The organism is Rhodanobacter sp. MP1X3, assembly GCF_014207165.1.
In the GTDB taxonomy this organism is placed as follows: Bacteria; Pseudomonadota; Gammaproteobacteria; order Xanthomonadales; family Rhodanobacteraceae; genus Rhodanobacter.
Genome location: NZ_JACHCO010000005.1, coordinates 230,484 through 288,154, shown reverse-complemented (window position 1 = coordinate 288,154; position 57,671 = coordinate 230,484). Strand labels below are relative to the sequence as shown.

Here is a 57,671-nt window from a genome sequence, read left to right as displayed (position 1 = left end):
CAATGCCACGCCAGCAGACGTCGAGTGCCTATTGGGTCGATAGCCATGCCTCGCTTGTTGGCTGCTGACCCGCGTTGAATCCATTTACCTCCATCGGCGCATCCAAGCCTCTGACACCGTGAGTACCGCGGTCCAGCAAGGTCTTCCCAACCGACGAGTCGTCCGTCCGCCATCGAGGGGGCGGATAGGCACAGGAGCGCAGCCGATGAGCCATTCCATCCAGATCGAAAAATGCGCAATCCGCAAATGCTTTCTCGTACCCATACTTGTACTTGGCAACCTCCTCTTGGCTTCCACAGCAATGGCTGCGTCCACGGCGGCGAGCTTGCCGAACACGCCGGTCGGCAAGCTCGGCAGTGAGTTGATCCACCACATCAATACCGACACTCCCGCACAGATCAGGCAGTGGGCACCCACCATTCTGTCCTTGGCCATCGATGCGGACGACAAGGCGGATTTCATAACAGACCTGGTTTCGGCGGCTCGCGATAGCGGCGGCCTGGACGTGTTCGATGTGCGCACGGATCCGCACCAGCCGGGACTGCTCGAAGTCGCCGTCAAGGGACGTCGCAGCTCGCAAGCCGCCCTGTTCTGGCTGACCGCCGACCCGACGCATCCGAAGCAGCTCGCCCAAGCGCACATGGTCCCGATGGACAATCCGCTTTATGCCGACTGGCCCAAGGGACCGGTGTCGCATGCGGAGCTGGGAAAACAGATACATGCCGTACTGGACCGATTGGTGCGCGTGTCCGATTTCTCCGGCTGCGTGACCGTTATCGATGGCAGCGAGACCGTGTTCGACGAATGTCGTGGCCTTGCCGAACGCAGCTTCAATGTGCCGGTCGATCACCAGACGAAGTTCCGCATCGGCTCGGTCGGCAAGATGTTCACCGCGGTCGCCGTCGCGCAACTGGTCGAGGCCGGCAAGCTGTCGTGGAACGACACACTGGCAAAGCTGGTTCCGGAATATCCCGACCAGGCGATGGCGAAGAAAGTCACTGTGTGGGAACTCCTGCACCATACCGCGGGCCTGGGCGACTTCATGGTGCCGGACTATTTCGAGCACTCCGAACGCTACGTCAATCCGGTGGACTATCTGGCGCTGATCGCCCGCCAGCCCAAGGTGGGTGAGCCGGGCAAGGGGTTGAGCTACAGCAACGCCGGCTACATTCTGCTCGGTCGCATCATCGAGAACGTCTCCGGTGAAAGTTACTTCGACTATATCCAGCACCACGTCTTCGAACCTGCGCAGATGGCATCCAGTGGCTTCGACAGCGAGGACGAGATCGTGCCCGGGCTTGCGGTCGGCTACTACCACGACGATGGGGTGTTCTCCCATACGTGGAAGGCAAACTGGGTGCAGGGCATCTACAAGGGCAGTCCCGCAGGTGGCGGCTATTCCACCAATGTCGACCTGCTGCGGTTCGCCAATGCCTTGCACGGAGGCAGGCTGCTCAGGCCCGCGACGCTGGCGAAGATGTTCGACGACGAAGCGCCGAACGACGGCCCCGGTGCCATTGGAGCCGGAATCGACGAACGGCTCTCGCACGGCCGCCACATCCGTGGCCACCAGGGCGGCATCGAGGGCACGACGTCAGACCTGGAGATGGTTTGGGAAACCGGCGCGGCCGTGGCTCTGACCAGTAACGAAGGGCCGTCGCAACACTGGTTGCTGGCCGAGGAGATTGCCGACCTGCTTGCCGCCGAAGGCGCGAAACCCTGAGGACTCAACCGGGCATCAGGCTAATCATCCACCATCCGAGTAACTCAACTCTGGAGCAAGATAATGGAACCTGCAGCACTATTTATTCCCTTCATCGTGATGCTGGCCCCCGTGCTGATCGTTCTGATCACGCTGCGGTATCGCTATCAGCAAACGCAGGCGCGCTATCAAATGCTGTTGCAGCTAGCCGACAAGGGTGTGGATCTTCCCGCGCAGCTGCTTATCGAGCCGCAAGTGGCCTACAGCGAACGTCGCCGGGGACTGGTGCTGATCAGCACCGGCCTTGGGCTGATGGCGATGCTGCTGGCCTTGCCCATACAGCTCGACAACGGCCGGAGCATCGGCGGCTTGTGGGGCCTGGGCCTGTTGCCGCTGATGATCGGCCTGGGCTATCTCGCCAGCTGGTGGCTAAACCGGCGTGGCTGATAGCGCCGTCGAAGCGCGTATTGATCGAGCGCTGGTGGCTCGAACGTTGCTGGGTGGGGATCGCCGCGCGTTCGAACAGTTACTGCGCCGCCATCAAGGCATGGTGCGCGCGCAGTTGCGTCGTCTGCTGCATGGCGATCACGCCATGGCAGACGATCTGGCGCAGGAAGCATTTCTGCTGGCGTGGCGGAAACTGGATCAGTTCCGTGGCGAAGCGCGATTCTCCACCTGGCTTTACCGCATCACCTATTCGTGTTTCCTGCAGGCGTGCCGAAAGAAACCGTGGCCTTCTGGCGACACCGATGACGACGCGGTTGATCAATTGCCAGCACTGCCCGACGCGGTTGATCTACGGCTGGATCTCGAGCGCGCCATGCAGCGCTTGTCTGCCGCTGAGCAGACCGTGCTGCTGCATTGTGTGCAACTGGGCCTGAGTCACGAAGAGGCGGCCTATGTACTGGTCATGCCGCTGGGTACGGTGAAAACCCATGCAACACGCGGCAAAGCAAAACTGAAAACATGGCTGGCACCTTGGCGTGAAACCGCCGATGAGGAGCGAACATCATGAGTCATCAACACGACGATCCTATCGACGCACTGCTGCAAAAGCAGTTCGAGGGACCGGTGCCCGATGACGGGTTTTCCGAACGCCTGATGCAGCGTTTGCCACCGCGTCGCCGCCGCGTTGCCTGGCCGTTGTGGATCGGTCTCCTGGCAGGAGCGGGGGCGTCCTGGCTAAGTCTCCTGGCCATGCCGCTGCTGCATCTTGGTTGGCGCGACTTGATGGGTGGCGAGCTGTCGGCATCGGCCATCACGCTGTTATTGGTGATAGCGGGCGTTTCGCTACTGACTTGCTGGTGGACCATAACGGAGGCCGATGATCGCTGAAGCGAAGAAGCTACCTGTTACGTGAGGATGCAGTGTGATTCTTGCCTGTTGATAGTGACCGCTGGGTCGAAAGCAGAACCTGGCTCAAACGAATCGCAGCAACCTACAGTCGATGCAACATCCGCCGTTGCGGATCGCGGTACACCAGCACGGTAGCGATCAATCCGCACAGCGCCGCAAACGACAGCCACAAACCTGGCGCGGCGTTGTTGCCGGTGAGGTGGATCAGCCATTGCGAAATTGCCAGGCTCGATCCGCCCAGCGTGGTGGCGAGACTGTAGGCGAGCGAAAAGCCGGCGGTGCGCACGTCGGCAGGCATTATTTCGGTCAGCGCGACCACCAATGCGCCGTTGTAGCTGGCGTAGATGAAGGACAGCCATAGTTCTACGCCCAACAGTCGACTGAAACCCGGGTCGGCCACCAGCCAGTGCAGTACAGGATATGCGGTGAGCAACGCGAGTACGGTACATGCGAGCAGCAGCGGCCAGCGGCCAATACGATCGGACAAGGCGCCCATCAACGGCAGCCAGATCAGGTTGGACAGGCCGATACATAGCGTGACGACAAACACATCCGACGATGACAGCTTCAGCACTTCCTTGCCGAAGGTGGGCGTGTACGCGGTGATCAGGTAGAACGACACCGTCGTCATCAACACCATCGCCATGCCGAGCAGCACGATGCGCCAGTTGGTGATCATCGAGCGATAGATTTCGCCGGCGGCCAGGCGATGCTTGCGCGCGAGAAATGCCTCGGTCTCCTGTAGCGAGCGGCGGATCAGGAACACGAACGGCACGATCAGACAGCCGATGATGAAGGGGATGCGCCAGCCCCAGTCGTTCATCGCCTGCGCCGGCATCCAGCGCTGCAGCAGCAGGCCAAGCAGCGCCGCAAACATCACCGCCACCTGCTGGCTGGCCGATTGCCACGAACAATAGAAACCGCGATGTCCGGGCGTAGCAATTTCCGACAGATACACTGATACACCGCCCAGTTCCACACCGGCCGAAAAGCCTTGCAGCAGCCGCCCGCCGAGTACCAGCAGCGGCGCGAGAATGCCGATGGTCGCGTAGCCCGGCACCGCGGCCACCAGCAGCGTGCCCACCGCCATCAGTGCCAGCGTGACGATCAAACCCTTGCGACGGCCGTGATGATCGATATACGCGCCCAGCACGATCGCACCGATCGGCCGCATCACAAAGCCTGCGGCAAACGTCAGCAGCGTTAGCAGCAGCGACGCATATGCGTTGTGGCTGGGGAAATACGTGCGTGCAATGGCCGAGGCGTAATAGCCATAGACCATGAAATCGTACATCTCCAGAAAATTGCCGCCAACCACGCGAAAGATGGCCTTGACGCTTTCGCTGCGCGAGCGGGGTTCGGTATGAGTCACGGAACGTTGCCTGATGTCTGTAAAGGGATGGCGAAGGGATTCATGGCGTCCGATGCTAGCAGCGGACGGCGTAGGTTGGTGGTGAGCGCAGCGACTGTGGAGGCAGGATGCCGGAACGAACATTCGCGCAGCGAATGGCCCGAAGGGCAACTCGCAGGAGCGAGTTGTAACCTCAATAGGTCAACCTTAGTCAGCCCGATGCTCAAGCGCCAGATAATCCTTGCTCTGCATTTCGATCAGGCGGGATTCGGTGCGGCCGAATTCGGCGCGCAGGCGTTCGCCGTCGTAGAGCTCGGTGATCGGCGCAGCAGCGGAGAGCACCAGCTTCACATGGCGGTCGTAGAATTCGTCGACCAGTTGCACGAAGCGCTTGGCCGCGTCGTCGCTATACGTGTTGAACTGCGGCACGTTGGCGACGATCACGGTGGGGCCAGCCTTGGCCAGTGCGATGTAATCGGCCACGGCACGCGGGCCTTCGCACAGCGCTTCGAATTCGAACCAGAGAACCTTTTCTGCGCGCTTGTGGAAAGCAATGTTGCGTCCGTTGATAACGATGGCGCCATCCTGCTCGATGGTGCCGCTGGCCTGGCTGGCAAAGATGCGCTCCAGCGCGCGATGCGACTCTGCACCGGGTGGTGTGAGATATACCGGTGCTTGCGCCAGCGCACGCAAACGCCAGTCGTGTGACGAGGCCATCTCCACCACGTGGCAGTGCTTTTCGATCAGGGCGATGGCGGGCAGAAAGCGCGCGCGCTGCAGGCCGTTCCTGTACAGGTCGGCCGGTGCGGTGTTGGAGGTGGTGATCAGGGTGACGCCGCGCGCAAACAACGCGTCGAGCAGGCCGGCGAGAATCATCGCATCGCCAATGTCGTTGACCAGAAACTCGTCCAGGCACAGCACGCGACACCGAGCGGCCAGGCCAGCCGCTACTTCGATCAACGGATTCTGCCGGTTGCCCAGTGCGCGCAGACTTTCGTGCACCTCGCCCATGAAGCGGTGGTAGTGCCGACGCAGCGCCGTGCCTTGCGGCAAGCTGGAAACAAATAGATCCATCAGGAACGTCTTGCCGCGCCCGACGCTACCCCAAAGATAAAGTCCGGGCACAGCCGCTGCGGGCTCATTGCCGAGCAGCGACTTCAGCCGTCCAAACAATCCGCCGCTGGCGTCCGGTTGCACACACAGTGCCGCATGCATGCGATCGAACTCGGGCAGCAGCGCCAGCTGCGTGGGATCGGATTCCCAGCGATGCGCGGCGATGCCTTCCTGGTATCGCGCGCCAGGCGCAAGTTGCGGAGATTCACTCATGAAGCGGAAAGTCTTGGTGTGGGGGGATAAGGGCCGAGCGACGGATAGGCAAAGACGGACAAGCGATGCTCAACGCGCCGGTGGGAGCCAGCCGCGTATGGTGTGCTTGATCGCGCCGCGCAGGTCCATCAATCGACGATGGAAAAAATGGCTGGTATCCGGCATGCGCACCAGCTCGGGCTTTTTCTCCAGCGCATCGATCCAGTCGAACACCGCCTGCGGCTCCACGACTTCATCAGCCTCGCCCTGCACGACCAGCCACGGGCAGGTCGGCACAGCCAGCTCACCAAAGGCCCAGCGGCCCACCGGTGGTGCGATGCTGATCAGCGCATCGGCGTGCAGTTGGGCGGCGCGAGAAATGGTCACGTAGCTGCCGAACGAGAAGCCGGCCAGCCACAGTGCATCGTCAGGACGCATGCGTCGCACCCATGCAACCACGGCAGCCAGATCGTCGCCTTCGCCTTTGCCGTTGTCGTACTCACCGGGTGAATTGCCGGTGCCGCGAAAATTGAAACGCACGGTGTCGAGTCCGGATTCGCGCAGCGCGCGCTCGGCCATCGTCACCACCTTGTTGTGCATGGTGCCACCCTGCACCGGGTTGGGGTGGCAGATCACCGCCACGCCGCGGCGTGCGCAGGCGGACTCGGCGACATCGGTGATGGTTTCGAGCTTGCCGGTCGGGCCATCCAGCATGAAACTGGCGGCCTGGTCCGGAAAACGATCGGGATCGGCGGGGAGCACGGTGGGGTTCATGCCTGCGATGATAACCGGCCTCGGCAGATGCCTGCCGATCGGGTCGGTTTCACCCACTCCGGGCCGACCGCCACCCACCCATCAAACGCAATGCCACGCCCATCGAGGCCAATCCATGACCAAAGCTGCTGAACGCCAACGCTGTCCCTGGGGTGCGACTGATCCGCTGTTGCGGGACTACCACGACACCGAGTGGGGTACGCCACTACACGACGATCAACAACTATTTGAGTTTCTCTGCCTGGAGGGCGCGCAGGCCGGCTTGTCGTGGCGCACCGTGCTGGCCAAACGCGACCACTACCGCCGCGTGTTCCATGATTTCGATATCGCCCGCGTTGCGGCGATGAAAGATCGTGAGCTGGAAAAGCTTCTGCTCGACCCCGGCATCATCCGCAATCGCCTGAAAGTCTTTGCGACACGCGATAACGCGATTACGGCGCTGACCGTGATCGCGGAGTTGGGCAGTCTGGACAACTACCTGTGGTCCTTCGTCGACGGCAAATCGCTCGTCAATCGCTGGACGGAAAGTGGCAGCGTACCGGCAAGCACGCTCTTGTCCGATGGCATGAGCAAGGCGATGAAAAAGCGTGGCTTTCGCTTTGTCGGAAGCACCATCGTCTATTCACTGATGCAGGCAACGGGGATGATCAACGATCATCTGGTGGGGTGTTTTCGGCACAAGGCGTGCACTGCAAAAAAGACATAAGCGCCGGGAACACACCGCTTCCAACGCTTGTGCCAACGAGTATCGCTTTTACTGGCTTGTTCTGCTGTCAGGTCAGATCAAACAACGGCTGCCCGATAAATCCGCCTTCTTTCGCACCCGGTGGGCAGGCGAACACGCCGCCGCCGACGTGGGTGACGAACTGGTTCATCATGTCGAACTTGGACATCTTGTCGAAGATTTTCACGAAGCCAGTGCGTGGGTCGCGCTGGTAGCTGATGAACAGCAGGCCGGCGTCGAACTCCATGCCTTGATGCCACGGTGGCCAGCGTTCGGCGATGTAGCTCAGGCCGTTGTCGTAGGAATACGAACGCCGCAGTATCTGCGCGCCGTCGTTGTTTTCCGGCGCACCCAGGCGCACGTGGGCATTTTCCGGAATGATCGGGTTGCCGTTGGCGTCGTTGGCATCGAGCGCGAGGCTGTCGTTTTCATGCCTCTGGCCGAGCGGTGCGCCGGAATGCTTTTCGCGGCCCATCACCTGCTGCTGGAAGCTGAGTTTCATGCGGTCCCAGTGCTCGAGCGCGATGCGGATCGGCCGTGCAACCATATAGGTGCCGTGCTGCATCCAGCCGCCTTCATCGCCGGCCCAGATGTATTGATTCATGGCGGCCTCGGCGCGAATCGGCACGTTCATGCTGCCGTCCTTGAAGCCCATCAGGTTGCGTGGCGTGCTTTGATCTTTTTGCGCGGCCATGAAGCCACTTTGCGCCCATCGGATATTGGCAGCGCCATAGGCAATGCGCGTGAGTTGGCGCACGGCATGAAAAGCCACTTGCGGATTGTCGGCACAGGCCTGGATGCAGAGGTCGCCGCCAGTACGCTCGGGTACCAGCTGGTCGCCGTTGAAGCGGGGCAGGTCGGCCAGCGCGTCGGGGCGGTGTTTGGCCAGGTCGTAGCGATCCTTGCCGTCCTTGGTGAACATCCCCGGTCCGAAGCCGAAGGTGAGCGTGAGTCGGTCGGTCGCCAGCCCTGTCGTTTCGTACGAATCGAGTTCGGGCGTAGCGGGATCGTTGGTCAGCAAATCCGCGGTCTGACCCTGCGTCAAACGCGCAGAGGCCGCGGTCCACGCGCGGAGTAGGGCAATGACATCATCGCGCTTTTCGGCGATGAGATCGAATGCGGCGAAATAGACGTTGGCCTGTGGCGTGGTGGCAACGCCGGCTTGATGGGTGCCGAAGAACGGTTCGCTGTCGCTGCCGGTCTCGCTGGATGCAGACGATGCGCGTGCATGTGCCGTCGCCGCTACCGGCGCCGTGGCAGCAACGGCGGCAACGGTCGCGGCCGACGCCAGGAACCGGCGCCGGCCGCGCAAGCGCGGATCGTCTGACTCGTTCATTTGCCGGCGCGCATCAAGGTGTTCATGTCGTCCTCGACGTAATAGAAGCCGTCACCATTGGGCGTCATCGCAATACCGAACAGGTCGCCGTTACCTGGGGGCGACTGCGCCTGGTCGGAGTCGATCCACTGACTGTAGATCTGCTTGCCGGTGACAGTATCAACCTCCACCAGCTGGCCGTCCTTGCCGTTGCAGGCGAGCAAATGGCCGGCCGATGTGTAGACCATCGCCAGTGGCCAGTTGAGCAGGCCGCCCTGGGTCACGACCTTGCCGGTGCCTGCGCTGGTGGTGCGATCGAGCGCATCGGGTATCGCGGTAATGATGTTGTCCAGGCCATCGGTCACATACAGCGTGTGGTCCGGGCCAAGTGCCAGGCCTGTCGGCCCGAGCAGGAAGTTGTCGCGGTCGGCGCGCTGCGAAAAGCCATCGCCGACGACCGTCTGGCTGACCAGCACCGGCGGCTTGCCCTGTGGAATCTGCAGCTGCAGACGTAACACGGTGGCCTTCTTGATGCGCACCGGGAACTTGGTCGCCGGATCGATCACGTCAGGACTTTGCAAGCCAAAACCCGCCATGCTGATGAACAACGTCGCGGTGTCGCCGTTATCGATCACCGCCATGTTGCCCCACGGATCGTTGATGGTCGGCCCGGACCACGCTGCGACCATCTGGCCGTTGGGATCCAGCACCAGCACGCAGCCATCGCCCTTGGTGGCCGTGGTGCCGTCGGTGCTCGGCGTGCTGCCGACGATCACCCAGCCGGACTTCAGCATGGTCATGGCCGTGGTCAGGCCCACGCCACCGGGGCATTGCGCCAGCTTCTGCGGCAACTTGGCAAACAGCGTCGTCTGCTTGGTGGACGGCCGGTAATCCACGATGGTGGTACCGGTACCTTGCAGGTTGGAAAGGTTGTTGAAGTTATCGACCAGCACATCGTCCTTGACGATCTTGCCGGCTGAAACGGGTGCAACGACGATTGCGTAGGGATTGAGATCACCGTTGTCGGTCACGGTGGAGGTCAGCGTCACGTGGCGATGCACGGTTTCGAGAAAGCCGGCCGGTGCCTTGTCGGCAAAGGCGGTGCTAGCGCAGAGAACGGTGACTGCAGCAATGAGCGCTCGAATTAGCTGGCGGCTTCCAGCCTGCTGGCGGCGGGTCTTATTCATGGCATGGCTCATGTCGATCACTATCAAAAGAGGATGTTGGTGCGCAGGCCGAGCACCAGCTCGTTGCCGACGCGTCGTGTGGGGTCATTCGGATTGACGATGCCACCGCCGGGATTGAAAACGTACTGCACGTCAGGTTGCAGCTGCCACCACGGGCGCAGCTGATACTGATACGTGGTTTCCACATACGTTTCGGTGTGGCGCACGATGTTGAGGCTGCCGGGGTCCACGATGGCCGCGACGTTTGCCGCATCGCGATCCAGCCCGGAGACGTTGCTGCCGACCTTTACATAACCCATGCCGACGCCGAAGGTGTCGTCGGCGCGATTGCGGAATGGTTCGTGATAGACGAAGCCTGCATTTGCGCTGTAGCGGATGAAGTTGCGATCGTTCTGCGGTGTGCCCATCACGCGCAGGAAGCCGCTCAGCGTATTGTTGGGATCATCCTGATTGCGCCACAGCATCTGGTCGGCCACGGCATATAGCGAGAAATCTCCGCGGTGATTGGCCGGTACGCCATTGCTTGCGGGATTGGCCAGCGAGAGGCCGTTGCTGTCGTAGCGTTGATCCGCAAAACTTTCGGTGTCGTACCAGGCGCCGAGCCGATAGGTGCGTGCCAGCGGCGCCGACTCACCCGGATAGACCATGCTGCCCAGCGCAGGATAGGCGTATTGGACTTCGGCCATGATCAGCCGACCGCCACCGAGTGGGAAGCTGGTGCCCGAAGAATTCTGCTTTTGCGGGTCGCCGGTGTTGTTGCTGGTTGGGCTGCCGTTGAACACCCCGAGCAGCACGTTGATCGAGTCGATGGGTCGATAGCGCAGGCGCACACCGAGCGCCGAGAGCGGATACGCCGGTCCGCCGCCCGGCATATTGTACGAAGGCAGCGCCGGCCAGCCGAACATCGTGTTGACGAAGTAAAGGGCGTTGGTGCTGACCATGAACTCCTGGTCGACGCTCTGCTGTCCCACTTTTATGTCGAGCCGGTCTTCCTCCAGAAATTTCTGGTCGTACCAGAGCTCCCACAGGCGTGTCGCGCGATCAGCCTCGATGCCGCTGGCCGTCTGGATCGTGCCCAGATTGTCGGCACTGAAATTCTGCCCGTGGATCTGCAGCGCGCTGACGTTGAACAGACCGCCGTAAAGGCCGAAGGCGCGTTGCGTATTGACCTGCAACACGAGCTGGGTCAAGCCATCGTACTGGGCACCCTTCTGGATTCCGCCGACGGGATTTCCCAGCATCTCGCTGGTCTCCTGCGCCGCCAGGGAAATGCCGTACTTGCTCAGAAATGTGCGTAAGCCGAACAGGTCGCCGAGCAGAAAATTGGTGCGCTTGAGATCCCCGAGAAAGGTGGTCTGGTCGGTCGACTCACCGTTCGGCGATTGCTCCGAACTGATCGGTACCGACAGCGGCGGCGGAGCAGCCAGCGCGGCCGTGGCCACCATCAAACCGGCAATGCATGTAGGCACCATCAAAATACCGCGCCGGTAATTCCAGAGCCGGTGTATTGCCATTCTCATAAATCCCCTTCATTCGATTTGATGGTGCAGACGTCATATCGCAGCACGCTGTGACCAGCCTTGATTCCGAAATATCGTGATGCGAATCATTATCAAATGCAATCACAAAGTGGCGTTGTAGCGTGAGTACGGCGGCGTTCGATCAATGACGCGCCCCGACATTTCGCATTATTTTTCGATGATGGTGAAAGGTCGGCCAGGATTATGTTGGTGTTGTCTCGTTTCAGTTTTGGATTTGATGGGAGATTCGCAATTTATTGCGCCAATGCATACCATTCAAGACAGGTAATGCGCATGCTCTTCCATTGCGGCAGAGCGTCAAGTTGATGCGTGTGCGACGCATCGATCTGCCCGCCGCTTGAAAGCCAGGTAACGGGGCGAGTCCGCTGTCTGTGTCAGCCGGAAGGTCGGTGTTGTTACATCGACAACGAACTGCCATGCCCGCAGATAACGGCATCGTTTCCGGATCGCCACCTCCCGGTGGGGGGCTCCGATGACGCGGGAAAGCAGCAAGAAAAATGAGTACGCACTGGAAACCGGTTTTCAGGACTCGATGGCGAGATTCTTCGACGATGAGCTGCCAATAGCCTCCAGGTCACTCGGCGTCGGTGCCGAGGTGCTTTTATCGGTACTCACCGCAGCATGGATTTGGCCGTTGTCGAATGTCAGATTCAAACGCATCGACTGGACACTGGCGGCTGCCGTGACCAGCGCCAGGCCGAGTCCGGTGTGCACGCCGGCATCCTGGCCTTTGCGCCAGAACCGCCGATGCATCAGCGCCACATCGTTGCGGTCCAGGTCTGGGGCGTCGTTCTTCAGCCACCAAGTGCCTGATTGGTAACCGAGTGTCAGGCGGCTGCCGGCTGGGGCATATGTCACGGCGTTGCTTACAAGGTTACTCAGCATGACTTCGAGTAGCGTGGGATCGGCTTGCCAGATCAGCGTACCCTGCGCGTAAATGCTTAAATCGAGGTGCTGTTTTTTAATGTCACCGCAATATCGGTCCAGCAGCTTGTGTGTCAACGCGTCGATATCGACCGACTCATATTGCACTTGCTCGATACCCGCTTCGATACGCGTGAGTAACAGCAGCGCGGTAACCAAACGCTCCATTTCGATGCCAATGACACCGAGATCGGCCAACATGGTTCGTGGATTGCGCTCACTGGGGTAACGCAATTCCACTTCGATCATGGTGCGCAATTCGGCCAGCGGTGTGCGCAATTCATGCGCGACGCCGCTGGCGAACTGGCGCTCGCGCATGAGGCCTTCTTCCATGCGCGAAAGCACCTCGTTGAAGCGCATGATCAATGGCCGCAACTCGGCTGCACTGTGGCTATCCAGGCGCCGCTCGGGTGACTCAGGCCCGATGAGTTGCACGGCTTCAGCGAGCCTGGACAGGGGCTGCAAGCCACGCCGGATCAGCAGCGGCGTGAGCAGTACAACGATAACGATGGCGATCAGGATGCACCAGTAATCGATGCGGTCCATGGATCTCTGAAAACCTCTTACCGCCTTGAAATCAACCGCCAGACCGAGGTTGCAGCTGGACTGAGGTGAGGCTGGCGCATTGTCGTTTCCGCTTGCACGCGAGGCAGGTAGAAAACTCATGGCTACTCCCCGCAGTTTGGTACCGAGCGTGTCCGACATGTCGGCAAAGGTTGGCTTTCCCGCCGTCGGCGTCGGCCACGTCAGTACTGCCGCTGCAGGAGATGAGAGTGTGTATTTGCCTTGGCACTGGATTTTGAAATAGACAATTTTGTCATCGGCCAGAAACTCAGGCACATGGTCGAAGCCGAGTGTTGGTTGATCGCCATTTGGCGGCATGCGGAAAATATCGGAGAGCGCCTGAGCGCGCTCAAGCAGATTGGTGTCGGCTTGCAAGGCCACTTCGTTGTCGATACGCGAATCAAGCAGCCAGGTCGCTGCACCCAACGTAAGCACGATAGTCACTACCAGAAATAGCGTGATACGCAGCCGTATCGACATGACGCGAATCATGGAATGAGATAGCCCGAGCCACGGCGTGTTTCGATCACGTCGGTGAGGCCTGCCTGAGCTAGTTTCCGGCGCAGTCCGAACACGACAACCTCGATACTTTTGTCGGAAGCATCGGACTCCGTGCCCGACAAACGATCCAGGATTTCGGTGCGTGTAAAGACCCGGCCGCGATGGCGCAGCAGTAACTCAAGCAGTGAATATTGGCGAGGCGTCAGCAGCAGTGGCACCCCGCCAACATCGATCTGACGGGCCTGTGGATTGAGGTTGAGCGTTCCGACCGAAAAGGAAAGCAGTCTCGCTTCCTGAGGGCGCCTGGCCAAGGCGTGCAGTCGCGCCACGAGTTCGTCGAACGCAAATGGTTTGACCAGGTAATCATCAGCACCCTTGTTCAGCGCACCGATCCGGTCCGATACCTGGTCGCGTGCCGAGAGCACCAGCACGCGCGGGCGCTTGCTGCGATGGCGTAGATGATGGAGCACGGCGAGGCCATCCTTCCGCGGCAAGCCGAGATCGAGAACAACCTGTTCGTAGCCGAAGCTGTCTAGGTGATGGCACGCCGCCACACCGTCGGCGGCCAGATCGACAGTGAAGCCGGCGGCAGTGAGTCCACGAGCCAGCGAGTCACGAAGACGCACCGAGTCTTCAACAATGAGCACGTTCACGATCAATCTCCAGGCAGGTTATGGCGATGCGCAGCGCGCGTCATCGGAGAAAATTACGTCTTGGCCATACCTGGCAAAAATCGAAAGAGCTAAGTGGCGTGGAGTTCCCCTGCAACTCATTGGACGGAGGCCAAAACCTGAGGCTGTCCTAGTGTGTCAAGCCAAGCTAGCAGCAATAAGAAAACAATTTTCGATAAATGTTCCTCAAGCCAAAAATATCCACACGGAAATTCCGTTAACAATTCTTAACTGTATTTACGGTTATTAATGGACGGGCATCAACAAATAAATAACAACTACTAATCATCAGCAAAGTTTTAGGCGTCACACTGAAATCCGAAAAGAAGTCATGATCAGACTTCGATATCCATCGAAATTTGCGCTAGCGCGCCAGCAGCTTCGGGGTTATGTGTGAACTTACTTTCTCCCTGTCACGGGGTTAACGCCATACCCAGGAACGAGATTTATCGCATCCTGGTCTGTCGGCCGAATCATCGGCTCGGCAATATGATTCTTGTCACGCCACTCATTGCCGAGCTCGGACGGCTCTACAAAGGTGCTGAAATCGATATCGTGGCGGAGGGCGATGTCGCCGCTGATATATTTCAAACATTCTCAAGCGTCAGAAATATTTACTGTCTTCCGCGTAGAGGTTTCAAGCACCCTTTCGTTTTTCTTTCAAAAATATTGAAAATACGAAAAACGCACTATGATTTAATAATCGATCCCTGTCTTGGGTCGGGCTTCAGCCGCGCGCTGACGAGAGTATTCAAGGGTCGACGCAAGTTGGGTTTCGACGATGCCGGCCGTCGTCGCGGAATGACACATCTGGTGCCAAGTTCCATGGCACCGCATCACATGGCGAAACGATCCGTGATGCTTGCACGGTGGTACTCATCGCCACACATGGACGACGTCGAAAATTTCCCGGTCCTCGATATCCGCTTGACGGATGTTGAGAGACAACTGGGTGAGCGGCTGATACGTGACATTGTCGTCACGTCGGAGCAGCTCAATACGGGCGGCGTGATCGGTTTATTCGCCGAGGCCACGGGGAACAAGCGCTACTGCCAGGAGTGGTGGAGCGACTTTGTTTCTGCCGTCAGGCTCGCCAGCCCCGATTGCAGCATTGTTGAAATCATCCCGGTGCATGGCCGTTCGATGCTGGATTCGAAGTGGCCCGGCTACTACTCCACCAGCATTCGACGGATGGCATCTGCGATGGCTGGCGTCGACATGATGATCAGCGCAGATTGCGGTGCCATGCATTTGGCGGTGGCATCGGGTACGCCAACCATCGGCATGTTTTCCGTCACGGACGCCAAGATTTATGGCCCGTATGGATCACACAATGCCCATCTGGTTACTCAGGGCATGACGCCGCAACAAGCGGCAAAACGAGCGGTCGATCTGTATCGTGAGTCGTTCTTTGGCAGCGAAGAATTGCAAATCACTCCTCGTCTGGAAGCGACGCTGCTTTGAAAATGCTCGGCGTAGTCGGCACGTGCATCATTGCTGCTTCGTAGCGTGAGAACGGCCAATGGCCGGACGATTGGCCGCCGCGTACGCCTGCGCAGGGGCTGAGTGGAGTGTAACCACGGCAATATTGTCGACGACTCGCAAACTGTACCCGCTGGTAGCGCGGACGACTGCAGACTGACGGGCCTTGGCCAGAAGGTCGGATTGGGCGTGCAGGTTTGCGGCATCGGTTTGCCGGCCCACGTTGGTGATGCCGTCGACGTAGTACATCAAAAATTCATTGGTATGAAATCTGTCCGCCGAGGCGATGTACGGTGAGATCAGCTTATTGATCATCGGAAACTCCTCCGCCACGTGACCGGTTATCGGCGAAAACCCGATGTTGCCATCGAGCAGGAAGCCGTGGATGCCTTTGGCGGCTTTCAGATCGGCAAGATCGTCTGCCATGCCGGCAGCGATGTGGTCCTCGTAATTCTTTTGTTCACCCAAGGCGTTGCCATAAGCGCTGGCCAGCGAGCACATGCCAACCGCCAGCATGCATCCCGCCGCAAGCGTCCAGCGTGGAGACCTATGCCACTGCGCCAGCGTTGCCTGCATGACGATCAGTGCGGCAACCAGCAGCGCACCCACACCCATCAACACGCGTGGCTCAAATTCTGGCGTGAGCAAAAGTAACATGGGACCGGCGATACAGAGCAATGCTGCCAGAGGCAATACAAGGCTGATGAGGATCAATGCCGCGTTGATCCATGCTGCATGCGAAGCGCGCCGTGTTGTTGCGTATTGGATACCGATGGCAACGGGAAACACGGCAAGCATGATCAGTAGCGGCAGAAAATAGGTCCACCATTGCTGGTCGAAGCTGTTGCCGATAAGCCGGTAGAAGCCGCCAATATTCGTGGCGATCAACGGCAGCTGGCTCAAGTTGTGGATCTTTCCGCTCTCTCGTTCGACCCAGCCATGAATGTGGATGCCTATGATCAGCTGATACAAAAGCATTGCTAAGCCGACTTGCAGCACGCGCAAGAAGAGCTGCTTCATCCAGTTGGCTATTGGCTCGTCACGCAACTGGGCCAGCACAACCTCCAGAAGCACGAAAATCAGATAGACATTGACCGCCGGCTGATAAAAATTGAGGCTGGCAAACAGTGACAGCACACCCAGCCACCAGCCGCGCCGGTGATTCGCGATGGTGAGAATCGGCAGCAAGGCCAGCAGTATCGCGATGCTCATGCTCAGCGCATCGAACTTGTACGAGAGATTTTCCAGATAGAACGGTTGTGCACCGAGCGGGAACGCGATCAGTGCGGCCATCCACGGCGAACGCAGAGCGTAGCGGCGCGCGATCAGCACACCGGTCCATGCCAGCACCGCAATGGCGCCAATCTGTGTCAGCGGCGAGATGTCGACCAGCCCGCTGTCGTAACACTGCAGCAACTTCATCAGCAGCGTGGTCAGCGGACGACCATTGGAATCCCAGCCGGTGTGACCGATGAGTGCGCGCTTCAGATCATCGTTGTAGTAGCGATTCGCCCGCAGGATCGGATACAGGATGAGAAAATACAACGCCAGAAGAATGGTGAAAACCCTGCCTTCGTCACGCCGTGAAAGGTCGCGTGCGTGGTTCGGGTGGCTGTGCGGAATAGAAAAGCTCACGTTTTAAATCTCTGGGATGCGCAGCTAATGTAATGTCAGGCCATCGATCGATCGGGCGAAAGAGCCTGCGCAACATGGCGGCACACCGGGAACGCAGACCTGCCCCTCTGGGATGACCTTGACCTCGAGACGCCTTCTGACATCTGCTTCGGTCAAGCCTGCCATCCGTATCAGGACCCGAGAAAGTGTGTGTGACCAGCGCCGAAAGTACTAAGCAGCACCCGATGATTGACGATGGCTTTCAGGCGAGTAGCCCACGCAGCAAGACTTGCGCTGATCGCTGTGTGAGCTCGACCCAGGCGTTCCCGGATGAAACTGAGCGATTCACCAACGGAATTGCTGCGCCACATGCCGCGTTCCCACGATAATGCTCTCACAAACTGATGATTTGCTTACAGCACACATCAGGTGACGCTGTTGGACCGACTCTCACTACCGCAGTTGGCTAGCGCCGGGTGCCGCGCAGACTATCCACCGAAAAGCTGGCGATTTCGCTGCCATCGGTACCGCGTCTTCCCTGACCTTGTGGCGGCCCCCAGGCATGTGCAGTGACGACCTCCCAGGTAGCGGGAATGCGGCCATCGACACGCATTGTCTCGTAGGCGGCGAGCATGCGCTGATAGCGTGCCTTGCCGGTGAGGCCGCGTTCGCGGGTCTGGTCGGCATTGGTAGCACCCAAACCCTGCAGTTCCTCCAGCAGCTTGCGTGGTGCGCTGTAGGTCAGCGTGTAATGGTGCACATCCAATACCGGGTCGCGCAGCCCGGCCGCGAGCATGGCATCACCCACGTCGTGCATGTCGAGAAAGCGACTGACGTGTGGTTGCTCGTCGGCCTGCGCCCATGACGCGCGCAGCTCCTTCAGCGTATCCGGGCCGAAGGTGGAGAACGCCAGTAGACCGCCGGGCTTCAGCACGCGCACGCATTCGCCGAACAGCGCCTTCAGGTCGTCGATCCACTGGAAGCAGAGGTTGGAGTGCAGCACGTCGACGCTGTGATCGGCCAGCGGCAGGGAAGTGGCTTCAGCGCAGACGCGCTGGAATGGCTTAAGCCAGCTGGAGTGCTGCTTGGCCGCGCGCAGCATCGGCAGCGCCAGATCGACGGCGATTACCTCGGCCTTGGCGTAGCGTTTTTTCAGCAGCGCACTGCCGCGGCCGGTGCCGGCGCCGACATCGATGATGCGGTTGGGCTCGGAAGTGTAGAAGTCCAGGCGCTCGATCAGCGCCGACTGCACTTCCTGTTGCAGGACGTCGTGCTTTTCGTAGCTGGTGGCGGCGCGGCCGAAGTTGTGGCGTACCTGCTGCTTGTCGAGATGGAAATCGCTCATGGCGCCGTATCCTGTGCAAGGCGTTCTTGTGTTTGAGCCAATATGGGCTGCAGCGCTTCCGCCAGTGCATCGACATGACCGAAGAACGGTGCGTGGCCGGCATGCTCGATTTCGGTGAAGCTGCCGCCGCATTGCCCAGCCGACCACTGCATTGCCATGGGGGGCACCAGCCGATCGCGGCGGCCGGCGATCCACGCGCTGGGCATGGCCAGGTCAAGCAGCGCGGCGCGGCAGTCGCCATCTTCCAGAATGCGGATGCCTTCCTGCAGCACGCGCAGGTCTGGTTCGCCGCGCGCGAATACCAGGGTGCGCAGGTGGCGGAGTTCGGCGCGCGGATCGGGGCTGCCCATCGCTTCCAGTGCCATGAAGCGCTCCAGTGTGGCGTGGTAGTCGGTTTCCAGATCGGTGGCGAGATGGCGCACCTGTGTTGCGTCGCTGCCATAGGGCCAGCTTTCATCACGCACGAATTTCGGCGTGGCGCAGAGCATCGCAAGACCAAGTACCTGCTGTGGGATTTCCAGCGCCGCGGTGAGCGCGATCAACCCGCCCATCGACCAGCCCAGCCACATCGCTGGCGGTGTGGCGGCAGCAATTGCGGCGGCGCTGGCGCTGGGCTCCAGCGGTAGCGGGCAATCGCGCGAATAGCCATGGCCGGGAAGATCGACCACGTGCATAGTGCAGTGATCCTTCAGCGCATCGACCAGTGGCGACATCACGCCACCATGCATGGCCCAGCCGTGCAGGACGACCAGGGGGATCGGGCCGGTGCCGACAATATCGATATGCAGGTCAGTCAAGGATCGGATCTCAGCGCGGGCGCGAGTGTGGGATCGACGGCGCCGCGCTCGTCAAACACAAAACAATCGCCATGCCAGTGGGCGCCGTCGGTTTGTTCGAGATATCTGAGGATGCCGCCGTCGAGCTGGTAGACGTGCGGCATGCCGAGGTCCTGCATGTGCAGCGCCGCTTTTTCGCAGCGAATGCCGCCCGTGCAGTACGACACAACGGTCTTGCCCGCATAGCGCTCGCGGTCGGCGGCAATCGCGCCGGGAAATCCGGTGAAGCTGGCGAGCCGGTAATCGACCGCATCGTCGAAAGCGCCAATGGCGGTTTCATATTCGTTACGGGTGTCGAGCATCAAAAGCTCGCGGCCGTCGTCATCGTGGCCTTGTGCCAGCCAGCGCTGCAGCGTGAGCGCGTCAACGGCTGGTGCGCGACCGCCTTCAGGGCGCACTGTCGGCAGCCGCATGGTGATGATTTCCTTTTTCAGCCGCACACGCATGCGGCCAAACGGTGGTGCGTCGGACAAGGATTCTTTCGGCACGATATCGGCGAAGCGATGGTCGGCGTGCAGCCATGCCACGAATTCATCGATCGCCATACGGCTACCCGCCAGAAACAGGTTGATACCTTCCGGCGCCAGCAGCACCGTGCCTTTCAGCGCCAGCGCCGTGCAGTGTTCGAGCACGCGCTCGCGCAGCATGGGCAAGTCGTCCAGGCTGATGAATTTGTAGGCGGAAATATTGACGGTCGACATGCGTGGGTATGTTGATGAAGCAGCGGACAATTATACGGGGTGAGATGGCGACGCCCGGCGGTCAGCGGCTGGCCGGTCGCAGATGCAGCGCTTCCAATGCGCTCAACAGCTTGTCGATGTGCGCTTCTTCATGCGCCGCCGACAGCGTGATACGCAGGCGAGCACTGCCTGCAGGCACGGTCGGTGGACGGATCGCCGTCACCAGCAGACCACGCCATTCCAGTGTGTTGGCAGCGTCCAGCGCCGCCTGCGCATCGCCGAGCACGATCGGCTGGATTGCCGTGGTCGATGATGAAAGCGTGAGGCCGAGCTGCGCGGCGCCATGGCGGAATCGAGCGATCAGTGCCGACAATTTTTCACGACGCCAGGTGTCGGCCTGAGCCAGCTGCACCCCGACCAGCGCTGCAGCGGCCAGTGCCGGGGGCATGGCCGTGGTGTAGATGTACGGTCGTGCGAATTGCACCAGCCCTTCGATCAGCGAATGCGAGCCAGCGATGAACGCGCCAGCGCAACCGAGTGCCTTGCCCAGTGTGGCCATCAGTACCGGTACATCGTATTGATTCAAGCCGGCGGCCTCGACGCTACCGGCGCCATGGCTGCCAAGCACGCCCAGGCCGTGCGCATCGTCGACCATCAGGGTGGCGTTTTCGTGCGCACACAGCGCTGCCAGTTTGCGCAGTGGTGCGACATCACCGTCCATGCTGAACACGCCATCGGTAGCCAACAGCACGCCGGCGTTCTCGCTGCATGTCAGCTGACGTGCAGCGGCGTCAACGTCGGCATGCGGGTAGCGCTTCAGCTCCGCGCCGGAGAGCTTGGCACCATCGAGCAGGCAGGCATGGTTGAGCTTGTCCTGCACGCAGATGTCGCCGCGCGCCAGTAGTGCCTGCAGTACGCCGAGGTTGGCCATGTAGCCGGTGGAAAACAACAGGGCGCGCTCGCGTCCGGTCCATACGGCCAGCGCTTCTTCGAGTTCAGCATGTCCTGTGCGGTGGCCACTGATCAGGTGGGCCGAGGTACTGCCGACGCCGCATTCCGATGCCGCGCTGCGCAGCGCGGATATCAGCTGCGGATGTTGCGCCAGACCCAGATAGTCGTTGCTGCAAAAGGACAGCAGACGCTTGCCGCCGATCTCCAGCCATGGGCCATCGGCATGATCGATCGTGCGAACACGACGCAGCAGGTTCTCCCGTTCGCGATTGGCCGTCTGGACGGCCAATCGCTCCTGCAGGTCAGGCCGCGACGCTGCAGCCACAGCCTTGTCCACAGCTGGCTGATGCGGTTTCGGTTTCGAGAATGTCGGCGTGCACGGTGCTGTCGGTCTCGACAATCTCCAGCGGATGCAGGTCGAGCCGGCGGAACAGTGCGCGATCCTGTTCGACATCCGGGTTGCCGGTGGTCAGCAGCTTTTCGCCGTAGAAGATCGAGTTGGCGCCGGCAAAAAAGCATAGCGCTTGCACCGCGTCGTCCATCTGCTGACGGCCAGCCGACAGCCGCACCATCGAGGCAGGCATCAGCAGGCGTGCTACGGCAATCGTGCGCACGAACTCGAACGGATCGAGCGCCTCGGTACCGGCCAACGGCGTGCCTTCCACCTGTACCAGCTGGTTGATCGGCACCGACTGCGGATGCTCGGGCAGATTCGCCAGCGTCTGCAGCAGGCCGGCGCGCTGGCCGCGCGATTCACCCATGCCAACGATGCCGCCGCAGCAGGTTTTCATGCCGGCGGCGCGCACGTGTTCGAGCGTATCGAGGCGATCCTGGTACTGGCGTGTGTGGATCACCTCGCCGTAGAACTCTGGCGCGGTGTCGAGGTTGTGGTTGTAGTAGTCCAGCCCGGCGGCCTTCAGCGATTGCGCCTGGGTGTCGCTCAGCATGCCGAGCGTGGCGCAGGTTTCCAGGCCTAGGCCTTTCACCGCACTGACGATTTCCGCGACCTTGACCACGTCGCGATCCTTCGGGCTGCGCCACGCGGCACCCATGCAGAAGCGGCTGGCGCCAGCGGCCTTGGCGGCTTTTGCGCGCTCCAGCACGGCGTCCACGCTCATCAGCTTTTGCGCCTGCACACCGGTGTCGTAACGCGCGGCCTGTGGGCAGTAGGCACAGTCTTCGGGGCAGCCGCCGGTCTTGATCGACAGCAGGGTGGAGACCTGCACCGCGTTGGGATCGTGATGTTCACGATGCACGCTATGCGCGCGGTACATCAGCTCGTTGAACGGCAGCGCGAACAGCGCACTCACTTCGTCGCGGGTCCAGTCGTGGCGGATCACAGCTTCGGCCATGGAAAACTCCCATCAGTAAGCCGGCGAGTGTGTGAGCAGTTTGGTCAGCAGTCAACCAGGTGGGTATATTTTCAGTTGACGTGACCTCGCCAGGTCGCTGCCGCTACCATCAACCACACTACCGAGTAGGGGCGATTTGCATGAGCACAGGACAAGGCAGCGGCGGCAACGTATTGGCGGCCATCTGCAGTTTTTTCATTCCCGGCCTGGGCCAGCTGGTGCAGGGGCGTTTGCTGAAGGCGCTGCTGATGTTTGTGCTGGCTGGCGTGCTGTGGATCTTCTGGATGGGCTGGATCATCCACATCTGGTCGATCATCGATGCGGCGCTGTTCAAGCCCAGGTCCTGATCTAGGCGAATGTAATCATGAATATGCGCAGGGAAGCGCTTTCCAATCTCGGCACGCGAGTGCAGCAGTGGCTGCTGCCGTTGCGTTGCTTGCTTTGCGGCGCATCAGGTGCCAATGGCATGGACCTGTGTGCGGACTGTGCGGCTGAGTTGCCACGCAATCTTTCCTGCTGCGAGCGTTGCGCCCTTCCACTGGCAGTGCCCGCGGCACTGTGCGGCGAATGCCAACGTCGACCACCACCGTGGGATGCCGCCTGGGCGCCGTTTCGTTACGCGTGGCCGCTGGACCGGCTGGAGTCACGCTACAAGTTCGGTCGTGATCTGGCTGCCGGGCGCGTGCTGAGTTCGTTATGGCAGACCGAGTCGCGCGCTGCAGTCCTGCCTGAACTTATTCTTCCCGTGCCGCTGCACCGCAGCCGCCTGCGCCAACGCGGCTACAACCAGGCGCTGGAACTTGCCAAGCCACTGGCGCGCGCTTTCGACGTTCCGTTGGAGCACGATCTCCTGCAGCGTCAGCGCGCGACCCCAGCGCAAACTGAACTCGATGCCGTTACCCGTCGCAGCAACGTGCGCGGCGCTTTCGTCCTGCGCCCGGGCATCTCGCTGCCGGTTCACGTGGCGATCCTCGACGACGTGATGACTACCGGTGCCACGCTCGCCGAATGCACCCGCGTGCTGAAGCGTGCCGGCGTGCAGCGGGTGGACGTATGGGCACTGGCGCGAGCGCCTTCGCCGGGAAGGCGATAGCACCGCAATGAAAGTGTGATCGGTTTATTGCACCGCCGGCTCGTTACCCGTACCGGAAACGATGGCGTTGGCTTGCACGGTCTTTGCCACCAGCGCCTGAAAGGCTGCCAGCGGGCAGGTGTTCGCACCCTGGCAGCCAGGCAGGTGCAGTGATGCAACGTGCATGGCACCGATGGTGCTGACATCGCCGGCGCGTAGCGCGGCTAGTGTGGGCAGGGCGATCTGCAGGCGCACAGCGTAACGGCCGTGTGATTCGATCAGCTGGTAGATCAATGCGCCACCGGGCGGATAGTCATCGGGTTGCTCGGTGTTGTGCCAGTTCAGCCCGAGCAGACCAGCCTGACTGGCGAGGTCGGTGTCGTGACCGAGCAGGATGACGGCCTTGTCGCTGGCCGGTGCCAGCGGCGGCAGCTTCGTGGACTGTCCGGCGGCGGCGGTCAGGGTGGCGGCGATATGGGCCAGCATGTTGCCGCCACGGGCGTTGGCGGCGGCGGATGTCTTTTTGGCCAGCGCGAACTGCAGATTGTGGAGCGTGATGACATGGCCGACGCCGGCCGCATCGAGCCTGCCCCAGCCGACCTGTGCCAGTGGCAGGCCCTGGGCATATTCCAGCATCAGGTTTTCCGACAGCGTGCCGGCACTTTTCAGCGCCTTGGCTGGCGCCATCCCGAGCAGCACTTTCTTGCCGTTGGCCTGCGCGTTTGCCAGACACTCGGCGTCATGACAGTTGAGCAGCACCTGCTGCAGATCGGTCAGTGCAGGCATCGGAGACGGATGGGTGATGGGCGCGTCGGCATCCTCGTCACCGCTGCCGCGAAACAGTGGGTCCGGCTGATTGGGCGCAAAGGCGAAAAAGCTGCGAGGGCATGACGGCGACAGACCAGACTGGAGTGCGGCGGCACTGTCGCGGTTGCGCGGCGTACTGTCGGCGATCAGTTTGATATTGGCTGCTGAGCTGCATGCGCTAGGCGCGATACCGGATGACACCAGCGACTGGAGGTACCACGCGCCGAGCGAACGCATCAGCTCGGCACCATGCGGTGTGAGTTGTCCGGGATCGACCGGCCACGCTGGCCACAGTTCGGATGCATAGACGGCCAAAGCATCCGGCGCCGCGGTGGGCGAGCGGATGCCGTGACGGATCAGCACGATCTGCTGTACAACCCGCTCGTCCTGCGCAGCGTGCGCTGCATTGGCGCCTATGGCCGACGAAGACAGTACGGCGACCAACGCCAGCGCCACGCAGTACAGACGAGTTGAACGGATATGGCGATGAGGCACGATGATTCCTTGGAAAGCTGCGGTGATCAGGGTGGCGCTGCGAGCAGCATGCGAAAAGTCGAATGACGTCGCACCTTAAAGTTTCATCGATACGTCGAGAAACACGCCGCGTCCCGGCAGGCCGAAATACAACGCATCTCCACTGACCGACTGCGTGCCCGCATAGCCGGTCAGCTTGTGCACGTTGAACAGGTTATTGACGTCCACGCTGATTGAATAGCCCTTGTTCGAAACGCCGCCGTGCGTGGAGCGGAAGCCCAGCGCCGCGTCCACCGCGACATAGCCGCCGAGCCGCGCGCTGTTGGCGAAGACGGTGTTGCCGCTGTCGTCGGTGGTGTTGTCCACCCCGTATTGCTTGCCGATGTACTTGCCCATCAACGAACCGTAGTAGCCGCGCTCGCTGCTGTAGAGCAAGCCAAGCGCCGCGGTGACCTTGGGTGTGGCGGCCACCTGCACGCTGCTGTGCTTGTAGGTGGCTTCGTTGTAGCTGGCGTTGCCGTAGAGGCTCCACTGATGCGTCAACGCATAGGTGCCTTCCACCTCGGCCCCCTGGTAAATCGCGCCACCGCCATTGATGTAGGTCAGCTCGTTACCTTCCGCCGTGGCCACCTCGGTTTCGGTGAGGTAGTTGGTGAAGTCGATGTAGTAAACGTCCGCACCGAAAGTAAGGTTGCGCGAGGCGAAGCTGGTGCCGAGCTGGTAGTTGGTGGTCTGCTCCGGCTTGAGGCCGCGGGAGGCGTTGGTCTCGATCACGTCGATCGGCGGAGCCAGAAAGCCTTTTGCTGCCTGCGCGTAAGCCGCCCATTGATCGCTCAGCTGATCATGCACGCTCAGCGATGGCAGAGTGGAATGGTAAGTTGCCTCGGCACTCAATGGCACCGGCGATGTCTTGTTCAGCTGTGCATCGATCGATCGCGTCACTTCCGAATAGCGTATGCCAGGGCTTACGGTGATCTGGTCGCTGACTTTCCAGTCGTACTGCAGATAGGGCTGCACGGTGTCGGTGCGGTCACTGAACAGGTAATTGTCGAGAAAGCCGTACTTGGTGCCGGTCTGCTGGTCGGTGGTGAGGTCGAGCGGATACTGGTAGCGCGCGTCGATGTTGCGTTCCAGCCACGCACCTGTCTGTAGTGTGCCGGGCCCGAGATCGCGGCTCAGCCGCAGTACGTCACCGAACGCGTGAAAGCCGGAATCGGCCAGTTTGCCGGGCACGTCATCGGCGGCCTTGGCGACCTTTTTGCCGGCTGCGTTGTAGAACGTCACGCCGTTGTCGGCCGGATCGTTGTCACTGGCATCGGTGGTCTTGCGTGCCCAGTGGTCGAAGCTGTTGTAGTAGACCTTGTTGTCGATATCCCAGTTGCCGATGCGGCTGGTAAGACCGAGGTAGTTGAAGCTGGAGTAGTACGCCGCGTTGTTATAGCCGCTGTAGCTCTGCAGCGCGGGATTGTCGGACAGCCCATAGCGCCAGCCGAACTGCGCGATTTCGCTTTTCGTCGCGCCCTGCACGGTGTTCTGGTGTTCTTCGTTGTAGCTGGTGACAAAGGTCAGTGTGGTGTCGGCGTCGAGATCGGTGATCGTCTTCAGGAAGATGTGGTTGCGCTGATCGTCGGTGCCCTTGAGATAGGTGTCGCTGGCTTCCTTGGAGACATCGGCGAATACCTGGGTATGCGCACCGAGCTGGCCGTCCGCGCTGACGCCGCCGGCACGCGTGCCCCAGCTACCCAGCGTGAGGTAGGCGGTGACACCCGGCACACTGCTGGGGTCGCGCGAGCGCAAACCCACTGTGCCGCCGAAAGTGGCGTTGCCGATGGTGCTGCCGCCGCCCGGACCGCGGTCGATCTCGGCTTGCCCCAGCACGTGGTTGTTGAAGTACGCCGAAGTGGTGTGATGCAGGTCGCTGGCATCGCCGAACGGAATGCCGTCGAAGGTGATGTTGAACTGGCCATCCTGAAAGCCACGGATACTGATGCCCTCGTTCTTGCCCAGGCCCGGACCTTCCGGCGAAGTCACTGTCACGCTGGGCGCGTATTTGATGATGTCGTCGAAGTTGGCGTTGAAGCGCAGCCCATCGCGGATGAAACGCTCATCGATCACCGAGGTTGGCTGGATCGCGTCCAACGGTGCTGCACTGGGTGCCAGAGTGTCCACCACATTGGCGCTGACACTGACCGGGGCCAGGTCGTGCGGCACACTGGCCGCTGCTGCAATCGGCGGGATGCCGCGCGAAGCCGGTGTGTCCTTGGCGGGGGCGTTTCCCGCATGTTGGTCCGGCACGATCGTCACCGTGGTGGGTGTGACAAAACGGTAGTTCAGTCCGGTGCCGCGCAGCAACTGCTGCAGCTGCTGCGTCGGGCTCAGGCCGGCGGCCGCGCCTGGGCTGCGCACGGTGTTCGCGATGTCGGACTGATAGACCACCTGCAGACCGCTGCGTTGGGCCAGTACATCGAGCGCCTCGGTCAGTGGCATCGCGCCGATCGCCTGATCCTGTCGGGAATCTTGCGGCGACGCTGGCGCAGTCTGCGCTGCGGCAAGCAGCGGCAGGGCGCCGCCGAGCAGCAGCGCAATGTGGATGGCGAGTTGTTTACGCATGGCGATGACCTGTGATGGTTGGATTCATGGCTGGCGACAGACCCATGCGGTACGCACGGTTTGCCGCCACATGACCATCTACGAGTGCCCGGCGAGCAAACCGGGTACCGGTCATTTGATGAATTTTTTCTTACAGCCGATGGTGCGCGGGCTTCAATCCAGCCGTCGCGGCGATTACTTGCACGCGGTCATTGCCGCGCTGTATTTGCACGCCGGGCAAACTGCCCAGATACGCCACGAACGCATCGACGTCGTGCGCGTGGAACAGGCCGTTGATCCGCTTGGCGGCGATCTGTGGATCGTCGATTACCAGTGGTGTGGTGGTGTACGCGTTGAAGCGACGCGCGACCTCGCCCACCGTGGTGTTGTGAAACTGGATAATCGAAGGAAGCCAGGCAGTGGCCTGGGCGATATCCGCATGCTTGCTTGATGCGGTCACTGCACCGTCCGCGCCGATTATCACCTGCTCGTCGGCGCCAAGATCGGCTACCACGTTGTCGGGCGTGGATGGACGGCCCAGCCGGCGCGTCAGTGCATCCAGCCACGGATGCGTCGGCGACAGCACATTGACCCGGCCGCTGACCACGGTCACCTCGTCGCCGGCATTGTCGCGTCGTACCGCGAATACCGTGCCGATATCGCGCAACATGCTTGCGCCCATCTGCACCTGCAGCGGCCGGCCCGGATCCTTGCCGACATCGAACAGGGCGCTGCCGTGCAGTAGCTCGATGCGGCGGAATTGTGCATCGAAGTTCACTGCAATCGCGCTGTCGCGATCCAGCTGGACCAGGCTACCGTCGGGCAAGTTGAGGCTGCGCCCCTGGGTGATGGTCGAGGCATAGACGTCAGAGTGCGGATAGTCCGGCGTGAACAACAGCGCGCCAGCCGCAAAAAGCCCGATTACGGCGATGCTGGCCGCCGCCAGCCAGAGCCGCGATCGACCGCGTCGAGGTGCCTCGTTGCGCTGCCTTCGCGCAGTGGGAACGAACAGTGCCTCGCGCTCGCCATGCAGCGCCACGACGGCGGGCTCGCTCGCCGCCAGGGTGCGCAGCTGTTCGGCACTCATCGTCTCCATTGCGGCCGCGGCCTTGAGATCACCGTGCAGCCGGGCGATGGCGAGGTACTCGCCCACATGCACCGGCGACTGCTTTAGCCAGATCAGAAACGCTTCCTGGTCAGTCGCCGACAATCCTTCGCGCTGGTCGAGATACCAGCTGGCTGCCTGCTCGGTCGCGCGTCGCGCGTCGGCGTTGGAAAAATCCCGGTTCGGTCGATCAGTCATAGCGACCCATTCCCTGGCGGCAGACGGTGAGTGCCTTGACGATGTACTTCTTCACCATGCTGGCGGAAATCAGCAATTGCTCGCCGATCTCGCGATAGCTCAGCTCGTCGCGGTAATGCATCACCAGCACCGCGCGGCACTTGGGCGACAGTCTGCCAATCAGCTGGCCCAGCCGCTGGCGGCGCACCTCGCGATCAACCCCGGCCGCCGCATCGCATGGCGTGGTGAGCCGCTCGATGATTTCCTCCAGACCGTCACTTCCGACAGGTGCATTGCGCCGCATCACGGCGTGCTTCTTCATCAGGTTGGCGGCGATGGTGTAGAGGTAGGCTTCCGGATTACGGATGCCATCCGCACCGTGCTGATCGGCGGCAAGCAGCCGCAGATAGGTTTCCTGCACCAGATCCTGCGCGTCCCAGGCATGCGCGGTCCGCTTCAGGAAATAGCTGTTGAGCGGAGCACGCTGCTCGGAAAACAGGCGCAGCAGCCCGTGGGCATGGTCGGGTTTCACTGGCATGTCCACATGGGCGGCGTGCAGCAACGGAAAGTTCTTGAGTCCGTGCCCGACTGTAGTCAGCCTTTATGACAGTCCTATGAAATGCCGGCCAAGCTGGGCGTCGCGATGCCAGCATTCGCCATAAAACCTGGTTAGCGAACTGCCAGTGCCAGCACGATGCCTATCCAGAGCGTCAGGCCGAGCCAGTTGTTGTGGCGGAAGGCGGTGAGGCAGGCGTCCTTGGCGCGATGGCGGATCAGCCATAGCTGATAGCCGAACAGGGCGGCGGCTATCAGCAACCCGATCCAGTATGGCCAGCCCAGCGTGGCACGTTGGCCAACGAACAGCATGGTCAGCAGAAAGGTGCCCATCAGCACGCCGAGGATCGGCAGATCGGCATCACCGAACAGGATCGCGGTGGACTTGGCGCCGGCCTTGATGTCGTCCTCACGATCGACCATCGCGTACTCGGTGTCGTAGATCACCGACCACAGGATATTGCCGATAAACAACAGCCACGCCACCGGCGGCACGTTGCCCCCAACGGCTGCGAAGGCCATCGGGATCGACCAACCAAATGCCGCACCCAGCACCACCTGCGGCATGTGCGTGTAGCGCTTGCTGAACGGGTACGCCGCTGCCAGCGCTGCGCCAATGAACGACAGTTTGATGGTCAGTGCGTTGGTGAACAGCACCAGCAAGAAGGCGAATACGAGCAGCACGGCGAAGACGATCAGCGCCTCACGTGGCGTCACCCGTCCGCTGGCGATGGGCCGGCCGGCAGTGCGTGCAACCTGCGGATCGAGCTTGCGATCGGCGTAGTCATTGATCGCGCAGCCGGCCGCACGCATCGCGAACACGCCGAGAGTGAAAATAATCAGCGGCTTCCACGGCGGAAAATCACCGGCAGCCAGCCACAGCGCCCACCATGTCGGCCACAACAGAAGCAGGGCGCCGATCGGGCGATCCATGCGAGTCAACACGAGATAGTCGAGCGCCTTTTCCCGATAGCGTGGCGGCAGGTTTTGCAGCAGCCAGTCAAGGACTCGGGTTGCGCGGGTGGAACTGTCGGCGGGCCGTCGCGGTTTTTGCTCGGCTACCCTCGGTGCACCGGCACGCGAGCGCCCCGAGGGTGAAGGTGCTGTCTTGCGCGGCTGGCGCTTGCGAGGTGGTGGCGACATGCCACCAGTCTAACGCGAGCCTTCGACCTGTCGATTACATCAAGCCGTTGGCCGCGTCACGTTCCGGTGGATCGGCGTGGCTGATCGCGTTGGCTGTGACCGAGGCCTAAACATCAAGCTTGTAAAACGATCAGGCCTCAGAGCAGGTCGTCATCGCGATCGGGTTGCAGCGGCTCGGGGTCTGCATCGCGCTCAGGATGGGCGTGCCCCGGGTTCTCAATCTCGCGTTCGGGCACGCCTTTGCCGGGTTCAGCAAACGGCGGTTGCGGGTTCATGGGGTTGGTTGGCATTGGAATGCTCCACGTTTGCGGGTGAGCATCGAGAGTGGCGGCGCAGACGTTAACGGCATGCGATAGCCAAGTGAGGGCGGTGATGACCGCTACAGAGGCGAACTATGCATCCACCGAAGCGGCGTCGCTATCGCACAGCAGCAATCGGTAGGCCGGATTATCGCTTTCATTGGAATGTGGATAACCCAGCGTGCCGAGAAACTGCTGGAATATCGCCCGCTCGTGCGGTGGCACCTGGATGCCGACCAGGATGCGGCCGTAGTCGGCACCGTGATTGCGGTAGTGGAACAGGCTGATGTTCCAGTCCGGGTGCATGTGTTCGAGAAAGCGCAGCAGCGCGCCGGGCCGCTCGGGAAATTCGAAGCGATACAACTGTTCGTCGTGCGCCAGCGTTGATCGTCCGCCGATCATGTGGCGCAGGTGCAGTTTGGCCAGTTCGTCGTCAGTGAGGTCGAGCACGCCGAAGCCTTGTTCCTTGAATGCAGCCAGCAGTGCGTCGCGGTCGGCGCGTAGCGTGATCTGCACGCCCACGAAAATATGCGCGGACGATGCATCGCCGATGCGGTAGTTGAACTCGGTGATGCTGTGCTGGCCCAGCGCGGCGCAGAAGCGTTTGAAGCTGCCGCGTTCTTCGGGCACGGTGACCGCAAATACCGCTTCGCGCTGCTCGCCGATGCTGGCGCGCTCGGCGACGAAACGGAGGCGATCAAAATTCATGTTGGCGCCGGACACCACCGCCACCAGCGCGCCCTCGCAGGGACCGTGCGCGGCGACATACTGCTTGAGCCCGGCCAGGGCCAGCGCGCCAGAGGGCTCCGCCACGCTGCGGGTGTCCTGATAAATGTCGCGGATCGCCGCGCAGATCGCGTCGGTGTCCACACGCAATATGGTGTCGACATGGCGGCGACACAGTTCGAAGGTGTGCACGCCAACCTGTTTTACGGTGGTGCCGTCGGCGAACGGACCCACTTCGTCGAGCGCGACACGTTCGCCGGCTTCCAGCGACTGAGCCATCGCATCGGAGTCCGCCGCCTGCACACCGATCACCTTGACGTCGGGCCGCAGCGCCTTGATGCAGGTTGCGATGCCGGCCAGCAAGCCACCGCCACCCACCGGCACGAAGACGGCATGCAGCGCATCCGGATGCTGACGAAGGATTTCCAGGCCGACGGTGGCCTGTCCTGCGATCACATCGATATCGTCGAAGGGATGCACAAACACGCTGCCGTGCGTGTGTTGAAGCCGTGCCGCTTCGACCTGCGCATCGCTGTAGGAATCGCCAGTCAGCACGACCTGCACAAAGTCACCGCCGAAGCGGTACACGGCATCGATCTTCACCTGCGGCGCGGTTACCGGCATCACGATGGTGGTCTGGATACCGAGCTTCGCCGCGGCCAGCGCCACGCCCTGCGCGTGGTTGCCGGCAGACGCCGCGATAATGCCGCGCGCGCGCTGTGCGGCATCGAGTTTCACCATGCGGTTGTAGGCACCGCGCAGCTTGAACGAGAACACCGATTGCTGATCTTCGCGCTTCAGCCAGATATCGCTGCCGAGCTTCGACGACAGCAGCGGCGCGAATTCCAGCGGCGACTCGCGTGCTACGTCATAGACGCGCGAAGACTGCGCGCGGGTCAGGATCTCGGCATCGTTTGGCGTGCCTGCGCTTTCCGCAAGCAGCGACTGCTTCTCATCGACGACGGCATTCACGGCGGTGCAGTCATCGCCACGAGTCGGCCCGATTCACTGCCGCTCAGGGACAGCGTGGAGACATCGAGCACGTCGATCAGCTTGCGCGTCTGCCGCACGATCTGTTCCAGCGTGGCTTCGTCGCCATGCAACACCAGCGTGAGTTGCGAGATCGCCGGGTCATGCGTGGCGGCCACGGTCAGCGTGTCGATATTGCAGTGGCGCGCGGCGAACATGCCGGCCACGCGCAGCAGCGCGCCGGATTCGTTCTGCAGAAGAATGGAGAGTGTGTGGCGCATAAGTCGGTACTCAGAACATGTCGACGAGGGGAGTGGAGGTCACCGGTGGCGCAGCGCTGGCATCGCGCGCGGCGATGTGATCGCCGGTGATCATCTGCGCGTAGGTGGCACCGGGGCCGACCATCGGATAGACGCCGGCATCGGGGTCGATCATCACTTCGAGAAAAGCCGGTCCATCGAAGCGGAGAAAATCGGCAATAGTCGCCGCCATGGCTTCCTTGCGGTCCAGCCGCTGGGCGAATTTGAAACCATCGGCCTGCGCCGCCTTGACGAAATCCTTGCTGTGCAGGCTCTTGTCCGACGCGGCGAAGCGACCCTTGAAGTACAGCTTCTGCCACTGCCGGACCATGCCGTCGCCGAGGTTGTTGAACACCACCACTTTCACCGGCAGGTTGTAGGTGGTGCAGGCTTCCATCTCGCCGATGTTCATGCGGATGCTGGCATCGCCGTCGATGTCGATCACCAGCGCGTCGGGCCGGGCGAACTGCGCGCCGATCGCCGCCGGCAGGCCGAAGCCCATCGTGCCCATCGAGCCGGAGGTGAGCCACTGCCGCGGCTCGCGGAACGCCGAGTATTGCGCCGCCCACATCTGGTGCTGGCCCACGCCGGTGCTGATGATCGCGCGGCCCTGGGTGTGCTTGTTGATTTCCTCGATCACCGCATAGGGCTGGATCAATTCGCTGTCACGGTCGTAGTTCATCGCATGCACATGTTTCAGTTCGGCGATGTGCGTATGCCATGCGTCGAGCTTCGGTCGCTTGCCGTGCGCGATGCCGTACTCGGTCAGTCGCTCCAGCGTACGCACCATCGGACCGCAGTGATGCCACTGGATGGCCTTGACCTTGCCGAATTCGGCCGGGTCGATATCGATCTGCGCAATGAACTTGGCTCGCGGCGCAAACTTGTCCGGCACGCCGGCCACGCGGTCATCAAAGCGCGCACCGAGCGCAAGAATGAAATCGCAATCCTCTACCGCGTAATTGGCGTACGCCGTGCCATGCATGCCGAGCATGTGCAGCGCCAGTGGATCGCTGGTGTCGAGCGCACCCAGGCCCATCAGTGTGGTGGTGACGGGCAGCCGGAACGCATCGACAAAGGTACGCAAGGCATGCGACGCCTCGGCCGCGATCACACCGCCGCCGGCGTAGATCAGCGGACGCTGCGCGGCATCCAGTGCAGCGAAGAACGCGGCGCATTCGGCGTCATCCAGTCGTGCTTCATTCACCGCGCGCAGGCGCGCGCGATAGCCGGGAATGGGCAGGCGTGACTGGCCGTCGAACCGCAGCGCGGTGTTCTGTACGTTCTTGGGAATATCCACCACCACCGGACCGGGGCGGCCAGTGCGTGCAATCTCGAACGCCGTGCGCAGCGTGGCTTCCAGCATCTCGGCGTCGGTGACCAGGAACACATGCTTGGCGCAGGCGCCCATGATGTTGCTGACCGGTGCCTCCTGGAATGCATCGCTGCCCAGCGAGGTGGTCGCGACCTGGCCGCAGATCACCACCATCGGTGTGGAGTCGGCCATGGCGTCGCGCACCGGCGTGACCATGTTGGTGGCGCCAGGGCCCGATGTGACCACCGCCACGCCAACCTTGCCTGACGCGCGCGCATAACCCGATGCCATGAAGCCGGCGCCCTGCTCATTGGCCGGCACGATCAGCGGCATCGGTTCAGTGCCGTCGGAGCGCGCGTGTTCGGCGTTGTAGCGAAACAGCGCGTCGTACACCGGCAGGATCGCGCCACCGGAATAACCGAACATTACGCTGACGCACTCGTCGGCAAGCACCTGTACCACCACTTCGGCGCCGCTCATCGGTGTACCGGTGAGTGGATGCCGCGCATCGTTGATGCCAATGGACGGTGTTGTCTTGTGTGCTTTCAGCAGTTGCGTAGTCACGATGGATGTCCTGGGTTTGCCGCGAGTCGGCTGCTTACGGAATGTCTGGTGATGGCTGGCGCGCCCGCAGGTGGCGCCACGCTTTTATGTTTGGACGTCTAATTGCGGATTAGTTCGACCGCATCCATGTTGATGCCCACCATGGCGTAGGTAGGCTCGCCGTAGATCGATTCGATCAGCGCCTCCTGATCGGTGGCGGAAAAATTCTCCCATTCGATGCCGTTGGCATCCTTGGAGATAGTGAAGCCCTTGGCCTCGTCGTCCTCGAAGCCGATATGGCGAACCTGACCGGCCTGCTCGGGGAGTTCGTTGATCGAGAAGTTCAGTTGCCGGGTGCGCCACAACGCGTACTTGTCCTGAACCACGAGCTGCGGCGACTGGCCAAGGCGCGCGCTGTAGTCGGCGATGGAGTCATCCAGGTTGCGCACAGCCAGAGCGATATGAAAATGTTTCATGAGCATTCTCAGATGAAGTTAACTTGATGAGATGGATCGGTTAGGGTCAATGGCCGCCACGCGGATGGAATCGCGTGGCGGCCATTGGTTCAGGGCTCAGCCTACTTTCTTCAGCGGTTCGGCTGCCGGCGTTGCAGCGGCTTTGCCGGCCTGCAGCCATGGCATGCGCGCGCGCAGCTCCTTGCCGACCTTCTCGATCGGATGATCGAGATCGGCCTGCTTGAACTTCTTGTAGTTCGGCAGGCCGGCCTTGTATTCCGCCGTCCAGTTCTTCGCGAAGGTGCCATCCTGGATATCGGTGAGAACGGCCTTCATGCGCTTCTTGGTCTCGGCATCGACGATGCGCGGACCGCTGACGTAATCGCCGTACTGCGCGGTCTCGGAGACGAACTCCAGCATGCGGGTGATGCCGCCTTCGTAGAACAGGTCGACGATCAGCTTCAGCTCGTGCATCACTTCGTAGTAGGCGATCTCGGGCTGGTAGCCGGCTTCGACCAGCGTCTCGAAGCCCGCAATCACCAGCTCGCTGGCGCCGCCGCACAGCACGGCCTGCTCGCCGAACAGATCGGTCTCGGTTTCTTCCTTGAAGTCGGTCTGGATCAGCATCGCGCGACCGCCACCGATACCGTCGGCATAGGCCTTGGTGGTTGCTTCGGCGTGACCGCTGACATCCTGGTGCACGGCCCAGATGCAGGGCACGCCGCGGCCGCGTTCGTATTCGCTGCGCACCAGTGCACCCGGGCCCTTCGGCGCGACCAGGATCACGTCGATGTCGTCGCGCGGGCTGATCTGCTTGAAGTGGATGTTGAAGCCGTGGGCGAACAGCAGCGCAGCACCGGGCTTGATGTTCGGCTCGATCACGTCCTTGTACAGAGTTGGCTGCACCATGTCCGGCGTCAGCACGGCGACCAGATCGGCACCGATCACGGCATGCGCCGGTTCGACCACGGCGAAGCCGTCGGCCTCGGCCTTTTTCCAGGTCGGGCCGCCCGGACGCAGGCCGATCACCACGTCGAGGCCGGAATCCTTCAGGTTCAGGGCGTGGGCGCGGCCTTGGCTGCCGTAGCCGAGAACGGCGATGCGCGCCTTGGCGAGAGTGTCGTTGGTGGTGTGGCTCATGCGGTGGCTCCTGGGTTCGATTGGGTTTGAGTCGCTTGGGTGGAAGAGTTTTTGGACGTCTGGATGGCTGGACGACCTGATGCATTGATTGGCTGAGTGGTGGCACCGTCGGAAGCGGAGCCGACCAGCAGCGCGTATTTGGCTAGCGCGCCGTGGGTCACTTTGGGTGCCGGTGGATGCCAGTCGGCACGGCGGCTGGTCAGGTCGACACTGGTGCGCAGCTCGCGCTTTTCCGCATCGATGATCACGCTGTCGCCTTCGCGCAGCAGGGCGATCGGACCGCCGCGCGCGGCTTCTGGTGCGATGTGGCCGACCATGAATCCGTGGGTAGCGCCGGAAAAGCGACCGTCGGTGATCAGCGCCACGTCGTTGCCCAGGCCGCGACCGATCAGCGCCGCAGTGACGCCGAGCATTTCGCGCATGCCGGGGCCACCCGCCGGGCCTTCGTTACGGATCACGATGACGTCGCCGGCGTGGATGTGGTCACCCTGCACGGCGGCGAAGGCTTGCTCCTCGCTCTCGAACACGCGGGCTTTGCCTTCGAACTGGCCACTTTCCTTGCCGGCCAGCTTGAGGATGCAGCCGTCCGGCGCGAGGTTGCCGTAGAGGATGGAATAGCCGCCGCGGGGCTTGAGCGGGCTGCTGACCGGATGCACCACATCCTGCTTGTCGGCACGCGGCGCGGCGGCAGCTTCCTCGAACAGGCTGCGGCCGGTAATGGTGGGTGCGTCATCCAGCATGTCGACGGCAATCAGCTCCTGCGCTACGCGGCCGCTACCGCCCGCACCGAACAACTCGACCGCGGTATAGCGGCCGGCCGGCAGCAGGTCGGCAATCACCGGGGTATGCACCGAGGCCGGCTCGAAATCTTCCAGGTTCCATTCGATATCGGCTTCGCGGGCGATCGCCAGCAGATGCAGTACGGCATTGGTGGAGCCCGCGGTCGCGGCGACCATGCGCGCAGCATTGCGGAACGAGGTGCGGCTGAGCAGGTCGAGCGGTTTGCGGTCCTGTTTGAAGCATTCCATCACCAGTTCGCCGCAGCGAAACGCGGCCTGACCCTTGGCCGGATGCGTGGCGGGGATGTCGTTGAAGCCCATCGGCGACAGCCCCAGCGTGGTCAGCACCATCGCCATCGTGTTGGCAGTGAACTGGCCGCCGCAGGCGCCCGCGCCGGGGCAAGCATCTTTTTCCACTGAGGTCAGTTCGGCGTCGCTGATCTTGCCCGCGCCGTGCGCGCCGACGGCCTCGAACACCTGCTGGATGGTGATCGGGTGATTGTCATGCGTGCCGTGGGCGATGCTGCCGCCATAGAGCGCGACGGCGGGAATGTTGAGTCGTGCCATTGCCATTGCGGCGGCCGGAATGGTCTTGTCGCAGCCGCACAGCACCACCATCGCATCGAGGCAGTGGCCGTCGACAGCCAGCTCGATCGAGTCGGTGATCACTTCACGGCTGATCAGCGAGGCACGCATGCCCGGGGTGCCCATGGCGATGCCGTCGGTCACGGCGATGGTGTTGAACTCGATCGGCGTGCCGCCGGCGGCGCGGACGCCAGCGGCGGCGTGCTCGGCCAGTTCGCGCAGGTTGAGGTTGCACGGACTCACGTTGGACCATGTGTGCACGATGGCGACCAGCGGTTTGGCGATGGCTTCATCGTCCAGCCCGGTGGCACGCAGCATCGCGCGGGCAGGGGCCCGATCGGGGCCGGTCTTGATCTGATCACTACGCATGGGGGATTCCAGTAGTTTTGAATGGCACCGGTGTGGAAGGCATCTGCTGAGGCGGCGGTATAAAAAAACTGGACGCGTCCCTGTGTCCAATCGGGGAACTGCAAATACGTTGAGGTGCGGGCTTCATGCGCTGGCGCCGGCGAACGAGGTTTCGGCGGTCTCGACGTGGCGGTCGATCGCGCGCAGCACCGCGTCGCGCACCGCATCGGTGCCGGCTTCGCCGCCGATGTCGCGTGTATGCGGGCCCTCGCGCAACACCTGGTCGACAGCCGCCTCGATCGCGGTGGCTTCGGCATCCAGCTGCAGCGAGTGACGCAGCAGCATCGCGGCGGAAAGGATGGTGCCGATCGGGTTGGCTACGCCCTTGCCGGCGATGTCCGGTGCTGAGCCGTGGATCGGTTCGTACAGTCCTTTACTGCCATCACCCAGCGAGGCCGATGGCAGCAGGCCGAGCGAACCGGCAATCGCGGCGGCTTCGTCGGTCAGGATGTCGCCGAACAGGTTCTCGGTCACCACTACGTCGTAATGCGAAGGTTGGGTCAGCAGCAGCATCGCCATCGAATCGACCAGCTGATGCTCGACAGAAATATCCGGATACTCCGGGGCGATGCGCTGCACCGTGCTGCGCCACAGCCGCGAGGTTTCCAGCACGTTGGCCTTGTCCACCGAGGTGAGGTGTTTCTTGCGGCCGCGTGCCAGATCAAACGCACGACGCACCACGCGTTCGATCTCGTGCACGGTGTATTTGCACTCGTCGGTGGCGGTGTCCTCGGTGCGCGTCTTGGCACCGAAGTAGGTGCCGCCGGTGAGTTCGCGCACGAACAGCACATCGACGTTTTTCAGCTTCTCGTTTTTCAGCGGCGACAGGTTGGCCAGTGCGGGATGCACTTGCAACGGGCGCAGGTTCGCGTAAACGCCCAGCGCAGCGCGCAACGCCAGCAGCCCCTGCTCGGGGCGAACCTTGGCATTTGGGTCGGACCACTTCGGTCCACCGACCGCGCCCAGCAGCACGGCATCGGCGCGTTTGCAGGCCTCCAGCGAGGCGGCCGGCAACGGCTCGCCAAAAGCGTCGATGGCGGCACCACCGATTGCGTGTTCTTCAAAAGCGAAAGTATGGCCGCCGTGTTTCGCGACGGCGTTCAGTACAGCCACCGCGGCAGCGGTGACTTCCGGGCCGACACCGTCGCCGGGCAGGGTAACGATATGTGCCTTCATGCGGCCTGGTCCTCGTGCTGATGTTCGTAAGCGGTAATCGCATCGTTCTGCTGCAACAGGTAGCCAAGCTGGTCGACACCGTTGAGCAGGCAGTGCTTGGCAAACGGCTCAAGCTCGAAACCGATGTGGCTGCCGTCGGGCAGCGCGACGAACTGCTCGCGTACGTCGATGCTCAGCTCGATACCGGGTTGTTCCAGCAGGCGGCGATGCGCATCCGCTGGCACCACGATGGTGAGCAGGCCGTTCTTCAACGAATTGCTGCGGAAGATGTCCGCGATCTCCGACGAGATCACCGCCTGCAGGCCGAAATCCAGCAGCGCCCAGGGCGCGTGTTCGCGCGACGAGCCGCAGCCGAAATTGTGGCCGGCCACCAGGATGGCGCAGCCCTTGGTCTCGGGCCGATTCAACGGAAAGTCCGGGTTGTCGCTGCCGTCGGCGCTGTAGCGCCAGTCGTTGAAGGCGAATTTGCCCAGCCCAGAGCGTTCGGTGGTGGTGAGGAAGCGCGCCGGGATGATGCGGTCGGTGTCGATGTTCTCGAACGGCAGCACGGCGGTGCGTGAGCGGATATGTGTCAGCGGCTTCATGCGGCCTGCTCCAGAAACGTGGATGGGTCGGTGATCTGGCCGGTGACCGCAGCAACCGCCGCCACCAGCGGGCTGGCCAGCACGGTGCGTGCGCCCTTGCCCTGGCGACCTTCGAAGTTGCGATTGCTGGTGGACACCACCAGCTGGCCCGGCTGGGCGATGTCGCCATTCATGCCGATGCACATGGAGCAGCCGGCTTCGCGCCATTCAGCGCCGGCGGCACGGAACACCTCGTCCAGTCCTTCCGCCTCGGCTTCGCGCTTGATCAGCACCGAACCGGGAACGATCAGGGCGCGCACGCCGGGCGCGACCTTGCGGCCGCGCATGACATCCGCTGCCTCGCGCAGATCGGACAAGCGCGAATTGGTGCAACTGCCGACGAAGACCACGTCGACCTTCTCTCCGGTCAACCGCTGGCCGCCGCTGAACTGCATATAGGCCAACGCCTTTTCTTCCTGGGCATCACGGGCAGCGGGAATGGCCGCGCCGATCGGCGTGACCATGCCCGGATGGGTGCCGTAGGTGATCGTGGCGCCGATGTCGGCGGCATCGATAAACACCTCGTTGTCGTACGCCGCACCGTCGTCGGTGACCAGCGATTTCCAGCGCGTCACGGCGACGTCCCATTCCGCGCCCTGCGGTGCACGCGGACGGCCTTTGAGCCAGGCGAAGGTAGTCTCGTCCGGGGCGATCAGGCCAGCGCGGGCGCCGGCCTCGATCGACATGTTGCACACCGTCATGCGCTGTTCCATCGACAAGGCCTCGATGGCACTACCGCGGTATTCGATCACCTGGCCGGTGCCGCCGCCCACGCCGATTTTTCCGATCACGTGCAGGATCAGATCCTTCGCGCCGACGCCAGGCTTGAGCTTGCCGTTGACGTGGATGGCCAGCGTTTTGGGCTTGCGCTGCAGCAGGCACTGCGTGGCCAGTACGTGACCGACTTCGGTGGTGCCGATGCCGAACGCCAGCGCGCCGAACGCGCCATGCGTGGCGGTGTGGCTGTCGCCGCAGACGATCGTCATGCCCGGCTGCGTAGCACCGTACTCGGGGCCGATCACGTGGACGATGCCACGGTGGTCACTCCCCCAGCCGTTCAACTCGATACCGAATTCGGCGCAGTTCGCTTCCAGCATCGCCACCTGCTGCCCAGCTTCCGGCGTGACATAGGCATAGTTGCCTGCCGCATCGGCCGGGGACGTTGGTGTTGAATGATCCAGCGTTGCCAGCACCTTGTCCGGGCGGCGCACGGGCAGCCCCCGCTGGCGCAGTTCGGTGAAGGCCTGCGGCGTGGTCACTTCGTGGATCAGGTGTAGATCAACGTACAGGGTTGCCGGGGTGTCGTTGGTTTCGGCCACCACCTCGTGGGCGTCCCAGACTTTTTCGAATAGTGTCTTAGCAGTCACGCCGCGATCTCCTTGGTTGACGGCTCTATGTGAGGAGTGCGGCCATGGATGGCCGCTTCTTGATCTTCGCGGTCAGCGATGGGCGCACTCACATAATTCAGCCAACCGCGACTGTCTTCGGTGCGGCCGTCGAACAGGCCAAAGAAGGCTTGCTGGAGCGCGCGGGTGATTGGGCCGGGCTCGCCCTTGCCGACGGGTTTACGGTCGACCGAGCGCACCGGTGTGACTTCGGCCGCGGTGCCGGTCATGAAAATCTCGTCGGCCGAATAAAGCGCCTCGCGCGGCATGTCGCGTTCTTCCACGCGCAGGCCCATGTCCTCGGCCAACGTGATGATGGTGTCGCGGGTGATGCCGGCCAGGATGCCGGCGCTGGTGGGTGGCGTGAACAGCCGGCCCTTGCGCACCAGGAACAGGTTTTCGCCGGCGCCTTCGCTGAGCAGGCCGTTGTGGCCCAACGCGATGCCTTCGTCGTAACCGCCGCGTCGTGCTTCGAACGCAATCAGCTGGCTGTTCAGGTAATTGCCGCCGGCCTTGGCCCAGCTCGGGAAAGTATTCGGCGCAGCGCGGTTCCACGATGACACGCAGACGTCGGCGCCCACCTCCAGCGCATCACCCAGATACGCGCCCCAGTCCAGCGCCATGATCGACACGTCCACCGGCGAGCCATCCTTCGGCAGCACGCCCAGGGCGCCGGCGCCGCGAAACACAATCGGCCGTACATAGGCCGAGGCCATCTGGTTGACGCGAATCAGCTCGATGCAGGCGGCGTTGATTTCGTCTTCGGTGTAACCGACGTCGATCTCGTACATGCTGGCCGATTCGAACAAACGGTGCGTGTGATCGGTCAGGCGGAAATACGCCGGCCCGCGATGCGTGGCATAGACGCGTTCGCCCTCGAATACCGAGGAGCCGTAATGCAAGGCGTGGGCGCTGACGTGGACGGTGGCTTCGGCCCAGGGCTTGATACTGCCGTTGTGCCAGATGAAAGGTGTGGTCATGACAAGTTCCGAATGAAGTAACGAATGCGTAGTAGTCAGAGATGGGCGACGGCGACGCGCTGCATGGCTGGCGTCTGACGTTCGATGCGGTTGACGATGTCCAGCGCTGCTAGTGCGGTGGCTTCGACGATGTCGGTGCTGACACCGTGGCCGCGCCAGTCGCGTTCGTTGTGGCGCACGGTGAGCTGGGCCTGACCCTGCGCATCGCCGCCTTCGCTGACCGAGCGCACGGCGAAGTCGGTCAGCTTCAGTTCGTTGCCCGCAGCGCGTTCGATTGCGCGCAACACGGCGTCGACCGGGCCGTCGCCGATCGCGGTTTCGCTGGCTTCCTGACCGTCGTCGTGCGCCAGCTTGACCGAGGCCGAGGCGCTGCCGCCCAGGTGCGTGGTGGTGTTGAGCTGCACGATCCGCCACGGGCCAGCGGCATCGGGATCCAGACCCATCGCGATGGCTTCCAGATCCTCGTCGTGGATTTCTCGCTTTTTGTCGGCTAGTGTTTTGAAGCGCGCAAAGATGTCGTCCATCGCGGTCTCGTCGACCTTTTGGCCCAGACTTTCCAGGCGCTGGCGCAGCGCGGCGCGGCCGGAATGCTTGCCCAGCACCATGCGTACCTCAGGAATGCCGACGTCTTCCGAACGCATGATTTCGTAAGTGCCACGATGTTTCAGCATGCCGTGCTGGTGGATGCCCGATTCGTGCGCAAACGCGTTATCGCCGACGATCGCCTTGTTGCGCGGTACGGCCTGGCCGGTGATCTGGGTCAGCAGGCGTGAGGTCGGATGCAGCTTGCGTGTGTCGATGCGGGTATCGACGTCGAAATAGGGCGCGCGCACCTTCAGGGCCATGACGATTTCTTCCAGCGACGCGTTGCCGGCACGCTCGCCGATGCCGTTGATGGTGCACTCGACTTGACGCGCGCCGGCGCTGATCGCGGCCAGGCTGTTGGCCACGGCCATGCCCAGATCGTCGTGGCAATGGCTGGAGAAGATCACCTTGTCGGCGCCTTTGACGTTCTTGCGCAGGTAAGTGAACAGCTCGAAGATTTCCGATGGCGTCGTGTAACCGACCGTATCCGGCGCGTTGACGGTGGTGGCGCCCGCAGCAATGGCGGCGCTGAACACCTCGACCAGAAAGTCTGGTTCCGTCCGTAACGCGTCCTCAGCGGAGAACTCCACTTCATGGCATAGGCCGCGGGCGCGCTCGACGGCCATCACGGTCGTGTCCAGCACTTGTGCCTTGCTCATGCGCAGCTTGTGCTCGCGATGCAGCGGGCTGGTCGACAGAAAGACATGAATGCGCGAATGGTTGGCTTTTTCCAGTGCTCGGCCGGTGGTGTCGATGTCGCCGGTCTGGCAGCGCGCCAGGCCGCAAACGGTGGTGGTCTTCAGCAGCCGGGCGATGTCGGCAACGGCAGCAAAGTCATCCGGCGAGGCCTGCGGAAAGCCGGCCTCGAGCACGTCGACACCAAGTGCCTCGAGCGCCTGCGCCATGCGCAGCTTGGCGCGACGGTCCATCGAGAAGCCGGGCGCCTGTTCGCCATCGCGCAAGGTAGTGTCGAAAATACGCACGTGATCGGCCGCTACGTCGCTGATGCCGTCGTCAGATTGCTGGTCTTGGTTTTTCATCATGGCTCCGCTGTGTGTGCGTTGCCGATGGCATTAAAAAACCCCGCTCCGTTGCCGGTGCGGGGTTCTTTGGGAGTCTTCAGGTTTTTCTATCACCCTGGACACATGCCCTCAGCCCGCACCTCCGTTGGTAATAAGGAGTACGAGTACAAGGGTAAGGAGAAGCTTGCCGCGCAGCTGCAGCAGGGCATCGACCGAGACGAGGCGGTTGGTCGGAGTACGGCTGCGGTGGCTTGTGCGTTGCGACATGTGGTTGACCGTAAGGCACCTTGGTAAAGCCTGTCAACCTTTTTCTGAAGTAGTTTCCTTGGTAACTTTTTTGTTGCGGGCAAATCCGCATTTGGACGGCTGGCCGTCCAGATGTTCTGCCACGCGTTCGCGCTGGCTACGACAATATCGAACGCAGATACAGTTGCAGCGCACGTTCCAGCTGGGCGAGTGCGTTCTTGCGATCAGGGAGGCCGGGCTCCGCATTTATTGCCAGCGCGGCCTTCATCAGTTGCTGGACGACTATCGTTGCCGCCTGCAATGTGACGAGGGGCATGCTGGGTGATTTCTGTCGCAAGATTGCCTGAAGCTCGGCACGCAAGCGCTTGCGGATGGCGGTGCCATGGCTTGCGGGGAGCGATGCCGATTCCGCAAGCACGGCAAAGGCCGGATAGCGCCGACGAAAGAGCACCAGAAAGCCGATCAGCTGCGTACCGAGCTGATCGATGTCCCATGTTCCGGCTTGTGCGACGAGTGTTGCCAACCTCGCATACAACGCTTCGGTGTATTCGGCCAGCAGCGCCTGTACCAGCGCTTCCCTGCTCGGGAAAAACTGGTAGAGCGAGCCGATCGAGGCGCCCGCGCGGGCGGCAATCTCGGTCAGTGTGACCGCATCGTAACCCTTCTCGACAAAGCAGCTGGCGGCCGCGTTCAACAGCGCGGCGACGCGCTCGTGACCCCGTTTGCGGGTGGGTTCGCGCATGGCTTGGCTTGCTTTTTGTGAGGTCATCCTCATAAAATCCTAAGTGAGGATATCCTCACATATATGCTTGAACTATGGTTTGGAGGCTATTGTGGAAAACTTGAATCCGCAGAATACCGCGCTTGTTCTGATTGATCTGCAAAAGGGCATTGCGCCCTTTGCCGGTGGGCCGCACAGCTCGTCCGACGTGTTTACACGGGCTGGTGCGCTGGCATCGCGCTTTCGCGCCTTGAAGGCACCCGTGGTGCTGGTGCGCGTGGGCTGGTCGGCTGATTTTGGCGATGCGCTCAAGCAGCCGGTCGATCGTCCGGCGCCTGTTTCGCCGAATGGTTTGCCGGCCAACTGGCTCGAGCTTGCCGATGAACTCGCGACCGAACCGGGCGATATTCTTGTCATGAAACGCCAGTGGGGTGCTTTTTACGGCACCGATCTCGACCTGCAACTGCGCCGTCGCGGCATCACGCAGATCGTGCTGGGCGGCATCTCCACCAACATCGGTGTCGAGTCGACCGCGCGTTCTGCGTGGGAGCATGGCTATGCCGTGATCTTTGCCGAAGACGCGATGAGCGCAGCGAATGCCGAGCAGCACCGCTTCGCGATCGACAACATCTTTCCGCGGCTGGGTCGGGTGCGATCGACGGCTGAGATTCTCGGGATCTTGGCCTGAGATCTGGGTCCGTCGAACCGAATCTGTCATTAGCACGGCTAGACGCTTTTGAAGGCATCCATCATTTGATACGCGTTGGCTATGTTAATGACTGAGCAGCCAGGCCTTGAGCGCTTGGTCATCCGCCGTCAGCGGCTCGGCGATGGCCGGGCGAGCCAGCATGGCGGAGAGTGCGTCCGGTACATCGACAGGGTGTCCGATCAACGGCTCGACCACGCTGTCGAACTTGGCCGGATGGGCGGTGGCAACCACGGTCCATGACGTGGTGTCGCCGGCGGCGCGCAGCTGGTCGAGCCGGTGCACGGCGGTCGCGGTATGTGGGCAGAACACCTCGCCGTGATCGCGGGCGTGTCGGGTGATGGTTGCTTGAATGGCATCATCGTTGACGCTGTACGCCTGCATTTGCTGGCGCATCACGCGTTCATCGGGAAAGGTCCAGCGCAACCGTTCGACGTTGCTCGGTGCACCTACGTCCATCGCGTTGGCAAGCGTGGTGATCGCCGCGCGAGGCTGGTAATCGGCACCGGCGAAATAGTCGGGTAGGGTGGCGTTGGCGTTGCAGGCGAGCTGCACCTGGCCGATCGGTAAGCCCATTTCGCGTACCCACAGGCAGGCCATCGCGTTGCCGAGGTTGCCGGTGGGCACGATGACATTGAGCGGTTCGCCGTGTTCGCGCCACCAGCCCAGCGCGGCGTGCGCGTAGTAGCTCATCTGCGGCAGCAGGCGCCCGAGGCTGATGCTGTTGGCCGAGGTCAGCGGCACGGTGGCCTGCAGCTTCGTATCGCTGAGCGCTGCCTTGACCATGCGCTGGCAGTCGTCAAAACGGCCGTCTATACGCAATGCGTGCACGTTGTCGCCGAAGCAGCCCAGCTGATGTGCCTGGCGTGGCGACACCTTGCCATCGGGATACAAAATTACCACCCGCAAACCGGGCTGGCGATGGAAAGCCGCGCCGACGGCGGCACCCGTATCGCCAGAGGTAGCGACGAGAATTGTCAGCGGTCGCGCATCGGCACGCGGCAGCCGGCGCATGCAGGCAGCGAGGAAGCGCGCGCCGATATCCTTGAAGGCGGCGGTCGGGCCGTGGAAGAGTTCCAGCACGTGCGCGTTGCCTTGCGGCAGTGCGCGCAGCGGCGTGTCTAGATTCAGTGATTCGGCGCAAATCGCAGGTAGTTCATCCGCCAGCGCATCGCCGGCGAAGAACGGCGCCAGAAGGGTGGCGGCGGTATCGGCGAGCGTGCCGTGCGGATCGAACGCGGACGCATCGAGTCGCGGAAGCGTCTCGGGCACGTACAGGCCGCCGTCGGGCGCGAGGCCGGCGGCAATCGCTGCGCTGATCGACACGGTCGGGCTGCCGCCACGCGTACTGACATAGTGCATCGAGGCAGCCATTGCGGCGGCTTTCAATATGGCTGCCGTCATGCGCCCTCACCGGCCGGAGCCTCGATCCAGGTATTTTCGTCTATGGCATCGATCAGTCGCGCGGCTGGGCCATCAACAGGGGCGACATAGGTGTCGCTGTCGAGTCCGGCGTCGGCGAACGCGGCGCGCATCGATGCGGCGGCGGCCTCGGCCTCGGCCCGCTGCTCGTACCAACCGAATACGCTGGGGCCGGCACCGGAGATGCTGGCGCCCATAGCGCGATGATCGAGCGCAGCCTGCTTCACGCGGGCGAAGTTCGGTACCAGCGAAGCGCGGCGTGGCTCCACCAGCACGTCCTTGAGGCCTTCGCGCACCAGCGCGGCGTCGCTGCGATAGCAGCCGGCCAGCACCAGGGCGAGGTTGGCACTCTGCGCCACGAACGCGCTCAGCGGATACTCGCCGGCCAGCGCTGTGCGGGCCTTGCGCGTTTCCAGCACGTAATGCGGATGCACCAGCGCGCAGTGCCACGCGGCAGGCACGGGAATGCGCAGCAGGCGATCATGGGTTGCCAGAACCAGGCCACCAAGCAGCATCGGGCCCAGGTTGTCGCCGTGCCGGCTGCCGCTGGCGACCGTTTCGCCATCGAGCGCAAAGCCATACAGTGATTCGTGCGGCAGCGGCTTTTCCAGCAGCGCGTTGGCGGCGATCAGCGCGGCCACGCACGATGCGGCCGATCCGGCCATGCCGGAACCCAGGGCGATGCCCTTGTGCAGCACGATTTCAAAACCATGGCGCAGACCGAGCGCCTTGCGCAGCGATATCAACGCGGCGCCGGCCGTATTGCCCTGCGCGTCGGTGGGCAGATCGACCACGCTGCCGTGGATTGCCGAAATGCGCACCACGGGTTCCTCGATGCGGCGCACGTCGGCGCGGTCACCGGCGCCAGCCATGCTGTGGCCGAGGATGTCGAAACCCACCCCCACGTTGCCCACACAGGCGGGGGCAAAGGCGAGAGCACGGCGGGCACGTTGCGGAGCGGATTTCATGACTTCCTGCGGCTGACTGTTCGGTTGTGCAGCGTTGTTCTGCGGTAGCGCGCTCATGCGTGCACCTGCAGCGATTCGGCGATGCGCAGCAAGTCGGCAAACACGCCGGCCGCCGTCACTTCCGGTCCGGCACCCGGGCCTTGCACCAACATAGGATTATCGCAGTAGCGGCGGGTACGAAACTGCACCACGTTGTCGGTCAGCCGCGTATGGGCAAATGCGTGTGAGGCCGGCAGCACCATCAGTCGCACGCTGGCGTGACCGGCATGGTCCAGATGGGCGACGTGGCGCAGCACACCGTTGCAGGCGCGTGCCTCGGCCAGCTTGGCCGCCATCGGCGCGTCCAGCTCGTCCAATCGCTGCATGAATTCCTCGCGCGGCAGAGCGGCCAGCGCCGCGGGCACCAGGCTTTCCACCGATACATCATCCAGCGACAGCGACCAGCCCGCTTCGCGTGCCAGGATCACCAGCTTGCGCGCCACGTCGGTACCGGAGAGATCGTCGCGCGGATCGGGCTCGGTATAACCCAGCGCATGCGCCTCGCGCACCAGTGCCGAAAACGGTTGCGCGCCGTCGTGGCGGTTGCACAGCCACGCCAGCGTGCCGGAAAACATGCCCTCGGCGGCCAGCAGCTCGTCACCGGTATCGAGCAGGTCGCGCAGCGTCTGTACTACCGGCAGCCCGGCACACACCGTGGCTTCGTAACGGAAGCGCGAGCCGTCGGCACACGCGCGCTGGATGGCCTGCCAGCGATCCAGCGGACCGCTACCGGCCAGCTTGTTCGGGGTCACCACATGCAGGCCGGATTTGAGCCACGCCGGGTAGCGCGAGACGATGTCGTCGTTGGCGCTGCAGTCGATCAACAGTGCATGGCGGCCGCTGTTGCGCACGTGCTCGGCAAAAACATCCAGGTCATTCGGCCGCCAGGTCTGCGCGCCGCCGTGGCGGCCGTTGAGCTCGGCGTCGTCGCAGTCCAGCCACATGCGCTTGCTGGCGACTACGCCGCGCAGTTGCAGGGTCAGTCCGCTGTCCCGCAGCAGCCGTGGCTGTGCCGCACGCAGCTGATCCAGCAGGGCGCTGCCGACCCGACCGGGACCGATCAGGCCAACGGCCAGCACCCGCTGACGCAGCGACGGAGGCGCCAGCGGGAAGGCCGCGCGACGTTTGAGGGGTTGTTCGGCGAGTTGGGGTGCACAGATGTTCACAGTAGCCTCCGGATGAGGCCCCGATCTCTGTGGCGGGTCGGTGTGTGCCGGCTCGCCTCTTGGAGGGCGGAGCCGTTGCGCGTTTGTTAGAACCTATTCGCGCACCGACTCCCACCCCGTACCAGTACCGGTCGTGGTGGTAATCGTAATGGTGGACGAGGAAATGCCAGTCGGCGCTATGCCTGCCGACGATGGCATGACGCCGGCGTTAACCGGTGCGAAATGCATGCGTGCTGGCAGGAAGGTCGATGACATGACCTGAACATAGATGCGATGCAGCAACGGCGTCAATAGGTGCAATTGAAACTTTATGCATCGGCAAGATGGCTGCCTTCGGCCCAACGCAAACCGGACGGCAGCGGCGGTCCGAATAAAAAAATGAAGTATCCGGCGCAGCCGGCCCGTCTCCGATTTGGCCGACGAATGAACGATCAATGGTCGTATCGCAACGGCACCGCCGCGAGGAACCAGACAGCGGTGTCGATGCGTTGAACCGTGTTTCTGGATTTCCGTGCTGGAGAGTCTGCCGAGGACGTACGTACCCGGCACCACTTCAAGCGGTCCCGTTTCCGACGAGTGGGTATCCAGTTGCAGCCGGACGGCAACAAGCTGTTCCAGAACAGTTACGGGAGGCTGGACGAAAACCAGTCCTTCCTTTTCGACCAACCTCCCCGACCTGCAACATCCAGTCGCTCGCTCACAGAAGCGTCTTAGTTCCCTCTATCAAAGCTTCGCCGAGAATGTGAGCTCATAGCTGCGCTCGGGTATCGTGAAATACAGCGGCGTATTGTCTTGGACGGTGTAGCCAGACAGGTAATAGATGCTCTTGTTGTCGAAGATGTTGTTGACCTGCACGCCGACCTTGATGCTTTTCAGCGCGCCGAAGCCCTCGGCAAACGTGTAGCTGGCCGCAAAGTTGGTGAGGGCGTAACCGCCAAACGGCTGTTGCAGCCCGGTATCGCCGTAGCGATGGCCGACAAATTTATCGATCAGCGATGCATAGAGTGGCCCGCTGCTGTAGATCAGGCCCAGCGCGGCGGTCTTGTGCGGCGCGTCCGGTAACCACTGATTGGTGGCGTTGTCGATGGCGCGATTAAGCGAGCCATTCGCATACACACTGAAGCCGTCACCGAGCAGGTAGGTGCCTTCCGCTTCCAGACCTTTGTAGACGGCGCCACCGGCGTTATAGAACGTGGTGATGGCGCCGATAGTGCGGCTTTCGATCTTGTTATTGAAATTGATGTAGTAACCGTCCGCCGAAAGCGTGAGACGTCCATCAGTCCAGGTGGTGCCGAGTTGCTTATTGATGGTCTGCTCGGGTTTGACCGTATTGTCCTGCGGCGCGATGGTATAGAGAGTATTGAGGTTGGGCGCCAGGAAGCCCTTGGCGATCTGCGCATACGCGGTCCAGTCGTCACTCAACTGCCAGTGCAGCGCCAGCGATGGCAGCAACTTGTTGTAGTCCTTGGAATACTGGAGTGGTTGCAAGGTGCCCTGATTCACGGCGGCATCGATGCCGCGCTTGAAGTCCGCGTACTTCACGCCGCCGGTCAGTGACACCTGATCGGTGACGTTCCAGTTGTATTCGATATAGGGCTGAAACGTCGTCAGGGTATTGTGCTGGTCGCGATCGGTCGCGGCCAGCTTCGACGGCGCGTTGAATGCATAGTCGAGGTTGTCGTCCACTTCGTAGAGCGTACGCAGATTACGCTGGTGGTCATACCAGAAACCGGTGCGCAATTCACCCGGGCCGAGATCCTTGCTCAGGCGGAAGATATCGCCCCACGAGGTATAGGTATTGCGCAGGCGCTGGCCCGGAACGTCGGCGGGACTATAGATGGTGCCGTTCGGGTATTCACCATTCGGGTCTTCGCCATTGGAGCCGAAATGGTTGTAGTCATAGGTATAAGCCTTGTTATCGATCGTCCAGCCATCGAACGCCGAATGCAGCGCGATGTAACCCATGTATGTGCTGATGTCGTCGAAGTTGTAGCCGTAGTAATCCTGACTGTATGGGTTGTTGTTCAGGCCGTAGTTCGCGCCGTAGGTATTGATCTCTTCACGTGTCGTGCCCAGCGGCACGTTCTGATGGATCTTGTTGTACATGCCGACGAAGGTGAGCGTGGTGTTGTCACCGATCGGTTGCACAACCTTGGCAAAGATGTTCTGTCGGCGCTGTCCGGCATAGGTCAGATAGCCGTCCGAGCTGGCGTTCTCCACGTTGATCAGCGCCGTGGTACCACCGGTCTGCTGGATCACACCGGTATCGAGCTGCGCGCCTTCAACCCAGGTGCCGAAGCTGCCGTAGGTCAGGTAAGGCTCGATGCCGAACGTGTCTGATGGGGTACGCGAACCCACCGCGACGGTGCCGCCGAAGGTGGCGTTACCCAGCGTGCTGGCTGTGCCTGGGCCGCGATCGACGACGATGCTGCCGGTGTCCTGGGTGGTGAAGTACGAGGTCGAGTGATGGGTGAAGTCGTTCGAGTCGCCCCAGGGAATGCCATCGAACGTGACGTTGTATTGGCCGTCCTGGAAGCCGCGCATGGTCACGCTCTGGGCCTCCATCAGGCCCGGACCGTTTGGCGCGACAGTGGAGACGCTCGGTGCGATGGAAATCGCGTCGCTGTAATCGCCGGTCGTCGCCACGTTCTCGCGCAGGTACTGCTCGCCGATGATCGACTGCGGCTGTACTGCGATCATCGAACCCTGCGTCGGCGCAATCTGATCGACGGTGACGGCGGCACCGGTGACTTTTACCGCATCCAGATTTTGCACTTTCTTGGTTGAATCTGTTGTGGCGTCACCGGTCGTCGTTGGCGCAGAGACGGCCGGAGTCACGTCGCTGGCGCGACTGGCCAGCGGCAATGCTGCAGCCAGACACAAGGCAAGTTGAGTGCTCTTGAAAAGGGTAGTGCGACTTATCCGCTTCATGGTTATCCAGTAAAGAGTGGTTAATGACCTGACGACCACTATTTCTAGTTTCAAACCATGACAATTTGATAACCAAATTGTCGTTATGAAGACTATTTTAAAAATACCAAAATAATACTTAAATACTAAGCTGAAACTAAGCGTGCATAAGAAACAAAGCGCAAATTTTTACGGTGAAATTGCTGCCTGTTTTCTGCAAATTTCAGCCCGTTTAAGTCACAATCTGTACTAATGTATCGTGGATTTCAATGATCGTGAAGTTTTAGCGAAGCGGAACTCATGCCTTGACCAAAGCGGCTTTTGTGCATTTGAGTTGATTATCTCGTGTGATTCAAGTGTTGCATCATTAAATAGATTATTGAACGTATGATGGCTGTGCCGGATCGAAGCTGCACAGAAGTTGTCTTTCCGGTTATTTTATGTGGCAATAGGCATCATATTGGTCGAATAACACTTAAATTGTCGCGATTCGACTTCGAACGGATAGGGGATGACTGCTGCCGAGCGGATGCCGTCCAGCCGTAACGCGAAAACACGTTGATGTGTTTAGACGTTTGTTGATGCGTCACAGCGCCTTAGCGTGAAGCCGATAAGCATCGGCATCACCAGCAAAACCATCGGGTACTGCAGCATCAGTCCGGCGATGATGGCGATGGCCAGGGGTTGTTGCAAACCCGAGCCCTGACCGATGGCAAGCGCCAATGGGAGCAAGGTAAGAATCGCGGCCAGGGTGGTCATGGTGATCGGCCGCAGGCGATCTTCGCTCGCCTGGCGCAGGGCGCGCCGCGGCTCTACGGTTTCAGCGAGGCTCACGTATTCGGACACGTAGAAGATCGCCATCTCGGTGCCGATACCGATGATCATCGTCATGCCCATCATCGCGGTGATGTTGAGATCGACGCCGCTCAGCCACAGTGCGATGAACACCGCGGTGGTCGAAAACAGCGAGCAGCCCAGCACGATAAGCGCCAGCCACAGTCGCTGATATAGAAACATCAGCAGGATGAACTCGGCCACCAACGCTGCGGCAAACACCTTGCTCAAACCGACAAAGGCGATCTGCTGCTGCTGATACAGGCCGCCCAATTCGTAGCGAATTCCAGGGTCGAGCATGCCGGGCCTGGCCAGCAGCGTTTTTACATCGGCCACCGCGGCGCCGATGCCGCGACCTTCGATGCGTGCGGTGACGGCGACCATGGGCTGCAGATCTTCGCGCGAAATCTGCGGTTGGCCGCTCACCGGTTGCAGCGTAGCGACACGGCCCAGCGGAAACACGTGGCCATCCGGCGCGCGGATTGGCAAGCGCGCAAGCTGGGGAATCTTCAATCCCATCGCGCCGGGAATCCACACGCGCACGCCGACGCTCTTGGTCAGCTGCGGTAGCTGTGTGGCGACGGTGCCGGATAAGGCCTGATCCACGGCCTGGGTGATCGCATCGACCGTCATGCCTTCGAACGCTGCCCTGGCGGCATCGATGTTGACGTTGAGCGCATCGCCGGCCAGCTGTACGCCACTCTTGATCTCGACCACGCCGTCAATCTTGCCGATCGCCTTTGCCACCTTGTCGGCCTGATTGTCCAGTTCACTCGGGTCGGTGCCGTAAAGCTTGATCTCGATCGGCTCCGGTACGGCAGTGAGATCGCCGATAAGATCTTCCATCAGCTGTGCCAGCTCTATCTGCACGCCGGGCACATGGCTTTCGATGTTTCCGCGCACCGCGCTCATCACGTCTTCGGTGGCACGCGCATGATCGGGCTTGAGCTTGACGAAGAAATCGCCGTGATACGACTGTCCGAGATCACCACCGAGGCCGGTGCCGAGCCGGCGAGAAAACGTATCGACTTCCGGCATCGCCTTGAGGATGGCTTCGATTTCGCCGACCTGGCGCGAGGTCTCCGTCAACGAGGTGCCGGGCGCGGTGTAGTAATCCATCACGAAGCCGCTTTCGTCGACTGTCGGCATGAAACCGGTGGAGACACGGGTATAAGCGACATAGCCAAGCACCAGCAGCGGAACCAGCACTGGCGCGAGCAGCCACGGGCGACGGGCGAGGCCGTCGTAAAGCGGACCGTGTGCGCGTCGCAGCCATCCGCGAGGATTGCTGCCCGGGTCCTGCCAGCGCCGGAAATTGATCAACTGCCGCGCCAGCAGCGGCACCACCAGCGCTGTCATCAGCCAGGATACGATCAGTGCGCTGGCCATGGTGATCGACAGCGCTTTTGAAAACGCACCGGTTACGCCGTCCAGAAAGCCCAACGGGATAAAGACGATCAGCGTGGCCAGACTCGAACCCGATAATGGCGCCATGAATTCGCGTGCCGCCGGCAATACCGCATCGGCACCGATCGCACCTTGGCCATCCTCGTGCACGGCGCCGGCGCGGCGCGCGATATGTTCGATCATCACGATCACGTCGTCGATCACCAGACCGACCGCCGCCGCAATGCCACCCAGCGTCATGATGTTGAAACTCAGTCCCAGCACGCTCAGCAGCAGAACGGTAATCGCCAGCGTTGCCGGCACGACGACAATCGTGATCAGGGTGACGCGCAGATTGCGCAGAAACAGCAGCATCACGATGGCTGCCAGCACCAGGCCGATGATCACCGCATCACGCACGCTGCTGGCCGATTCGGTGACCAGCTCGCTCTGGTCGTACCAGTTGCGGATGGAAACGCCGCGTGGCAGCGCGAAATCAGCCAGCTTGTCGCGCACCGCCTGCGCGATCTGCACGGCATTGCCATCGGGCTGCTCATAAACGTTGAACAGCACGGCCGGCTTGCCGTCCTCGGCTACCTTGATCCATTGCGGTATGTAGCCATCGTGCACCGTCGCCACATCCGACAGCTTGATCCAGCCGGTCGCGTCACTCTTCAATACGACATGGCGCAGTGCGTCGATGCCTTTCAGCGAATGATCGGCGACGACGAGATAGAGCTTGTTGTGGTCCTGCACGTGGCCGACCGCCTGCAGCGCGTTGGCGCCGGACAGCGCCGTGACCAGATCGCTCAATGCCAGACCGTGCAAGGCAAGCTTCTGCGGGTCGGCTTCTACCTGGACTTCGGCTGTCTCGCCACCTTGCACATCGACGTGTGAGAGTCCCGGCACCGCGGCCAGCAGCGGCACGATCTGGTACTGCGCCAGATCCCTCAGCGCGACCGGCGACATCATGTCGGAGTGCAACGCGTACGAGATGATCGGGAACACCGTCGGGTCCATTCTGCGCACGCCGTACGTACTACCCGCCGGCAGCGTCGGCAGCACGCGCGCGATGGCCGCATCGACCAGCAGGGTCGACGAGGTCATGTCGCGGCCCCAGCCGAAATCGATCGACACCTGCGCCGAACCACGCGTAGTTTCCGAGCGCACGTTGACCACGCCGGGCACGGTACGGATGGCCTCCTCTACCGGACGGGTGACCAACAGCGCGGTCTGATCGGCGGGTCGATCACCGGCATCGAGGTCTACCACGACGCGCGGAAACGACACCTGTGGAAACAGACCGACCGGCAGCGACAGTGCGCTCGCCAGACCAGCGAGGGCCAACGCCAGTGCAACGATGATGAGCGTTCGCCCATGGCGCGCCAGCCAGTTGGGCTCACTCGATACCGGTTCGCTCACTTCGACGGCTCCGCCGTGCGAACTGCCATGCCGTCATCGATTTGCGTATTGCCTACGACGACGAGCGGGCGCTGTGCATCCAGTGCGCCGCTGACCACCGAGACCGTATCCGACTCGCCAACAAGGGTGACTGGAATCTTGACCGCCTTGCCGTCGGCTACCTGATACACCTGCCACGTGCTGCCATCACCGACCAGCGCATCGCGCGGTACCAGCCAGCCACGCCACTGGCCGACGGTGATGTCGGCGCGATAACCCATGCCGGCGATCACGGTGCCGTCGGGCGTGATATCCGCGTTCTGCAGATGTGTATGCGTGTCGAGCATGCCGGCGACGCGTTTCACCACGCCGGTGACCGAAGCTCCCGCGCCCAATGGCACCAGCATGACTTTGTCGCCGGGCACGGGCGCATGCTGCGGATCCAGCTCGATGCCGACGCTGACTACCACGCCGCCGCCGCGCGCCAGCGAGAGCAGCGGTGCGCCCTGCTGCAGGGTATCGCCGCGCGTGGCCGCGATGCTGCTGACGATGCCGTCGACCGGTGCGAGCAGCTCGACCGTGGTGCCGTCGCCCTGCTGTCTGCGCAGCGCATCGAGTGCGGAGCGCGCGTCGCTGGCCGCCTTTTCCGCCTGCGCCAATTGATCGCGTGTGGCGAGCTGATGCGACAGCAACTGCGCGGTGTGCTCGCGCTGCGCGCGCGCGACGCTCAACGCCGTACGCGCCTGCTGATACGCCGCCGCCGCCGCCGGTGAAAGCGTGAAGGTGAGCAGGTGCTGACCGCGGTGCACGGCGGTGCCGGCGGTGACATCGAATTGGGTCACCGCGCCTTCGGCCTGGATGTTTAGCGTGGATGCTGCATCGATCGCCGGCGTGGCCGTGCCATAAGCGCTGATGATGTCCGGCAGACTGCCCTGATGCACCGCCTGGGTGGTTACCGCCGCGCTGATCTTGTCGCTGCCGCCGCTGTCTGTCGTGGTGCCGCCGCAAGCGGCAAGCGTCAGCGCCAAAGTTGGCAGGACAAACGGGCGAAGGCGCATGTTCATGGCGCGATGACATCCTGGGAAAGGGAATCGGGCATGCCCGTGCCAAGCAGCGTATCCATGGCGACCTGCTGCTCCAGCACGGTCTGCTGCAGCGTAATCGCCGCGGCCTGGTGGCTCTGCGCGGCCACGATCAGATCCACGTAGGTGCGCAGGTCGATCAGTCCCAGCTGCTGCGCGCTGGTTGCCTGGTCGGCATCGTGGATGGCTGCCGGCAACGCTGGCAACAGCTCGGCGAGTTGGGTACGCGCCTGCGATTGCTCGGTGAGCAGCGCCTCGACTTCGCCGTGCGCCGCGGTCAGCCGCGCGAGGTATTCGTCGTGCAACTGCTGTCGCGTTGCTTTCGCGATGGCGATATTGCCCTGGTTGCGATCGAAGATCGGCAGATCGAAGGTAATCGCAGGACCGCCGTTGCGTACACGACTGTTGTCCTGCGAGGCAGCGTAGCCTATCGACAGCATCGGGAACTGGGCCAGCACGGCCGCGCGCAAGGTCGCTTCCTGCGCCTGATAGCCAAGCTGCAGGGCGACCAGATCGGGCCGGCGACGTTCGATACTCTTTGCGCTGCTGCGGATGCTATCCGCATCGGGCGCGGGCAGGTCGAGTGTCGCTGGCAGCGGGATTGCCGCATCTGCTGCGACACCGAGCAACGCCGCCAATTCATGCTGCTGGCCAAGCAGACGACGTTGCAGATCATCGTAGGACGTACGGGCATCCGCCGCCGCCACAAAATCCGGCGAGGCCGCGGTCAGATCGGTGTTACCTTCGGCGATGCTTTTGCGCAGCTGCTGGTTGCGTTGTTCCAGCTGAGTCAGCGTGTGACTTTGCAATGCCCGCAGTCTTTCACCCTCAACCAGATCAACGACCAGCAGCTGCGTCTTGCCGAGGGTCTGCCATTCCTGCCACAGCAAACTGGCGTCGACCTCGGCAGCGGCGGCTTTTGCCGCCTGCCGTCGCGGCGCCAGCGTGACCAGTGAGCGGATGTCCTCGCTGATGCCGGCGGTCCACGCGGTGGCGTCGCCTACGCCGGAGATGAGATAGCCGATGCTGCCATTGACGGAAGGATTCGGCAGCAGCCCGGCCTGAAGCATCTGTGCCTGTGCAACGTCGTGCTGGGCGCGTGCGGCGCGCAGGTCGGGATTGTTGAGCAATACCAAGCGTTGGAACGCAAGCATGTCGAGCGCACGGCCGTCGGTCGGCGCGCCCTGAAGATGAGCCACATCACGTGGCAGCTCGGCCACCGTCGGCAGCGGCGCAGGACGATAGGTGGCACATCCAACGAGCAACGTCGCGCAGCTCAGCAATAGACCGGCAACGGACGTACGCGACCATGATGTCGAATTTGGTCGTGCGCCTGACGCTCGCCATGTGAGTGATCGCGACAAGCCGCGCTCCGAGTCTGCCTGATGTGTCTCGTTACGCTAG

Annotated in this window: 50 protein-coding genes; 9 read left to right on the top strand and 41 right to left on the bottom strand. The window is 62.0% G+C overall.

All coding sequences use genetic code 11. The features are described 5' to 3' along the window. Positions 1-205 precede the first annotated feature (205 nt). The 4 genes from HDE79_RS14990 to HDE79_RS14975 all read left to right on the top strand — a co-directional run bounded on the left by HDE79_RS14990 (position 206) and on the right by HDE79_RS14975 (position 3,037). A complete protein-coding gene (locus tag HDE79_RS14990) occupies positions 206-1,723 on the top strand; it encodes a serine hydrolase domain-containing protein (protein ID WP_255488428.1) in 1,518 nt (505 codons plus the stop codon). Positions 1,724-1,786: 63 nt separating this feature from the next. Beyond that, positions 1,787-2,149 (top strand): DUF6249 domain-containing protein, encoded by a 363-nt coding sequence (locus tag HDE79_RS14985; protein ID WP_184602842.1) that lies wholly within the window; start codon positions 1,787-1,789, stop codon positions 2,147-2,149. Further along, positions 2,142-2,717, top strand: a complete 576-nt coding sequence (locus HDE79_RS14980) for an RNA polymerase sigma factor (protein WP_184602840.1) — start codon at positions 2,142-2,144, stop codon at positions 2,715-2,717. The genes HDE79_RS14985 and HDE79_RS14980 overlap by 8 nt, the downstream gene beginning before the upstream one ends. Continuing rightward, the gene (locus HDE79_RS14975) at positions 2,714-3,037 is read left to right on the top strand and encodes a hypothetical protein (RefSeq protein ID WP_184602838.1); all 324 of its coding nucleotides are present in this window, start codon (positions 2,714-2,716) and stop codon (positions 3,035-3,037) included. Before HDE79_RS14980 ends, HDE79_RS14975 begins: the two co-directional genes overlap by 4 nt. A gap of 103 nt (positions 3,038-3,140) precedes the next feature. Here the strand turns inward: HDE79_RS14975 and HDE79_RS14970 are convergent, their stop codons facing one another. From HDE79_RS14970 to HDE79_RS14960, 3 genes are all read right to left on the bottom strand, one after another. Next, positions 3,141-4,430: an MFS transporter gene (locus tag HDE79_RS14970; RefSeq protein WP_343205980.1), complete on the bottom strand. Its 1,290-nt coding sequence runs from the start codon at positions 4,428-4,430 to the stop codon at positions 3,141-3,143. Between the two features lie 186 nt (positions 4,431-4,616). Then, a complete protein-coding gene (gene zapE / locus HDE79_RS14965; protein ID WP_184602834.1) occupies positions 4,617-5,735 on the bottom strand; it encodes a cell division protein ZapE in 1,119 nt (372 codons plus the stop codon). 69 nt (positions 5,736-5,804) lie between these two features. After that, positions 5,805-6,488 (bottom strand): alpha/beta fold hydrolase, encoded by a 684-nt coding sequence (locus HDE79_RS14960; protein ID WP_184602832.1) that lies wholly within the window; start codon positions 6,486-6,488, stop codon positions 5,805-5,807. A 115-nt stretch (positions 6,489-6,603) separates the two neighbouring features. Here HDE79_RS14960 and HDE79_RS14955 point away from each other — a divergent pair, with 115 nt between their 5' ends. After that, complete coding sequence (locus HDE79_RS14955; protein ID WP_184602831.1) at positions 6,604-7,194, top strand: DNA-3-methyladenine glycosylase I; 591 nt, start codon at positions 6,604-6,606, stop codon at positions 7,192-7,194. A 67-nt stretch (positions 7,195-7,261) separates the two neighbouring features. Here the strand turns inward: HDE79_RS14955 and efeB are convergent, their stop codons facing one another. From efeB to HDE79_RS14930, 5 genes are all read right to left on the bottom strand, one after another. Next, positions 7,262-8,548: an iron uptake transporter deferrochelatase/peroxidase subunit gene (efeB, locus tag HDE79_RS14950; protein ID WP_184602829.1), complete on the bottom strand. Its 1,287-nt coding sequence runs from the start codon at positions 8,546-8,548 to the stop codon at positions 7,262-7,264. Further along, positions 8,545-9,714, bottom strand: coding sequence for a hypothetical protein (locus tag HDE79_RS14945; RefSeq protein ID WP_184602827.1), 1,170 nt, complete (start codon positions 9,712-9,714; stop codon positions 8,545-8,547). Before HDE79_RS14945 ends, efeB begins: the two co-directional genes overlap by 4 nt. Before the next feature lie 23 nt (positions 9,715-9,737). Further along, complete coding sequence (locus tag HDE79_RS14940) at positions 9,738-11,186, bottom strand: carbohydrate porin (protein WP_184602825.1); 1,449 nt, start codon at positions 11,184-11,186, stop codon at positions 9,738-9,740. Between the two features lie 591 nt (positions 11,187-11,777). Beyond that, complete coding sequence (locus tag HDE79_RS14935) at positions 11,778-13,223, bottom strand: histidine kinase dimerization/phospho-acceptor domain-containing protein (protein WP_184602823.1); 1,446 nt, start codon at positions 13,221-13,223, stop codon at positions 11,778-11,780. Positions 13,224-13,231: 8 nt separating this feature from the next. Beyond that, on the bottom strand, positions 13,232-13,897 hold the full coding sequence (locus tag HDE79_RS14930; RefSeq protein WP_184602821.1) for a response regulator transcription factor: 666 nt from the start codon (positions 13,895-13,897) through the stop codon (positions 13,232-13,234). A gap of 507 nt (positions 13,898-14,404) precedes the next feature. On the opposite strand from HDE79_RS14930, the gene HDE79_RS14925 reads away from it, so the two are divergent. Beyond that, complete coding sequence (locus HDE79_RS14925) at positions 14,405-15,379, top strand: glycosyltransferase family 9 protein (RefSeq protein WP_221437618.1); 975 nt, start codon at positions 14,405-14,407, stop codon at positions 15,377-15,379. Between the two features lie 27 nt (positions 15,380-15,406). Here the strand turns inward: HDE79_RS14925 and HDE79_RS14920 are convergent, their stop codons facing one another. From HDE79_RS14920 to bioB, 6 genes are all read right to left on the bottom strand, one after another. Then, positions 15,407-17,032, bottom strand: coding sequence for a glucosyltransferase domain-containing protein (locus HDE79_RS14920; protein WP_184602818.1), 1,626 nt, complete (start codon positions 17,030-17,032; stop codon positions 15,407-15,409). A gap of 445 nt (positions 17,033-17,477) precedes the next feature. Beyond that, positions 17,478-18,356, bottom strand: a complete 879-nt coding sequence (gene bioC / locus HDE79_RS14915) for a malonyl-ACP O-methyltransferase BioC (protein WP_184602816.1) — start codon at positions 18,354-18,356, stop codon at positions 17,478-17,480. Beyond that, positions 18,353-19,153 carry a pimeloyl-ACP methyl ester esterase BioH gene (gene bioH, locus HDE79_RS14910; protein ID WP_255488427.1) on the bottom strand — a complete coding sequence of 267 codons (801 nt, stop codon included), beginning with the start codon at positions 19,151-19,153 and terminating at the stop codon, positions 18,353-18,355. Before bioH ends, bioC begins: the two co-directional genes overlap by 4 nt. Beyond that, complete coding sequence (locus HDE79_RS14905; protein WP_184602814.1) at positions 19,150-19,893, bottom strand: sulfurtransferase; 744 nt, start codon at positions 19,891-19,893, stop codon at positions 19,150-19,152. Before HDE79_RS14905 ends, bioH begins: the two co-directional genes overlap by 4 nt. Positions 19,894-19,954: 61 nt before the next feature. Beyond that, the gene (bioF, locus tag HDE79_RS14900; protein WP_343205979.1) at positions 19,955-21,148 is read right to left on the bottom strand and encodes an 8-amino-7-oxononanoate synthase; all 1,194 of its coding nucleotides are present in this window, start codon (positions 21,146-21,148) and stop codon (positions 19,955-19,957) included. Further along, positions 21,126-22,175: a biotin synthase BioB gene (bioB, locus tag HDE79_RS14895; protein ID WP_184602812.1), complete on the bottom strand. Its 1,050-nt coding sequence runs from the start codon at positions 22,173-22,175 to the stop codon at positions 21,126-21,128. The genes bioF and bioB overlap by 23 nt, the downstream gene beginning before the upstream one ends. 140 nt (positions 22,176-22,315) lie before the next feature. On the opposite strand from bioB, the gene HDE79_RS14890 reads away from it, so the two are divergent. Next, the gene (locus tag HDE79_RS14890; protein ID WP_184602810.1) at positions 22,316-22,522 is read left to right on the top strand and encodes a hypothetical protein; all 207 of its coding nucleotides are present in this window, start codon (positions 22,316-22,318) and stop codon (positions 22,520-22,522) included. A 23-nt stretch (positions 22,523-22,545) separates the two neighbouring features. Further along, positions 22,546-23,268 (top strand): ComF family protein, encoded by a 723-nt coding sequence (locus tag HDE79_RS14885; protein WP_184603064.1) that lies wholly within the window; start codon positions 22,546-22,548, stop codon positions 23,266-23,268. Between the two features lie 24 nt (positions 23,269-23,292). Here the strand turns inward: HDE79_RS14885 and HDE79_RS14880 are convergent, their stop codons facing one another. The 19 genes from HDE79_RS14880 to HDE79_RS14790 form a co-directional block, all read right to left on the bottom strand. Continuing rightward, on the bottom strand, positions 23,293-24,549 hold the full coding sequence (locus HDE79_RS14880) for a histidine-type phosphatase (RefSeq protein ID WP_184602808.1): 1,257 nt from the start codon (positions 24,547-24,549) through the stop codon (positions 23,293-23,295). Between the two features lie 75 nt (positions 24,550-24,624). Beyond that, the gene (locus HDE79_RS14875; protein ID WP_184602806.1) at positions 24,625-27,138 is read right to left on the bottom strand and encodes a TonB-dependent receptor; all 2,514 of its coding nucleotides are present in this window, start codon (positions 27,136-27,138) and stop codon (positions 24,625-24,627) included. 130 nt (positions 27,139-27,268) lie between these two features. After that, a complete protein-coding gene (locus tag HDE79_RS14870; protein WP_184602804.1) occupies positions 27,269-28,420 on the bottom strand; it encodes a FecR domain-containing protein in 1,152 nt (383 codons plus the stop codon). After that, the gene (locus HDE79_RS14865) at positions 28,413-28,961 is read right to left on the bottom strand and encodes a sigma-70 family RNA polymerase sigma factor (RefSeq protein WP_255488426.1); all 549 of its coding nucleotides are present in this window, start codon (positions 28,959-28,961) and stop codon (positions 28,413-28,415) included. The genes HDE79_RS14870 and HDE79_RS14865 overlap by 8 nt, the downstream gene beginning before the upstream one ends. A gap of 107 nt (positions 28,962-29,068) precedes the next feature. Continuing rightward, a complete protein-coding gene (ubiA, locus tag HDE79_RS14860; protein WP_184602802.1) occupies positions 29,069-30,097 on the bottom strand; it encodes a 4-hydroxybenzoate octaprenyltransferase in 1,029 nt (342 codons plus the stop codon). A 137-nt stretch (positions 30,098-30,234) separates the two neighbouring features. Then, positions 30,235-30,387, bottom strand: a complete 153-nt coding sequence (locus HDE79_RS14855) for a hypothetical protein (RefSeq protein ID WP_184602800.1) — start codon at positions 30,385-30,387, stop codon at positions 30,235-30,237. A 102-nt stretch (positions 30,388-30,489) separates the two neighbouring features. After that, the gene (gene ilvA, locus HDE79_RS14850) at positions 30,490-32,094 is read right to left on the bottom strand and encodes a threonine ammonia-lyase, biosynthetic (RefSeq protein WP_184602798.1); all 1,605 of its coding nucleotides are present in this window, start codon (positions 32,092-32,094) and stop codon (positions 30,490-30,492) included. Then, positions 32,091-32,372 carry an acetolactate synthase small subunit gene (gene ilvN, locus HDE79_RS14845; protein WP_184602796.1) on the bottom strand — a complete coding sequence of 94 codons (282 nt, stop codon included), beginning with the start codon at positions 32,370-32,372 and terminating at the stop codon, positions 32,091-32,093. The genes ilvA and ilvN overlap by 4 nt, the downstream gene beginning before the upstream one ends. A gap of 10 nt (positions 32,373-32,382) precedes the next feature. Next, entirely contained in the window at positions 32,383-34,185 is a 1,803-nt protein-coding gene (gene ilvB, locus HDE79_RS14840) for a biosynthetic-type acetolactate synthase large subunit (RefSeq protein WP_184603060.1), read from the bottom strand. 182 nt (positions 34,186-34,367) lie between these two features. Next, positions 34,368-34,724, bottom strand: a complete 357-nt coding sequence (locus tag HDE79_RS14835) for a hypothetical protein (RefSeq protein WP_184602794.1) — start codon at positions 34,722-34,724, stop codon at positions 34,368-34,370. Positions 34,725-34,820: 96 nt separating this feature from the next. Then, positions 34,821-35,843, bottom strand: coding sequence for a ketol-acid reductoisomerase (gene ilvC, locus HDE79_RS14830; protein WP_184602792.1), 1,023 nt, complete (start codon positions 35,841-35,843; stop codon positions 34,821-34,823). Continuing rightward, positions 35,840-37,576: a dihydroxy-acid dehydratase gene (gene ilvD, locus HDE79_RS14825; protein WP_184602790.1), complete on the bottom strand. Its 1,737-nt coding sequence runs from the start codon at positions 37,574-37,576 to the stop codon at positions 35,840-35,842. Before ilvD ends, ilvC begins: the two co-directional genes overlap by 4 nt. 123 nt (positions 37,577-37,699) lie before the next feature. Then, complete coding sequence (leuB, locus tag HDE79_RS14820; RefSeq protein WP_184602789.1) at positions 37,700-38,791, bottom strand: 3-isopropylmalate dehydrogenase; 1,092 nt, start codon at positions 38,789-38,791, stop codon at positions 37,700-37,702. Further along, positions 38,788-39,375 carry a 3-isopropylmalate dehydratase small subunit gene (gene leuD, locus HDE79_RS14815; protein WP_184602787.1) on the bottom strand — a complete coding sequence of 196 codons (588 nt, stop codon included), beginning with the start codon at positions 39,373-39,375 and terminating at the stop codon, positions 38,788-38,790. Before leuD ends, leuB begins: the two co-directional genes overlap by 4 nt. Next, complete coding sequence (leuC, locus tag HDE79_RS14810; RefSeq protein ID WP_184602785.1) at positions 39,372-40,781, bottom strand: 3-isopropylmalate dehydratase large subunit; 1,410 nt, start codon at positions 40,779-40,781, stop codon at positions 39,372-39,374. Before leuC ends, leuD begins: the two co-directional genes overlap by 4 nt. Beyond that, positions 40,778-41,779 carry a branched-chain amino acid transaminase gene (locus tag HDE79_RS14805; protein ID WP_184602783.1) on the bottom strand — a complete coding sequence of 334 codons (1,002 nt, stop codon included), beginning with the start codon at positions 41,777-41,779 and terminating at the stop codon, positions 40,778-40,780. Before HDE79_RS14805 ends, leuC begins: the two co-directional genes overlap by 4 nt. Before the next feature lie 35 nt (positions 41,780-41,814). Beyond that, positions 41,815-43,407, bottom strand: coding sequence for a 2-isopropylmalate synthase (locus HDE79_RS14800; RefSeq protein ID WP_184602781.1), 1,593 nt, complete (start codon positions 43,405-43,407; stop codon positions 41,815-41,817). A gap of 108 nt (positions 43,408-43,515) precedes the next feature. Continuing rightward, positions 43,516-43,653 carry a hypothetical protein gene (locus tag HDE79_RS14795; protein ID WP_184602780.1) on the bottom strand — a complete coding sequence of 46 codons (138 nt, stop codon included), beginning with the start codon at positions 43,651-43,653 and terminating at the stop codon, positions 43,516-43,518. A gap of 136 nt (positions 43,654-43,789) precedes the next feature. Further along, entirely contained in the window at positions 43,790-44,374 is a 585-nt protein-coding gene (locus HDE79_RS14790) for a TetR/AcrR family transcriptional regulator (RefSeq protein WP_184602778.1), read from the bottom strand. Positions 44,375-44,465: 91 nt separating this feature from the next. Here HDE79_RS14790 and HDE79_RS14785 point away from each other — a divergent pair, with 91 nt between their 5' ends. Beyond that, positions 44,466-45,041: a hydrolase gene (locus HDE79_RS14785; RefSeq protein ID WP_184602776.1), complete on the top strand. Its 576-nt coding sequence runs from the start codon at positions 44,466-44,468 to the stop codon at positions 45,039-45,041. A gap of 84 nt (positions 45,042-45,125) precedes the next feature. Here HDE79_RS14785 and thrC read toward each other — a convergent pair whose 3' ends face one another. The 8 genes from thrC to HDE79_RS14745 form a co-directional block, all read right to left on the bottom strand. Continuing rightward, a complete protein-coding gene (gene thrC / locus HDE79_RS14780; protein WP_184603059.1) occupies positions 45,126-46,433 on the bottom strand; it encodes a threonine synthase in 1,308 nt (435 codons plus the stop codon). Between the two features lie 26 nt (positions 46,434-46,459). Beyond that, positions 46,460-47,449: a homoserine kinase gene (locus tag HDE79_RS14775; protein WP_184603057.1), complete on the bottom strand. Its 990-nt coding sequence runs from the start codon at positions 47,447-47,449 to the stop codon at positions 46,460-46,462. A 53-nt stretch (positions 47,450-47,502) separates the two neighbouring features. Further along, positions 47,503-48,594 carry a homoserine dehydrogenase gene (locus HDE79_RS14770; protein WP_221440193.1) on the bottom strand — a complete coding sequence of 364 codons (1,092 nt, stop codon included), beginning with the start codon at positions 48,592-48,594 and terminating at the stop codon, positions 47,503-47,505. Between the two features lie 153 nt (positions 48,595-48,747). Beyond that, on the bottom strand, positions 48,748-48,909 hold the full coding sequence (locus HDE79_RS14765) for a hypothetical protein (RefSeq protein ID WP_184602772.1): 162 nt from the start codon (positions 48,907-48,909) through the stop codon (positions 48,748-48,750). Positions 48,910-49,377: 468 nt separating this feature from the next. Further along, the gene (locus HDE79_RS14760; protein WP_184602770.1) at positions 49,378-51,585 is read right to left on the bottom strand and encodes a TonB-dependent receptor; all 2,208 of its coding nucleotides are present in this window, start codon (positions 51,583-51,585) and stop codon (positions 49,378-49,380) included. A gap of 546 nt (positions 51,586-52,131) precedes the next feature. Next, positions 52,132-55,206 carry an efflux RND transporter permease subunit gene (locus HDE79_RS14755; protein WP_343205978.1) on the bottom strand — a complete coding sequence of 1,025 codons (3,075 nt, stop codon included), beginning with the start codon at positions 55,204-55,206 and terminating at the stop codon, positions 52,132-52,134. After that, entirely contained in the window at positions 55,203-56,249 is a 1,047-nt protein-coding gene (locus HDE79_RS14750; protein ID WP_184602769.1) for an efflux RND transporter periplasmic adaptor subunit, read from the bottom strand. Before HDE79_RS14750 ends, HDE79_RS14755 begins: the two co-directional genes overlap by 4 nt. After that, the gene (locus tag HDE79_RS14745) at positions 56,246-57,532 is read right to left on the bottom strand and encodes a TolC family protein (RefSeq protein WP_184602767.1); all 1,287 of its coding nucleotides are present in this window, start codon (positions 57,530-57,532) and stop codon (positions 56,246-56,248) included. Before HDE79_RS14745 ends, HDE79_RS14750 begins: the two co-directional genes overlap by 4 nt. Between the last annotated feature and the right edge of the window lie 139 nt (positions 57,533-57,671).

Coding starts and splice junctions, on each gene's coding strand:
- HDE79_RS14765 (WP_184602772.1), bottom strand. CDS start 48,909: ATGTCATCGACCTTCCTGCCAGCACGCATGCATTTCGCACCGGTTAAC.
- HDE79_RS14990 (WP_255488428.1), top strand. CDS start 206: ATGAGCCATTCCATCCAGATCGAAAAATGCGCAATCCGCAAATGCTTT.
- leuB (WP_184602789.1), bottom strand. CDS start 38,791: ATGAAGGCACATATCGTTACCCTGCCCGGCGACGGTGTCGGCCCGGAA.
- bioB (WP_184602812.1), bottom strand. CDS start 22,175: ATGGCCGAAGCTGTGATCCGCCACGACTGGACCCGCGACGAAGTGAGT.
- HDE79_RS14805 (WP_184602783.1), bottom strand. CDS start 41,779: ATGACCACACCTTTCATCTGGCACAACGGCAGTATCAAGCCCTGGGCC.
- HDE79_RS14985 (WP_184602842.1), top strand. CDS start 1,787: ATGGAACCTGCAGCACTATTTATTCCCTTCATCGTGATGCTGGCCCCC.
- HDE79_RS14790 (WP_184602778.1), bottom strand. CDS start 44,374: ATGCGCGAACCCACCCGCAAACGGGGTCACGAGCGCGTCGCCGCGCTG.
- HDE79_RS14890 (WP_184602810.1), top strand. CDS start 22,316: ATGAGCACAGGACAAGGCAGCGGCGGCAACGTATTGGCGGCCATCTGC.
- HDE79_RS14960 (WP_184602832.1), bottom strand. CDS start 6,488: ATGAACCCCACCGTGCTCCCCGCCGATCCCGATCGTTTTCCGGACCAG.
- thrC (WP_184603059.1), bottom strand. CDS start 46,433: ATGGCTGCCTCGATGCACTATGTCAGTACGCGTGGCGGCAGCCCGACC.
- HDE79_RS14835 (WP_184602794.1), bottom strand. CDS start 34,724: ATGAAACATTTTCATATCGCTCTGGCTGTGCGCAACCTGGATGACTCC.
- ubiA (WP_184602802.1), bottom strand. CDS start 30,097: ATGTCGCCACCACCTCGCAAGCGCCAGCCGCGCAAGACAGCACCTTCA.
- ilvC (WP_184602792.1), bottom strand. CDS start 35,843: ATGAGCCACACCACCAACGACACTCTCGCCAAGGCGCGCATCGCCGTT.
- HDE79_RS14935 (WP_184602823.1), bottom strand. CDS start 13,223: ATGTCGATACGGCTGCGTATCACGCTATTTCTGGTAGTGACTATCGTG.
- HDE79_RS14885 (WP_184603064.1), top strand. CDS start 22,546: ATGCGCAGGGAAGCGCTTTCCAATCTCGGCACGCGAGTGCAGCAGTGG.
- HDE79_RS14955 (WP_184602831.1), top strand. CDS start 6,604: ATGACCAAAGCTGCTGAACGCCAACGCTGTCCCTGGGGTGCGACTGAT.
- ilvN (WP_184602796.1), bottom strand. CDS start 32,372: ATGCGCCACACACTCTCCATTCTTCTGCAGAACGAATCCGGCGCGCTG.
- HDE79_RS14940 (WP_184602825.1), bottom strand. CDS start 11,186: ATGGTGCCTACATGCATTGCCGGTTTGATGGTGGCCACGGCCGCGCTG.
- HDE79_RS14855 (WP_184602800.1), bottom strand. CDS start 30,387: ATGCCAACCAACCCCATGAACCCGCAACCGCCGTTTGCTGAACCCGGC.
- efeB (WP_184602829.1), bottom strand. CDS start 8,548: ATGAACGAGTCAGACGATCCGCGCTTGCGCGGCCGGCGCCGGTTCCTG.
- HDE79_RS14750 (WP_184602769.1), bottom strand. CDS start 56,249: ATGAACATGCGCCTTCGCCCGTTTGTCCTGCCAACTTTGGCGCTGACG.
- HDE79_RS14945 (WP_184602827.1), bottom strand. CDS start 9,714: ATGAATAAGACCCGCCGCCAGCAGGCTGGAAGCCGCCAGCTAATTCGA.
- HDE79_RS14975 (WP_184602838.1), top strand. CDS start 2,714: ATGAGTCATCAACACGACGATCCTATCGACGCACTGCTGCAAAAGCAG.
- HDE79_RS14800 (WP_184602781.1), bottom strand. CDS start 43,407: ATGATGAAAAACCAAGACCAGCAATCTGACGACGGCATCAGCGACGTA.
- HDE79_RS14925 (WP_221437618.1), top strand. CDS start 14,405: ATGATTCTTGTCACGCCACTCATTGCCGAGCTCGGACGGCTCTACAAA.
- bioC (WP_184602816.1), bottom strand. CDS start 18,356: ATGAGCGATTTCCATCTCGACAAGCAGCAGGTACGCCACAACTTCGGC.
- ilvB (WP_184603060.1), bottom strand. CDS start 34,185: ATGAGCGGCGCCGAAGTGGTGGTACAGGTGCTTGCCGACGAGTGCGTC.
- HDE79_RS14905 (WP_184602814.1), bottom strand. CDS start 19,893: ATGTCGACCGTCAATATTTCCGCCTACAAATTCATCAGCCTGGACGAC.
- HDE79_RS14775 (WP_184603057.1), bottom strand. CDS start 47,449: ATGAAATCCGCTCCGCAACGTGCCCGCCGTGCTCTCGCCTTTGCCCCC.
- leuD (WP_184602787.1), bottom strand. CDS start 39,375: ATGAAGCCGCTGACACATATCCGCTCACGCACCGCCGTGCTGCCGTTC.
- HDE79_RS14870 (WP_184602804.1), bottom strand. CDS start 28,420: ATGACTGATCGACCGAACCGGGATTTTTCCAACGCCGACGCGCGACGC.
- zapE (WP_184602834.1), bottom strand. CDS start 5,735: ATGAGTGAATCTCCGCAACTTGCGCCTGGCGCGCGATACCAGGAAGGC.
- HDE79_RS14760 (WP_184602770.1), bottom strand. CDS start 51,585: ATGAAGCGGATAAGTCGCACTACCCTTTTCAAGAGCACTCAACTTGCC.
- ilvD (WP_184602790.1), bottom strand. CDS start 37,576: ATGCGTAGTGATCAGATCAAGACCGGCCCCGATCGGGCCCCTGCCCGC.
- HDE79_RS14875 (WP_184602806.1), bottom strand. CDS start 27,138: ATGCGTAAACAACTCGCCATCCACATTGCGCTGCTGCTCGGCGGCGCC.
- HDE79_RS14795 (WP_184602780.1), bottom strand. CDS start 43,653: ATGTCGCAACGCACAAGCCACCGCAGCCGTACTCCGACCAACCGCCTC.